This is a genomic window from Streptomyces sp. NPDC060064, from assembly GCF_042736455.1.
Classification (GTDB): domain Bacteria; phylum Actinomycetota; class Actinomycetes; order Streptomycetales; family Streptomycetaceae; genus Streptomyces.
This window is the reverse complement of the sequence record NZ_JBHWWF010000044.1, coordinates 1-51,908: the sequence shown is the minus strand read 5'-3', so window position 1 is coordinate 51,908 and position 51,908 is coordinate 1. Positions and strand designations below refer to the sequence as shown.

Below are 51,908 nucleotides of genomic sequence, written 5' to 3'. Positions count from 1 at the left end.
GGGGGGGCGGCCGCCCACCCGCGCCTAACACCGGGCCCGCACCCGGCGGGGGGGCCCACCACACGGGCCCCCCGCTACCGGTTCCGTACGTACCCTCCGCGCTCGTGGTCCCTCAGTCCGCCTGGCCCTGGGACTCCTCCACCAGTGCCGTCTGCATCAGCTTCGCCCGGCGACGGGCGATATGCAGCGCTCGGCCCGGAGGGAGGTTCCGGGGCTTCGCGTTGCCGAAGAGACGGCCCTCCGTTGGCGGGCAGGAGAGGAGGACAGCGGGGTTGTTGGCCTCGTCGAGGCGGCGGATGAGTCCGTCGCTGAGGCCGCGGCCGGCGCCCATGGCACTGCGGGCGACCACCAGGTGCAGGCCCATCTCGAAGCCGAGCGTCAGGTACTCGAAGAGCGGCTCCATGGGGCTCTGGAACGAGCTGCCGGAGACCATGTCGTAGTCGTCGATCAGGATGAACAGACGCGGGCCGGTCCACCAGTCGCACTTGCGCATGCGGCTGGGGGCGATGTCGGCGCCGGGGACGCGGGTCTTCATCGCCCTGGCCGCGCCCTCGATGGTCTCCTTGAGGTTGTCCAGGGAGATCACGTGTCCGATGCGGTACTCCTCGGGGACGGTGTCCACCAGGGTGCGGCGGTAGTCCACCACGATGATCTTCGCCTCGGCGGGGGAGTAGCGGGCGGTGATGCCCGCGGTGATGGCGCGCAGCAGGTTGGTCTTGCCGCTCTCGGTGTCGCCGACCACGATCAGGTGCGGGGTGCGGCTGAAGTCGTGCCAGACCGGTTCCAGGGCGTCCTGGTCGATACCGAGAGGCAGGCGCATGCCGCCGCCCTCGGTGGACTCGGGCGCGGGGAGTTCGGCGAGCGGGAGCAGGTGCGGCAGCATCCGCACCTGCGGGGCCGGTGCGCCGGACCAGTGCCGGGCGACCTCGGTGACCAGGTGGGCGACGCCCTCGCCGAGGTCCTCGAGGGAACCGCTGCCGTCCAGCCGGGGCAGGCCGGCGAGGAAGTGCATCTTGCTGTCGGCGGTGATGCCGCGACCGCCGCTGCGCGGCACCGAGCGGGCCTTGCGGGTGTCGATCTCGGAGTCCATCGGATCCCCCATCCGCAGTTCCAGGCGGGTGGCGGACTGGTCGCGCACCTGCGCGGACAGTTCCACCCAGCGGGTCGTGGTGATGAGCAGGTGGATGCCGTAGTTGAGGCCGCGGGCGGCCAGTTCGTTGAACTTCGGGATCAGGTCGTCGTAGTCCTGGCGGACCGTCGACCAGCCGTCGACCACCATGAACACATCACCGAACGGCTCGTCGGGGAACTCCCCGGCTGCCCTGCGGCGGCGGTAGGACTGCATGGAGTCGATGGTGTGGTCCACGAAGAACTGCTCGCGCCGGGCGAGCAGCGTCATCACCTCAGCGACCGCCCGGTGCACCCGCTCCGGGTTGAGCCGCGCCGCGACGCCGCCCACGTGCGGCAGCGCGGCGAGCTGCGAGAGGCCGCCGCCGCCGAAGTCCAGGCAGTAGAACTGGATCTCGGCGGGGGTGTGGGTGAGGGCGAGGGCGCCGATCAGGGTGCGGGTGAGCGTGGACTTGCCGCTCTGCGAACCGCCCGCGATGGCGACGTGGCCGCCTGCCCCGGACAGGTCCACGATCAGCGGGTCGCGGCGCTGCTCGAAGGGCTTGTCCACCAGGCCGACCGGAACCCGCAACTTGCCGGTGCCGGACCAGCCGGTAGCGGTGAGGCCGCGCTCGGGGTCCGGAGCGATGCCGGGCAGCAGGGCGTCCAGCGGGGACGGCTCGTCCAGCGGAGGCAGCCACACCTGGTGGGCGGCGGGGCCCGAGTCGCGCAGCCGGTCGAGGGCCACGGCGAGCAGCGTCTCCTCGTCCTCCTCGGTCTCCGGCTCCGGTTCGGGCGCCGCCTCCAGCGTGCGCGGCACCACCCAGCCGCTGGTCCACGGCACCACCTGGCTGGCCACCCGTGCCTGCACCACCGCGCCGGTGCGACGCCGGTAGGTGCCGGAGGAGTAGGCCGCCCGGAAGCGGGTCAGTGACTCCACACCGGACTTCAGATAGCCGCTGCCGGGCTGGGCCGGGAGCTCATAGGCGTCCGGCACACCGAGCACGCCGCGGCTCTCCATGGCGGAGAAGGTGCGCAGGCCGACCCGGTACGACAGGTGGCTCTCCAACTGGTGCATGCGGCCCTCGTCCAGGCGCTGCGAGGCGAGCAGCAGGTGCACCCCGAGGGAGCGGCCGAGGCGGCCGATCATCACGAACAGGTCCATGAACTCCCGGTGCGTGGAGAGGAGCTCGCTGAACTCGTCGACCACCACGAACAGGCTCGGCAGCGGGGTGAGGTCGGCCCCCGCGGCGCGGGCCCGCTCGTACTCCAGGGCGGAGGTGTAGTTGCCGGCCGAGCGCAACAGCTCCTGGCGGCGCATGAGCTCGCCGTGCAGGGCATCCTGCATGCGCTCCACCAGCGCCACTTCGTCGGCCAGGTTGGTGATGACGGCGGAGGTGTGCGGGAGTTCCTCCAGGCCCAGGAAGGTGGCGCCGCCCTTGAAGTCGACCAGGACGAAGTTGAGGGTCTCGGAGGAGTTGGTCAGCGCGAGGCCGAGGACGAGGGTGCGCAGGAGCTCGCTCTTGCCGGAGCCGGTGGCGCCGATGAGCATGCCGTGGGGGCCCATGCCGCCCTGTGCGGACTCCTTGATGTCGAGTTCCACCGGGCGGCCGTCCACACCGACCGCGACCGGAACCCGCAGCCGCGCGGCGCCGGTGTGCCGGGCGAAGAGCGTGGCCGGGTCGTGCCGGTGCAGGTCGGGGATGCCGAGCAGGGTGGTCAGTTCGACGTCGCTGTCCAGTGGCTGCGCGATGTCGGTGCCCAGACTGATCCGGCGGGAGGTGAGCAGCCGGGCCAGCGACTCCGCGGCGAGCGGGCCGAGCCGGTCCGGGCGGCCGAGCGGCACGGAACGCTCCTTGCGGCTGCGGTCGGTGCGCACCAGGCTCACCCGGTCGGGACCGACGGTCAGCCGCAGCGTGTTGCGGCCGGGCCGCCAGCGCAGCGCCCCGGAGACGTCGAGGACCACGGCGCTGCGGTAGCCGTGCCCCTCCCAGCGATGGCCCTCGGGGACGGTGACGCCGTCCAGGACGACGACGGTGTAGGGCTCGTCACGACCGGGGCGGGCATCCGCGTCGAAGCCGGGACGCTCGGCGAACTCGGCGCCGAGCAGGTCGTCCAGCTCGGTGAGGTCGGCGGTGATCCGGCGGACCTGACCCGCGCCGTCCTCCTCGTGCGGGTGCAGCGCGTGCGGCAGCCACTTGACCCACTCCCAGTCGGGCCGCCGCTCGTCACTGACACAGACCGCGATCCACAGCTCCTCGGGCGCGTGGAACACCGCGAGCTGACCGAGCGCGGCGCGCACGAGAGCGCGTACGGCGTCGGTCGGGTCCTCCACCGGGGCGCCGCCCTCGGCCCGGGCCCCGCCGGTCTCCCCGGCCGGCGGGAGGACCGGCTCGGCGGTCGCCCGGCCCGGAGTCTCCTCGGGGCGCAGCAGGATCCGGGCCGAGGAGCGCAGATAGAGGCCGAGGGGCTGTTCCGGGACGGTGGAGTAGGCGCGGATGAAGCGGCGCAGGGCGTGGGCGCAGAGCGGTTCGAGGTCCTCCACCGGTCGGGTGGAGACCGGGTGCAGGGTGAGCGCGAGCTGCTGCTCGCCGACCGCGAGTCGGGCCTCGCCGAAGTCCTCGTCGGTCGGACGGCGCTCCCACAGCCGCGAGGTGCGGGCCAGCGAGCGCAGCGAGGCGGGGTCCGGGTGGCGCCAGGCGAGCGCACGCTGCTGCTCCACGATCGTGGCACGGACCCGCTTGCGGGTCTGCGCCAGATAGCGGAGGTAGTCGCGGCGTTCGCCCTTCAGGCGCTGCTTGCGCTCGCTGGAGCGGCGCATCAGCTGCCCCAGCAGCATGGCACCGGCGGAGAGCGCCATGACGCCCATCGCCAGATACATGAAGACGCCGTTCCCGCCGCCGGGGCGCAGAAACATCAGCATCATGGACACCGACATCAGCGCCATCGGCAAATAGGTCCATATCGCCGAGGTGTCGGGCGCGGTCTCGGCGAGGACCGGTGGCTCCTGAAGGGTCAATTGACCCTCGGGCATCTCCGGTCCGCGTCTGCGGGCCGGCCGGCGAAACAGCACCACACTCAAGGAACAGAACCTCCGGTTTCACTGCCTTTGTGGCCCGCACCGAATACCGGCACGCCCGGTAGCGGGAAAGACCGCACCGAGCTGATTCTCCGGGTGCCGCATGACGCGGTGAACGCCGGGGTGAATGTTTCGAGCGGATAGCGGGGACGGTCAACTCCCGTGAAGGACAACTCCATACCGGACAATGAGTCCGGTCCGCAGCACGATCCGGCGGGCATAGGCAGTAGTCTGCATTCACGGAACGCCACCTGTCCACGTGGGAGAGGCGGTCGCTGGCCGCGCGGACACAATTCCCCAGCCCGGTACCCCCGTTCCTGGCCGCGCCGGCCTTCCGTACTCTTCGCGGGTCCCCTCTCCCGGGGAAGTCCACCTGTCAAAGCCCCCACGGAAGACGAGAGTTCAGCTGATGACCGACAGTGCGGTGGCCGAGCTGTGCCGCCTGACCGTACGTGCGCCGAGCGTCTCCGTCGATCTGGCCGTGCCCGCCGACGTGCCGGTCGCCGATCTCCTGCCGACGCTCCTCCGTTATGTGGGCGAGGAAGCCGAGGAGGCCGGTCTCGACCATGCCGGCTGGGTGCTCCAGCAACTCGGCGGCGCCCCGCTCGACGAGGAGACCACCCTCGCCCACGCCGGGTTCGCCGACGGCGCCGTGCTCTACCTGCGCCCGCACACCGAGGCGCTGCCCGAGGCCCGGCTCGACGACCTGGTGGACGGGATAGCCGACACCGCGGGCCGGAAGCTGCACACCTGGCACCCCGAAGCGGCCCGCGGACTCCTGGTGGGCACCGCGGTGGCGACCGTGGCGGCCGCCCTCGCGCTGGTGCTCTGGCCCGGGGCGACCGGTTCCGAATCCAACCAGGTCGCCTACGCGGCCGTGACCGGGCTGCTGCTGCTCGCGGGCGCGGGCTCGGCCAGCCGCGCGGTCGGCGACCGCCTCTCCGCGACCGCGCTCGCCCTGCTCGTCGCGCCCTGCCTGGCGCTGGCCGGCTGGCTGCTGCCGGGCGGAGACCTCACCGGCCCCGACGCGGCACAGGTCGCGGGCGCACGGCTCCTCGCGGCAGGCGCGGCCGGAGCGGGCGGCGCGGTCCTCGCGCTCGCCGCCACCGCGGTCGGCGCCCCGGCCCTCTTCGCCACCGCGCTGGTCTCGGTGGCGACCGCGATCGCCGGGGCCCTGATGGGCTACACCGGCCTGGACGTACCGGCCTCGGTGGCGCTGGTGGCGACCGTGGTCGCCCTCGCCGCCGGAGCGGTGGCACCGTTCGCCTTCAAACTGGCCGGGATGCGCCTGCCCGCGCTGCCGTCCTCCGCAAGCCAGCTCCAGGAGGGCATCGAGCCCTACGCGGGCGACGAGGTCGCCGAGCGCACCGAACTGGCCGGGCGCTGGGTCACCGCGCTCTTCGCCGCCACCGGCATCATCGCCGCGGCCGCCCTGGTCGTCCTCACCGACCACCCGAACCTGCCCGAGGTGCTGACCTCCGTCGGGCTGAGCCTGCTGCTGCTCCTGCACTGCCGCGGCCTGGTGCACATCGGGCAGCGGCTGACCCTGGCCGTACCCGGCGTCTGGGGGCTGCTGCTGCTCGCCCGCTCCTGGGCGGTGGACGACCACGGCGACGGACGCGTACTGGTCTTCGTGGTGCTGCTTGCCGCCGCGGCCGCACTCGTGATCGCCGCCTGGACGGTGCCCGGCCGCCGGGTGCTGCCGTACTGGGGCCGCGCGGCGGAACTGGCGCACACCGGCTTCGCGGTGGCGCTGCTGCCGCTCGCCTTCTGGGCGGCGGGGCTCTTCGGCTGGCTGCGCGGCCTGTTCGGCTGAGCACACCCCTACGCCGCGGCATGGAGAAGGAGTTGAGGAGAGGCCGTGCAGTCCAAACGAGACCAGGTACACGCCCACACGTTCATGATGGGCAGGCTCAGCTCGAGCCTGCTGATGGCCGACCCGGACGCCCCGGAGAGCCCGCTCGGGCGCACCACCCGGGGCGTGGTCTTCGGCGTACTGGTCACCGTCCTGATCGGCGCGGGCGCCACCGTCTACGGCCTGCTGCGCCCCGGCGGGAACGACGGCTGGCGCGACGGCAAGCACCTGGTGGTCAACCGTGACACCGGCGCCCGATATCTGTGGACCGGCACCGACGGCGTACTGCACCCCGTGCGCAACTACGCCTCGGCGAAGCTGATCGGCGGCTCCGACCTGGCGACCGCGGACGTCCGTACGCCCTCGCTGCAGGGCGTCCCGGTGGGCGCCCCGGTCGGTATCCCCGGCGCCCCGGACGCCGTGCCCGGGGCCGGCCAACTCGACGACGGCGCCTGGCACATGTGCGTCACCGGTCCTGACGGGGCGCTGCCCAACACCTCCGGCGTCGTGACGACCAGCGGGGTGGACAAGCCGGGCGCCACCACCGTGGCGGCCGGGATGCCCCTGGACTCCCGCGGCATCGGCCGCGACCGCGGTGTGCTGGTACGCGGCCCGGACGACACCGAGTACCTGGTGTGGCGGGGCAGTAGGCTGCCGCTGGACCGTGCCTCCGACGCCCGCAACGCCCTCGGTTACGGCTCCCAGCAGCCGATGCGGGTCTCGGCGGCCTTCCTCGACGCGCTGGCACCCGGCCCCGCCCTGAAGCCGCCCGCGGTGGCGGGGCGCGGCGAGGAGGGCCCCGAACTCGGTGGTGAGGCCAGCCGGATCGGCCAGCTGTTCAAGGTCAGCGTGCCCGGCGGCGGCAGTACCTACCACCTGCTGCGCAAGGACGGCCTGGTGCCGCTGACCCGGCTCGGCGCCGCCCTGGTGCTGGGCGACCCGGCCACCCAGAAGGACGCCTACCAGGGGCAGTCGCCCGAGGCGCGCACGGTCGGCGCGGACGCGCTGCGCGAGCACCGGGCGAAGGATGCGGGCTCCGCCGGATCCGCGGAGCTGCCGGACGCGCCGCCGCTCCCGCAGTCCGCGGACCGCGGCACCGCGCTCTGCGCGCAGGTGGACGGCGACAATGGCGGCGTGCGGATCAGGTCGGTGCTGGTCCCGCTGACTCAGCTCGCCCCGGTCGCGGTGTCGGAGGGCACGGCCCAGCCGCTGAAGCCGCCCTGTGTCCCGACGGACGCCACGGTGGTACGGCCGGGGCACGGCGCTCTGGTCCGGGCCCTGCACGCGAGCGGTGCCGCGCACGCCGGAACCACCTATCTGGTGGCGGAGAACGGCGTGAAGTACCGCGTCTCCGCAAAGGAATCGCTGGCAGCACTCGGGTACGAGGCCGCGGACATCGGCTCGGTCCCGGCACCGCTGCTGGCGGCCTTCCCCACCGGCGCGGACCTCGACGCGACCGCCGCGGCCGGCGCCACCGAACCCAAGGTGACGGCTCCCGAGTGCGGCGCCGCCGATCGGTCGGAGCAGCCCGGGAAGACCGAATAGGCGGACAAGGCGGACAAGGCGGACAAGGCGGATGGGGCGGATGGGGCGGATGGGGCAGGCAAGGTGGACGCAGCGGGGCGGCGCTTCACAGAGCTGACACCACACACCGATTCCGGCAAGGAACACATACGGCGCCGAGGGAAAAGAAAAGAAAAGGACGCCCGGAGGGAAACATCAGGCCGAACTCGGCGCAGATGGCGCGAAGTCGCCGAGTCGGAGGAGTTGTCGCGGTGCCGCATACGAAGGCGAAACCTCAGGAGAAGCTCAAGTAATTCGGCCCGGCGGTACCCGGGGAACTCCGCGAGTACGCGCGCATTGCCGGGTTCGGACCTTCCCGATGACCGTTCGGTCTCTTCGCGTGCCCGCTTTTCGCCCGTTCGGGGGTGGACCTGCGGACGGTCACGTCCTGCCTGCCCGTCGTTCGGGCGCACCTGTTCATCCTGCTGCAATGTTCGCACAACTCCGTTGCCGTACAGGCGAATTCTTCCGAACCGGCCGTTGCTCACATCTTCCGTGCACGCGTTGCGCGGAACCCTGTTTTCTCTTTAGCCTCAGCGGGCAACGGTGCGACGAGACGCGCCTGAACGAAGGGAGCGTGACATGGCGGACAGTGCCGCGAGGAAAGCGGATTATGCCAAGGGCTTGGGGGGCGTCTCCTCTCTGGAGTCGGCCCGGAACCAGGTCGAGAAGATCCAGGACAACGTTGCCCAGATCGCCGCGCGTTCGGGCGTCGGTGGCGACGAGGGCCAGGCCCTCTTGAAGCTCTTCCGTAGCTGGAACACCGAGGCACAGAAGGTCGTCGTCCAGATCAGCACGATGATCGACGCGCTCCAGGAGAACGTGACCTCCGCCAACCGCCTGGCGAAGGAGAACGAGGACCTGACCGAGGTCCTCAACAGCAAGACCAGCCAGGGCGTCTTCGAAGCACTGCGCTGAACCACCCGCGGTACCGGCCCTCTTCGACAGGGCCGGACTTCGTGAGCTTCCCGGGCCCGGCGCCCGGCCTTCGAGAGGAGACGTCATGGCCGACGGCATCATCGACGTGCAATACCCCAAGGTTCAGCAGGCCATCGAGGAGTTGATGGAACAGACCCAGGGGATCATCACGACCCTCAACAACCTGGAGGACGAGCTGAAGCCGCTCGTCACCTCCTGGGAGGGTGCGGACCAGGAGAAGTACCGTGAGGTCCAGGCGGAGTGGGACAACGCCACCAAGAACATGGCGCGACTGCTCGGTGACAACGGCGAGCTGATCCGGACCATCCACGACAACCACTCCCGTGACGAGCGCAAGAGCGCCGACAACTGGGGCAATGTGCGGGCCCGTTAGGGCCTGGGCCCCGGGCCCGGCCGGGGCTTTCCCCTCGTCCGTCCCGAGGGGCGGGACCCGGCGTCGCGTGCGTGAGGTCGAAGGCGCCGAACCGTCCGCATGGCAGCCCCATGCGGACGGTTGCGGCAAGTGAGGCAACAGGCCGCGCCCTTGCTCCAGGACTCCGGGAAGTACGTGCCGGACGCCGCCGAGCAGACGAGGGTTTCCCGACAGAGACCCGGTGGGCCGACCCCGCGCGCAGGCCCGCCGATCCGTCCCTCGTCCGTACGCCACATGCCCACCGGGTCATCCCGTATCCCCGTCCGGCAACCAAGCAGCAGGAGATCGTCCCATGGCCGGTGAGAAGGCCGACGTCAAGCATTTCGACCTCAAGCAGATGGAGAACTTCCGGGACAACGAGGTACAGCCGGTCTACACCGCCGCGAAGAAGCACCGCGAGGACGGCGACGGGTCCACCATCCGCCCGCTCGGCCAGCTCGTCGACGGGCACACCACCGCGGAGAACCTCGACCAGGACAAACAGCTCCTGCGCATCGGCAAGATGGTCACCGAGCCCCTGGTCTCGGGACCGAAGCTGATCGAGGGCGTGCGCGCCGCGGCCGAGTCCATCGACAAGCTGCTCGGTGACCAGATGGAGCTCTTCAAGGAACTGAAGGAGGCGCTCACGGACACTATCGAGGAGGCGAACAAGACCAAGGACAAGAACCTCGGGGCGATCGACGCGCAGACGCTGCTGCAGACCTTCGAAGAGGTCGACACGCTCACCGCCGGCACCACCGGCGAACCGGAAGACGACTGAGTCAGAGCCTCGCGCGCCGGCAGAGGCCACGGCCGCTCGGCGCGCCCCTGTGAGAGACACACGCCTGCCCATCCGTACGAAGACGCGGTGCGCCGGCACGGACGACAACCGACCAGAAAGGGCGCCCGGTGGCCGATCGGTACGATCCCAACTCCGTCGCCAATCTCGACAAGTTCGACAACGCCGGCGACCCGTCGAGCGACACCTGGGCCACCCTGGTCACCCACATCACCGGCTATCCGGTGCCGGACAGGAACACCGTCTTCGACACGCTCCGATCCGATCACGGCGGCAAGCTCTTCCGGATGGACATCAAGGAGCGCAGCCTCAGCCTGCTCGTCAAGGACTCCGGCTTCCTGACGAACAATGGCGAGGACTACGACATCTGGTTCTTCGACAGCGGCAAGAAGCGGTCGATCATGCAGGCCCGGATCGTCTTCGAGGGCCGCGTGAAGGCCGGCGAGGAGATCATCTTCGCCGGCCCGGGTTCCGACAACGTCCACGACGCCCAGGTCCGTGAGGGCAACGAGTTCACGGACTACAACAAGGACAAGATGAGCACCATCCCGCTCGCCCGGTACATGAACGGGCCGCGGGCGGCGCTCCTCGCCCTGCTGCGAGGCAGCAGCCAGGACGCCCGGTTCAGCAACCTGGGCGTGGCCGGGGGCGACGCGGTGGACCTGAACTCCTTCAACACCACCGGGGACTCCTTCGACTTCGCCGCCAAGTTCTTCAGGGACCACGCGACGGTGCTGAAGGACTGGGAGGACCGTTTCGGCCGGGACGACGCGAGCTGGAAGGGCGAAGCGGCGGAGGTCTTCCGCAGCCTGATCAAGAAGATCCGCGAGAACTACGACAACTACGTCGAGACCTTCGACTCCTCGGTCGGCACCGGCGACGAGACGGGCACCGGCAACACGGTGTACTCACGCGCCCTCTCGCTGGGCCGCAAGTACCTGGAGGACTCCGCCACGAAGCTGCTCGACGCGTGGCTGACCTGGGCGAAGTCCTCGTACTACGACCCGCACCAGGTGCTGCGCTACGTTCTGGACGACCTCGCCCAGTGGGTGGACTCGAACAACGTCGCCAAGACGGACATCACGTCGACCACCACCCGCTACACCACGACCGTCAGGCACAGCCCGCAGGGCGGCTTCTCGCAGGTGCACCCGGAGTACGGCGACCTGACCGACATCGCCAACTGGGCGAAGGTCGGCGACAAGGCCGTCAAGATCTGGAGCCAGGGCGTCGACGAGTACCTGGGCAAGCCCGCCGCCCAGGTGCAGTCGGACCTGAACAACCACTTCATCGACCTCGGCAAGGACTTCTCGGAGAACGTACCCAAGCCGAAGTCCACCAGCACGGCCTCGGAGGAGTACGAGGAGAAGAAGCTGAAGAAGGAGCAGGAGGAGATCAACAGGCAGAACGAGGAGAACCGCAAGTACCAGGATGAACTCCGCGCGGAGCAGGAGCGGCAGCGCGAGGAGGACCGCAAGTACCAGGATGAACTCCGCGAGGAGCAGAACCGGCAGCGGGAGGAGGACAAGAAGTATCAGGACGAGTTGCGCGAGGAGCAGAACCGGCAGCGCGAGGAGGACAAGAAGTACCAGGACGAACTGCGCGGGGAGCAGGAGAAGGAGCAGGAGGAGGCCAAGCGCCTCCAGGACGACCTGCGGAACGAGCAGAACCAGCAGCGCGACGAGGACAAGAAGTACCAGGACGAACTGCGCGAGGAGCAGAAGCGCGAGCAGGAGGGGGCCAAGCGCGAGGCCGAGGAGCAGGCCAAGGCCATGCAGGAGAGCCTCGGCGGCCTCAACGATCCCAACGCGGTCACTACACAGAGCCTCGATGGCCTCGACGACCTGCTGAACCAGAACAACCCGGTCACCGAGAGCCCGGGCGACATCGGCGACGTGAACAGCCAGCTCGGTGACGGCCAGGGGGTCCAGAACGACACGCCGATCACCACGCCCCTTGGCAACCTCGGCGGGTTGAACGCCGGGGGCGGCGGCCCGCTCAAGACCCCGACCGGCGGGACCACCCAGGCCGACGGCGGCAAGCTCACCACCGACTTCCCGGACGGCAGCAGCACCTCCTTCGACCCGGACAGCGGGCTGCTCACCACCACCTCGCCGGACGGCACCGTCACCACGCAGGACCTGGGCGACGGCCTCAAGGTGACGAACCCGGACGGCTCGGTGACGTCCCTCGGTGACGACGGCAAGCTGACCACGACCTTCCCGGACGGCACCACCCAGACCGTCGACCCCGCGACCGGCCAGGGGATCACCACCAACCCGGACGGCACCACCACCACCGAGAACCTCGGCGACCTGGGCAATCTCAACGGCCAGAACAGGCTCGGTGACCTGAACGACCTGAACGACCTGAACGACCTGAACGGTCTGGGTGATCTGGGCGACATCAACTCCGACATCACCACCGAGACGATCGGCGACCTGGGCGACCTCAACAGCGACCGTTCCGGCCTGGAGACCCCAACCGGCGGGAGCACCGAGCTCGACGACAGCGGCGACTTCACCACCACGTTCGCGGACGGCAGCAAATCCACGTTCGACCCGGACAGCGGGTTGCTCACCACCACCGACGCGGACGGCACGACCACGACCACCGACCTCACCCACGGGGCGAAGGTGACCAACTCGGACGGCTCCAGCACCATCCTGGACAACGGCCAGTTGACTACCACCTTCCCGGACGGCAGCACCCAGGTCATCGACCCGGACACCGGTATCGCCACCATCACCGACGCGCAGGGCAACACCGAGACGGTCGACCTGCACGAACTCAACTCGTCGGGCGGCAACAACAGTTCGAGCATCCTCGACGGCCTCGGGGACCTCAACGGGATCGGCGGCGGCACCACCTCCCGCGACGTGCCCCTTTCCGAACTGGGCCTCGGCGGCGGCGTGAGTACCGGGGCCTCCGGCGGCGGCCTCTCCGGGGCGGACTCCCTGTCGTCCTCGGACGGTTTCAGCGCGGCGGGAGTCGCACCCCTCTCGGACAGCACGGCCACCCCGCTCAGTCCGGCCGCCACCACGGCCGCCGCGGCCGGCACCCCTGGCGCCCCCGGAATGCCCGGCAGCCCCGGCATGCCGATGGGCGGCGGCATGGGCGGCATGGGCGCGGGCGGCGACAAGGGCAACGGCGAGCGGGTGCGTGCCGTCCTGGTCGACGCGGCGGAGGAGAGTGAGCGCCGCAACCGCCGTCGCCGCAGTCCGTGGAACCGTCAGGAGGACAGTGACACCTTCCTGACCCCGGCCGCCCGGGTGACGACCACCGGTGGCGGCGACTCCCCCGAGGAGGAGGCGCAGCCGGGCCGCAGGTCCACCAGTTCCGCCGACTATCTGGAGGAGGACGAGGACGTGTGGGGCACCGAGGAGGGCGGCACCCCGGCCGTCATCGGGCGGTGACCAGGGTGCTGGTCCGGCGTGACCACTGGGGAGAGACGAATCCCACCCGGCCCCGGCTTCCCCGACCGAGCCCTCACCAGGCAAGATCAGCGGGGAAGTTGACGGACCTAGGGAGAGACCGACGGAGAAGGGCGGAGCGGGCGTGACGGAACCGCTGGAGAAGCGTTTGGAGAAGGCGATGGCCGAACTCCAGGCGGCCCAGGAGGCGGTCGCGCGCACCGAGCGCGAGCTGCGTCAGGCGTCGTTCGCGGTGCTCTCCTCCGACCGCGCGGTCCGCGCCAGCGTGGGCCCGCAGGGTGAGCTGACCGGGATCGAGTTCCTGGAGAACAAGTACCGCGACATGTCCCCCCAGGAGCTGGCCGCCAGCGTCCTGGAGGCGGCCAACGCGGCACGCGTGAAGATGAACCGGCATGTGATGAAGGCGATGGCGCCCTTCGCCGAGCCCAGCAGCAACGTGCCGGAGCTGAAGGGCTTCGAGCTGGACTGGGAGCGGATCTTCGGCCCCGAGGTCCTGCGCGACGACGACGAGGACAAGGAGCGCGGCGGCCAGGCCGCCCCCGCCTGGCGGGACGCGCTCGGCGAGGACGGGGAGGACTGACGATGGGACAGCGGTACTACGTCGACCCGCAGCGCATCGAGGCTCTGGCGGGACAGCTGGAAGAGATCGGCACCCTGGCCAGAAGCATGACCGAGGAGTTCCTCGACGAGCTGGCTCCGACGGTCAGATGGCCGGGTACGGAGGGCGAGTTCGCCGAGAAGGCCAAGCCGCAGGAGCAGAAGGAGCGGCAGACCACCAAGGACACCATGATGTCCATCCGTGACGCGCTGGTGGGGGTCACCGACGCCACGGTCAGCCAGGTCCGGCTGATGAAGAACACCCGTGACGCCAACATCGAGGACATCGAGCAGAACAACAGAGAGATCGACACCCATGGGCTCGACGGCGGCCCGGGCGGGCATGGCCGCCGCTGACCTCCGCGCCGTCGGCCGCTCCCGCACCATGCCGGGAGCGGCCGCTCCGTCCTGCCCGAGCGGCCTGCGGGGCGGCCCGCGATGAGCATGATGGCATCGCCCGAGGTCAACGCGATGATCTTCATCCTCACCGGGGAGAAGCTCATCGACGCGGATGAGGACCTCGCCTACGAGAGCCGCCGGCCGTACTCCGGTCTGGGCCGCAAGCTCGACAGGATGTCGTCGCTGATCGAGAAGTCCATCCACGACATCGCCGAGGTCATGCCCGACGACCTCTCCAAGTCGTACGCCAAGGCGATGGGCATGCTCATCGACGACGGCGGCAAGAACTACCTGCGCGATTTCGCCGAGCAACTCGACAAGATCGCCGAAGGCCGGCGCAAGACCTCCATGGACATCATGGAGTCCAAGTGGCAGGTCATCGCCGAGGTCATACGGCTGCTCATTGAGATCGCCATCTACCTGGCGATGTCCTTCTTCACCGGTGGCGCCTCGGCCAGCCAGATCATGATGGCCAAGCTGCGCAGCCGGTTCATGATCCTCACCACCCTCAGCCACCTGCTCCAGCGGCTGCACATCGCGCCCTCGCTGACCGAGGCGTTCGCCGAGGCGTTCACCACCTTCGCGGTGCGGCTGGCGATGATGAACTTCGCCCCCAACGGCCGCCGCCCCGACGGCTTCGACTGGAACGACATCCTCAAGTCGGCCGCGTTCGGCGCCGCCGCAGGCTTCCTCACCAGCATTTTCGACGACTTCGCGAAGAACATCGTCAAGAGCTACGACAACAACTTCCTCAAGAACGGCCCGGATCTCAACTTCAAGAACAACCCCAACCTCAGGAACCCCCCGAACCTCGACTTCAAGAACAACGGCCCGAACCCCAAGCCGAACCCCGACCCCACCCCGAAGGACCGCGACAACACCCCGAAGGACCGCCCGGACCCCAGCCCGTACGGGAACGGCCCCAACCTCACGACCAACACGCCGACCACCTTCCGGAACAACCCGCTCTCCTTCCGGAACAACACCAACCTGTGGCGCAACAACCAGATCCTGCGCAACAACGCCGACCGGCCGGGCGCGCTGGCCGGCCACTACGGGCTCAAGGGGACGGCCGACTTCCTCGCCGCCGGCTCCGGCGAGGCGCTCGCCGAAATCCTGATCAAGGGTGCCTTCGACGGCGACTGGTCCACCAGCTGGTCCACCTTCGTCGGCGCGGGTATCAGCAGCCAGGTGGAGGCCACGCTCACTGACACCGCCCTGAACAGCGGCGCCGAACTGCGCCACGCCATTGACAAGTTGCGCATGCCGCCGCCCACCGTCTCCGGAGGCAACAGCGACTCCGACACGCGGGACTCCGACGGGTCCACGCGTTCTCGCGACGGCGACGGCTCCGACCGTACCGGCGGTACCGACGGTCCCCCGCGTACGGACTCCTCGGGCGGCGCCGGTTCCACGCGCAACTCGCCTCCGCGCGTTACGCAACAGAACACCGGCCAGGGGGACTTCACCGGCAGCCAGTCGCCTCCGCCCTACTCCACCGAGGCCCCGCCGCCGTACACCACCCTGGACCCGCCGCCGTACTCCCCGGGCCCGTTGCCCGTGACCGCCGCCGAGAACGAGCTGTGGCAGCAGGTCCACAACGGTCCCGCCGAGGTCCGCGAGCAGGCGCTGCGCGACCTCGCCGCCCTGCGCGGCTCCCAGCCGCCCGGCAGCACCGAGATCGGCGTCCGTGACAGCCTGCACAGCAACCTGTCACAGGTGCCCGAGGTCCGGGTCGTGCCCGCCGGGAACGGCCCCGCCGCGCAGGTCGACACTGACGAGATCCGCCGCGCCCTCGACAGTTTCGGCACGCCGGTCACGGTGGACTCCCCGATCACCACGAGCACGTTCGGCAACGGCTCCACGGGCAACTTCGCTCCCGGTCCCGCCGGGAACGACGCCGACCCGGTGGCGGACCTCGACACGGACGTGCAGGTCGACAACACCAACAGCGCCGACAACACCGTCGTCACCGGCGACCGGGACGGTGTCGCGTCCGAGGCATCGCCGGACAACTCGGTCGTGGGTGCCCCGGAGAGCACCGTCCAGAACTCTCCGGACGAGGTGGTCTCGCAGGACGACCGTACGGCTCCGGTGCCGGGGCAGGGGGGCGGTCCCGTCGCCTCCAACAGCCCCACCACCTCCGCCGCGCCGGGCACGGGCTCGAACACCGGCTCAGGCACGGGCGCCCGACCGGGTGTCGTACCCGCCGCCGGAGGCACCCAGACCCCCTCCGCCGCGCAGCCCCAGGGCACGCAGGGCACCCCTGACTCGGACGGCACGGCTCCGGCGTACGGCTCCCGAACCACGACCGACGACGCCTCGCAGATCTCGCAGTCGCCGGAGACTGGTACTCCTTCGGAGACCTCCTCCTCGGAGACCTCCTCCTCGGAGACCTCCTCTCCTTCGGAGATCAGCCCGCCGCCGGAGATCAACACGCCACCGGCGACCACATCCTCGCCGGAGGCGGTCAACTCGGGCGAGAGCAACAGCACTTCGGGCTCCACCGAAAGCGACCCCACCCCGGCCCCCGACATCACCACCGCCCCGCCGAAGGTGGGCACCACCGGCTCGTACGCCGACACGGGCGACGTACGCGATGTCGGCGATGCACGTGACGTCGGCGGCCTGAGCGACGTGAAGGCCGGTCCTGCCCCGGCCGGGGGCCTCTCGCCCAGCCAGTCACCGCCATTGACGATCGTCGTCTCGGAGGTGCCGCCGCCGGGGGAGGGGACGCCGGAAGCGGCCGAGCTGTTGGACGGGGCCGGGGTCGACCGGGCCGTCGTACTCGGGCCGTCGGTCACGCCGGACGGAGCGGGGCGTCCGGTACGCGCCGCCGTCGAGCTGACCCGCGAGGGCCCGGGTGCCCCGGTCCGGGTCCGCCCGCTCACCGGCCCCCCGACTGCCGTGATGCCGGACGGCACTCCCGACACCTCGGACGCCGCGTTCCCCGGCGCGGACGTGCTGCTGCCGCTCGCCGACGCCCTCGGACCGGCCCCTGCCACCACATCCGGCCCCGCCACGCAGAGCACCGCGACTACCGACAGCGACCCGGTCATCGCCCCGGCTACGCGCCCGAAGGTGGTCTCGGGCGCGACGTCTTTCGTGGATGGCAATGGAGCCGGCCCGGACTCCACGGCCACCAGCCTGCCCGCCGCGGCCAAGCTGGCCACCCTGTCCCGGCCTTGGACCGACACGGCCACCGACCTGTACCTGGAATCGGGCAACAGCAACAGCAACAGCAACAGCGACAGCAACAGCAACGGCGACAGCAACAACAACGGAGTCGGCGGACACGGCCCCGGCGGCGGTCGTAGGCCCGGGAACGGCAGCACCTCGCCGCCGCCCACCACGTCGGACAACTCCCCGGCGCCACCCCCTGTGGCGCTCCCCGCGGCGCCCCCGCCCACGGGGCGGATCGTCGTGCGGCCCGCGAACAGCGGCGCTGCCGCCGACAACGGAAACGGTCCTGCACGGCGCTCGGGCGAGCCGCTCGTCACTACCCTGGACGGCCACACGGTGCCCGTCGCGCAGCTGCGGCGCTGGGTGCCGAACGCGACCGCCAAGCCTGAACCGGGGCGCGCCATACAGACGTTGACCATCTCGCAGGGCCCGGCCGAGGACGGTACGGCGCACAACGCGGGGCGTCGCGCGCTGCTGGGCCAGGACACCTTCCGCGGCGTGCGCACCACTTCCACTCAACCGGCCCCGGGGACCGTCGCGGACCCGCCCGCCCGCCGTACCGTGTTCACCGGCCCGCCGACCGCGCTCCCCGGGTCGGGCACCGAGCGCGGCGCCGACTACTTCGCGGGGCACGGCACCTCCCGTACCGTCACTCTCGGTACCGAGGACGCGGCGCGACCCACCGTGAAGGTCAGCGGCGTACAGCTCGGCGAGGTGCTCAAGTCCTGGGCGCAGGACGGCGATCAGGACCGGCCACTGGTGCTGTTCTCCTGCGAGACCGGGCGGCAGCCGCAGGTGGCGGGTCTGCCGGTGGCACAGCACGTGGCGAACCGGACCGGGCGGCAGGTGTACGCGCCGACCACCGAGGTGGGCACCGCACGGGACAGGGACGGCACCGTACGCGCGGTGCTCACCGAGGGCTCGGACGGGCCGGGGGGGTGGCGGCTCTTCACCCCTGAGCCCAGCGGTGTTGACCTGGACGATCTGGCGCGCGACGCCGGCCTGCACGCGGGCCCCGAACCGGCCGACGCCTTCGCCCGGGCCCGTACCCTCCAGCAGATCCGCACGCTGCGCGAGGCCCTCGGCCCGGATGCCGAACAGCGGCCGGAGAAAAGGGAGTTGCTCGCCGGACTCGCCTTCGTGGACAACCTGCGCTGGCTCAGCCCGGACACCGCGGCCCGCTACGGCGACGGCCGGATGACCCCGGACCTGCTGCGCCGGATGGTCGTCGACCGGGGCGGTGCGAAGAGCGGCACCACCACCGATCCGGGCGCCGATCCCACGGTCGAGCAGTACGCCGATTTCCTGCGCACCGCAGCCGAGTTGCGTTCCACCGCAAGGCCCGACACCACGCTCGACGCCCTGCTGCCCCCGCCGCCGCCCGCGCTCCCGCCCACCACCCCCGTGTCGCCGGAGGACGTGCGCGGTCTCTCCTACGCGCCCTCCGCACAGATCACCTGGTCGCTCTCCAGCACCCCGCTGCCACTGTCCGAACTGGGCCTGAGCTCCGAGGACACCGCCGAACTCGCCCGCCGCAGGCCCGACCTGGCGCCCGCGTCGAGCCGCCCGGAGAGCCTCGCCGAGGACATGACCCTCCTCAGCAAGGTCACCCCCGGCACGGTGGACACCGTGAACGCGGACGGCCTGTCCTTCCGGCGCCTGGACACCCCGGGCGGCGGAAACTGCCTCTTCCGGGCGGCGCTCGACAGTGCGCGCGGCCAGGCCGTACCACCCGCGTGGGCCGCACGGAACGTCGCCGGCCTGCGCCGTCTGCTGAGCGACCGGATCACCGCGTCCGAACTGGGCGACGCCGTGGCCCTGGCGATCCCGGACCCGGTGTTCTCCGTGGTGGACGACCTGCGGATGCGTGCCGTCGCCGGGGCGCAGGACCCGGCCGAGCGGAGCCGGATCACCCAGCTCTGGAACCGGATCGCGCAGGATGTCGTCACCGACGGCGACGCCGGCGAATGGCAGCGGATCCTCCGGGAGAGCGACTACCCGCACCTCGCAGACGTGGCGCCCACCCCCGCCGACGCGTGGCGGCTCGGCGCCAAGGAACTCGTCGGCGCGGCGGCCGAGCTCCCGGCACTGTGGGCTTCTCCCTTCGCCGACCAGCTCCCGGAAGCACTGGCACACACCCTCGACCTCGATCTGCGGCTCGTCCAGCCCGACCCGCGGTCGCCGGGGAGCACCTTCGTCAACACCCTCAACCCGGGCGGCCAGGGCGGCGCCCTGCACCTGGCCTACAACGGCACCGACCACTACGACGCTCTGGTCCCGGCCTCGGCGCCGCTCACGCCCGTACCGGACCCGAACACCACCCCGGAACCGAACGGCTCCGACCCCTTCGGGGAGTGGCTGCGCAGCATGGGCGGGGTCACCGACCTCGACGGGCCCCACACCGAGGCCCCCGACCGGGGCGACCCGGCACCACTGGAGACCCAGCTCGAACGGCATCGCCCGGCCCGGCTGCTGACCGGCCAGGACGCCCGGCCGCCGGGCCCGGTACCGACCACCGTCACCTTCGAGGACGGCAGCCGGCTGCCCACGATTCTGATCCATCCGGACGCCGACCCGGGTGACGGCACCCCGGCCGGTCGGCCGGACGGCACCCCGCGCGGTCGCCCCACCGGACTCTTCACCGGCCCGGGCAAGACGACGCTGCGCTCGCCCGAGCAGGTGGCCGAGGAGATCCTGAGCAAGCTGCCGAAGAAGCTGCGCGCCCAGTTCGACGATGCGGAGCTGCTGCGCCTGCTGACCGAGCAGCCCGGCGCCTTCACCGCCCCGCGCGGCGCGCGCTTCGTGGGCCGGGAGAAGTCCCGCGTCGGCCACGAGATGACGGTCGAGGCCATCCCGTACCACCGCTGGGAGCGCTTCTCCGACGTGAACGGCGGCACCGTCCGGCTGGACACCATGCGACGCGGCCAGGCCGGTACGGGCGGCGGGCGCAGCGTCGGCTTCGGGCGCCGGATCGCCGGAGGGCTGAGCATGGGCCCGCCGCTCAACTGGCTGCTGAAGATCGGTGTTTCGCTGGGCTGGACCCGCAGGACCGACTACGCCCAGGGCACCCAGGCGTACAACCAGTCCGAGTGGCGCGCCCACGAGGGCTCGCACCTGCACCTGGACGACGTCCACTACCGGGTGCGGGTGGACCGCGTCACCGAGGCACCGAAGACCACCGGCCCCGACAATTCGTCCGGCCCGGGCAGTACCCCGGTCAACCAGCCCAACTCGCCGCTGCCGAAACCACATTGGCAGCGTACGCAAGTGCACTCCGCGGAGTTCGCGATGCGCGACGGGCTGAGCTGGCGGCTGCCGGACGACCTCACCGTGCCCTACAAGGGACCGCAGCGCGCACCGAAGACGCTCACCTTCCCGGACGGGGTCGAGCCGCGGATCACCGACACCACCGGGCTGCACCTGACGGATCCGCCGGAGGACATGGCGCTGGCCATCTCCGGGGCGCGACCAGGGAGTTCGGCGCATCGCACCCTGGTCTCGTACGTTCGTCCGGGGCGGCTGCTCGCCCTGTTCGGCCGGTTCTCCGGGCCGGTCACCGGGCCCGAGCTGACCCGGGGCAGCGGACAGCACCCGCTGGGGCACCTGATCGTGGAGCGCTCGGTGCCGCACCGGGCCACGCTGGTCACCGAGTCGGTCAAGGCGGAGTTGCGCGACCTCACCCAGACCACCTACCAGAACGAGCGCGGCCACGTCCGTGACACCCGCCTGGGCATCCAGGTCACCGCCGGGCCGAACTACACCCTCGTCGGCGCGGAGACCGATGTGCGCCTCCAGGGCGGCCCGTTGGTCCGCGCGGACCTCAGCGCCGGGCGCGGCCACTACCTCGGCGTCGACGCGGCCCGGAAGACCACCGGCCGGGTCCGCAACCACCCGATCGCCCTGTACCGGGTGGAGCGCACCCTGATGGTGCGCAAGCCCGGCGAACCGCCGTCGGCCGCCCGCCCGGTCCGGGTGGTCAGCCTGGACTGGATCTCCACCCAGGACGCCCGACGCCTCGCGGGCTGGGACAGCCGCACGCCCGGCCAGTCGGGCCCCAACCCGGACGCCGAGCCGCCGGTGCCGTGGTACCTCACCCGAGAGGACCCGGTCCACCTGAGCGGTCAGGTCCGCGCCGAGGGCTTCCGCCCCGTCCGCCCGCAGCCCCAGGTACAGACACAGGTCCAGGTACAGCCGCAGCCCCTGGGGCAGACCCAGCCCCAGCCCCAATCTCAGGCACAGCCCCAGCCCCAGCCCCAGACCCAGCCGCAGACCCAATCTCAGGCACAGACCCAGCCGCAGGGGCAAAGCCAGAGTCAGCAGCAGCCGCCGGCTCAGCAGCCCGTCCCCCAGGACCCCATGCGGGCCTTCGCGGACGCCGTCCTGGACACGCTGCACCGCTCCTACCCGTCGCTGTTCGTCCCGCCACTGACGCTGCGGCACCCGCGGCTCGCCAAGTTCTGGTACGGCGACGGGCGGATGCGGACCGCGCTGCACAACGACCGCCAGGTGCGCGAGGCGCTGAACCGGCCCAGCCTGGCGCAGAGCCTGGACGACCTGACCACCACCGGGGTGCCGGTCACCCTCACCGAGGACGGCAAGGTGCGCCGCGGCCACCACACGCTCATCCTCCGGGCACGCCTCACCGACCGGCAGTTCGAGACCACCATGAGCGAGCGCTCGCTGCGCAACGCGGTGATCGGCACCGAGGTCTCGGGCCAGGGGCAGCAGGCGTCCCTCACCCTCTCCGGAGGTGTCGAGCTGGGAGTCTCGCCCCGCGACCACAACAAGGTGCCCGACGTCGGGCTGCCCCGTCAGGCCGGCAACGTGACAGTCGGGGTCCGTCACGCCAAGACCGACCAGAAGGCCACCAGGAACACGGTCGCGGTGGCCCACGACCAGCTGACGTTCCAGACCGGCGCCGACCTCTACAGCTACCAGGTGGAGCTGGGTGCCTCCTTCGAGGGCCACCGCCGCCCGCGCGGCTGGGCCCGGCTCGCCTCGGTCGGCCTGCTCGGCGCGGGCGTCTTCGTCAGCAAGGTCGAGGAACGGCCACTGTTCACCCGGGGCAACGAGACCGTGGGCCGCGTGGAGCTGGCCGTGCCCGCCGCGCACGGCTCCGACCGCCACGCCCCCGCCGACCCGCCGCCCACCGGGCCGGCACCGGCGACCGCGGCCGTACCGCAGCAGCTCTCCTCCACCGAGGCGGACCAGCTCCTCGACGGCACCCGCCCGCTGCCCAGGACGGACTCGCCCGACCGGCAGCTCACCAAGAAACTGCTGAGCGTTCCGCACGTGGTACTGAGCGCCGAGGGCGGCCCGCAGCGCCAGCAGCTCATGCAGGACACCGCCGACCGTGCCTCGGGCACCTCCTGGCACGTCAGCGCACCCGGCGCCCCGGTGCGCACCGCGCTGCGCCGGGCGATGGCCAACCTCAGCGTGGCCGGGCAACTCGGCCAGTATCTGGGCCCGTTCGGTTCTCGCGTCGCCGGACTCAACGGCGCCGGACCGTTCCGTACCCATTACCTCAAGGCGGTGGTCCGCGGCGAACTGGGCAACTTCCGGGTCAAGAGCGACCCGAAGCCGGCCAGCCTCGAGGCCACCATCGGCAACGAGCACCGCGTCGCCGGCAGCACGAGCACCGTCTCCCGTACCACCGTCGGCCTCCAGGGTGCCGACATGCCGCTGCAGCAGGCCCCGGGCAAGTCGGCGGTGGTCGGCTCCTACTCGACCGCCCTGCAGTACGCCTGGGGCAAGGGCCGCAGCGTCTCGCAGACCCTCACCCGGGGACGCAACACCACCCTCACCTTCGCCGGGCGCATGTACCTGGTGGTCGCCGACGCCGCCGAGACCGTCGCGGTACGGGACCGCTGGACGGCCGCGATGGGCACGGTGGGCACCCGCGCCGGCGCCCGTATCAGCTCCGCGGCCGGTCGGCTCTCCGAGCGCCTCGGCGACAGTCTCGCCCCACGCCGGGCCGCCGCCGCGCTCCAGCGCATCCGTGACGCGGTGATGTTCCACCTCCCGATGCAGGACGTCATCGAGGCCGGGCTCGCCCGGGACGGCCTGGGCATCACCACCCCGCACAACCTCGGCGGCGGCTACCGGGTGCCCCCCTACCTGCGCAACCGCCGCTTCCCCACCCACCCCAGCGGCCAACTCGACGCCGGCCCTGCGGCACAGCAGCTGATGGGGCAGCTGGAGAAGATCGGGGTGCCCTCGCACGACCGGGAGCAGGTCCTCCAGCGGCTCTCCCCGGACTTCCTCCGCGGCCACCTGCACGAGCTGACGACCGACGGGATGAACCTGCCGGTCCGCTACCGCGCCTGGTCCAGCCCGCACCACCTGCCGGTCGGCGGCAGCCCCGGACAGGTCCAATTCAAGCTGACTCCGGTCACCACCACCGTGGACAGGCTGCGTACCGGCTACGAGCTGGAGGACTACCGCACCATCGCCCGCGACGACGCCGACGGCACCTCCCAGGACCGCGGCGCCGACGTGACGCTCAGCGCCGGTCAGCGCGCGGCGGAGAGCGGCATTCTCGTCGCCAACCCCTCGCTCCAGGGCACCGCGGCCAAGCAGCGGTCGAGCACCCGGACCCGGACCGCCGGCACCACCGCGATGCCGAACATCGCCACCACCCAGGCGCACGCCGAGATCGTCACCAGCTACGTCCTGACCGTCACCATGACGGACGCGACGGGTGATCCGCTCACCCCGGGCGTCAACACCCCGGTCGGAAGCCTCAATGAGATCCTCCCGGCGAACCTGCTGACCCCGGACGGCGACGGTGCCGACGGCGCGCTCACCGAGCAGGACGTGCCGGAACCCGAACGCGCGGTGAAGATGCTGACCGCCGCCCAGGCCCGCCCGGAGGGCATCGCCGCCTGGCGCACCTCCGCCGCCGGGGACGGCACCGGTGGCGCCGACCCGGACATCCTGCCCTTCGACGACCGGATCGGCTCCGGCATCCTCGCCGTGGACATCCGCGGCGCCGCCAACGTGCAGGACGCCCTGACCCTCGCCACCGCGCGCGCCGACGGCCTCGGCGACAGCGACCTCGGCAAACGGCACACAGGCAAGGTGCTCGACTCACGCGTGCGCATGGCCCGCCAGACCCCGCTCACCGGCCTCGGCACCGCCCCCGCCCAGGCCCAGCAGGAGGCCACCGCGCAGGGCGGTCTGACCGCCGGTTTCCGCGAGGCGCTCGGCGCGAACGGCTCACCGCTGCCCGCCCAGGCCTCCGCGCGCCTCTTCGGGCAGTACCACACCGCGGACTCCCGCCTCTACGCGAAGATGCACAGCCGCGGCGCCCGCCTGCTCGCTGTGGAGAACAAGCCGCGCATGGAGGCCATGCAACGGGCGAAGACCTCCGACGCGCTGGAGGCCGGCATCACCGACAACGTCGAGGGAGCCGTGGGCACCGCGCCGATGGCGGGCAACAGCAACGCGGGTGTGACCAACCCGGGCGCCACGGCCCCGATCGGTGGCTCGAACGACGGCACCGTGCTCAAGGGCACCGCGGACACCACCCTCGGCACCCACCTCAAGGTCGTCACCGACCGGAGCATGCTCTTCGCGCTGCCGGTGAGCTGGCTGTCCGTGGCCGAGGCGGACCACCGCATCACCGACAGCCGCCCGCTGCACGTGCTCGGCAAGGCCAAGCGCGGGCCGCGCGCCGCCGAGGCCGAGACCACCGCCCTGGTCTGGCTGCGCGAGGACATCGCCCGCGACTACGGCCTCCTGGACGACACCACGTTCCCCGACGAGGTCCTCGCGGCCTGGGGCGACCTGTCCAAGGCGGCGGGCGACCTCGCCGCGGCCGAGAAGGGTTACTACGACGCACGGGCGCGGGCCCGGGAGACGTGGCTCGACCTGAGCCCGGCGGAACAAGCCGCGCTCGGCGACGACAACTCCGGTCCGCCGACCGATCTGCCGCAGGACATGGTCTGGTCCCCAGCCGTCGTCGCCTGGCAGGCCGCCCGCCAGGAGGTCCACCGGTGGGAGCAGCACACCGACGCCGCCGCCCGGGACCACCACCGGCTGCACCTGGCCGCCTCCCGCCTCACCGCGCACCACCAGGGTTCGGCCTCCGTCCCGGTGCCGGACCGGCCGCAGGAGTACGCCGAGCCGGGCTGGCGCTCCGAGGCACCCGAGCCGTACGTCATCACCGACGGGACGGACTCCGCCCCACGCACCCTCACCTCGCCGGACGGCGCCACGGTGCGCGAGGTGCACGACATGCCGCACGACGGCGCCTCGTTCTTCCACGCGCTGCTCGCTGCCGCCGAGGCCCGAGGCCGCCTGCCCCACCTGCTCGGCACCGACCTCGCCGACCGGTTCACGGGCGCCTCCGGCGACCCGGCGGTCACCGCGGAGGCCATCGGCACCGCCCGCGACCGCCTCGCCTGGGAGCTGGGCGAGGACGGCAACGAGGACCTGCTCGACGCCCTCGCCCTGGACGCCGAGGACACCTTCACGCAGGACGAACTCGACGCCGCGGGTGTGCAGTTGACCCCGGCGCAGCAGACCGAGTTCGATGCCTTCGGCCGACTCCCGCAGACCTACTGGCCGACCCCCGCGCAGCGGGTGGCGCTGGCCACCGCGGCCCTGTCCCGCCCGTTCGCGAGTGAGCCGCTGCAGGACGGCGGCACGGAGCGCCCGGACGGCGAACAGGCCCGGCCCGAACGCCGCGCCGGGGATCACGGCGGAGCCGACCTGCTGCCCGCCCTCGCCGCCCGCGTCCTGGGCACCCCGCTCACCGTGGTGACCGGTGAGGGCCGCGACCAGCTCTTCCTCCCGCACGGCACCGATCCGGCCGCCGTCGACCCGGCCACCGATCCGGTCCTCTTCACCACCGACGGCTTCTTCCACGCCGCGCTTCCGCCCGGGACCTCGCCGCCGGTCGCCACCCCGTTGCCGGCCCCGGCGACGGTGACGACCGGTACGACCGCGGCAACTGCGACGACCGCGACCGGTACCGGTGCGAACACCGGGACATCGGCCGTGGGGAGCTCGGGTACCGACACCACGAGGAGCCCCGGGTCGGAGCAGCGGTTCGCGCACCGCAGCCACGCCACCCCGCCCTGGCTGCCGCCCGCCGACAGCAGCGGCCCGCGCTACCGCCTCGACCGCGACGGCGTCCTCACCGCACCCGACGGTGCCACCTACACCCAGGTCGCCCCCGCCGGCCGCGGCAACGGCTTTTTCGGCGCGCTCTCCACGGCCTTGCGACAGGCAGCGGAGCAGCCCGGACTGGACCGCCAGGAGGCGGCACGGCTGCGCATGCGCGCCGGGGCGTCGCCCGCCCAGCTGATGCGTCTGAACGGTCTGCCCGCCGACTCGACGGAACGCGACTCGCTCTTCACACCCCCACCCCTGCGGACCCGCCCCGGCGAGCCCGCGCCGAGCCAGGACGCCCGCGAGGGGCATCTGCGCCGCCACCTCGCCGAGGCCCCGTGGGGTCCCGGGGCCGACCGTGCGGTGGCCCGGTGGGCCGCCGCCGCGACCGGCACCACCGTCACCCTGATCGAGGAGAACGGAACCGCCCACACCTACCCCGGCCCGTCCGGCGACAGCGGTCCGCACCTTCGGCTCCGCCGCCGGGGCGGGGACTTCGTCCCCTTGAGCCTGCACACGCCTGCACCCACGCCGAAGGCTCCCGCGCCCAAGGACACGGAGCCGAAGGCACCGGAACCGAAAGGCTTGAAGGCGCCGGAGCCGAAGGCCCCGGTGCTGGAGGGTTCCGAGCTGAAGGGGCCCGAGGCACAGGTCACGACGTCCGTCGACACTGCTACGCCGGTCCCGCCCGTGCCGATCCCGCCCGTGCCGGATCCGGCCTCGCAGGACCCGGCTTTGCAGGACCCGGTCTCGCAGGACTCGACCCTGCAAGACCCGACCCCGCAGGACGCGCTCCTCCAGGACGCGGCCACCCTTCCGCTGCCCCCGTCACCGACGGGCAGCGACCTCCCGGGTCTCCTGGAGGAGGAGGCGTACGAGCTGAGCACGCTGTCCGGCACCGACGCGGGCTCCGACGCCCCCACGGACTCGGACACGGCGCCCGCCGCGCCGGAGCCGGTCCTCCGTCCCTTCAAGTTGGGGAACTTCGAGTTCACCAACCTGAACCAGACGGAGAGGTACGTCGACAAGGCGGTCCGGATCGTCGAGCTGCTCGACGAGCACAGCACCATCAAGAACTACGTCGGCGGCCGCCCTGTCCGGATCACCCTGCATGTGCGCACGACCGAGACGCCGGCCGACGTGCGTGACCTGGGCGACGACGGCGTCCAGATCAACCTCGCCAGCTATTACTTCGAGAAGTACGACATCGGTTACATCATGGGGATGCTGGCCCACGAGATTGGCCTGCACCCCCTCGCCTCGCGCAACACGGAGATTCCGGAGCAGGAGGAGGCGTACCGGGGTATGCCCCTGCCGGTGCCGGGACTGACCGACTTGGGGACGCCGCGCACCATGAACACCGAGGGGGCGGGCCAGGCCGACCACATCATGGCCGCCTACCCCCGTACCATCCGGCACGGCATCTACCGCGACATCGTCATAGAGATGGCCAAGGTGCTCGCGCAGCACGCGCGGGTCGGCGTGACGGGCGCCAAGTCCCAGGACGTCACCGACCTCTTCGACACCTACCTGATGGACCTCGCCTCCATCGCGGTCACCAGCGACTACCGGATGAACGCGGTCAAGGAGCCCAACTACACGGCGAGGGTCTACAACGCCTACAAGGAGATGCTCCGCGCCCAGTTGGCGGAGAACACCGCTCTTCGGGACCTCCTGCCGTCGAACAAGAGCCTGTTCGGCGTCGCACGGTCCTTCACCCAGCTCGCCACCAGCATCGCGACCAACAACCGCGGCGACAGCATCCAACAGCCCGTTGCTCCGGACCAGGCCGGAGGCAACACCGGCGAGGCACGCCCCAGACTTCCCGAGGCGGGCACCGGCCCCGCGCCGCAGACCGCGCCGTCCGCCACCTCGCCGACGCGCGGCCCGCGCGGCCCGCGCGACAGCCGACCCCGGTTCGTGGTGCGTTCAGGCTTCGACGCCCGGCGGTTCTCGTACCAGGGCAAGCCGGTCACCGACCTCACCGTCCGCATCGCGATACGGGGCACGGACGGCCAGGCCTCGAGCGTGTTCGACCAGCTCAACGCGGGCGTGAGCGAGTTCCTGAACGACCCGGACCACCGCCTGCCCAACGGCGACCGGCTGCACGTGACCGTCGAGCACGTCGATCCCACCGATGCGCCGCACCTGACCGTGAACCTGGCGGGCCGGGACCAGGCGATGAACCAGACCACCTGGTGGTCCGACGCCGCCCCGGTGCAGATGGCGCACGAGCTCACCCACCAGCTCGGCCTGCGCGACGAGTACCGGGACGCCGACTCCCCGCACCGCCCGCACATCCTCGGCAGCCTGCTGGGCGACCTCGACGGAGCTACCGAAGACGCCTCCCTCGCCCCCGCCGGCCTGCGCGACCGGCACATGGCCCTGCTCGGAGCGCTCATCGGCGACGTGACCCCGGCGCCTCAGCAGAACGGCGACCAGGCCGACCAGAGCTGGGCGGCGGCCCGGAGCGCCGCCGCTGCGGAAACCCGCGAGTCCATCTGGGTCGACCCGGTCTCCCTGCCCCGACCCGCCGACGGCCCGGCAGCCACCGAGGTACCGGCTCACATGCAGCAGGGCTCGGACACGGCGCCCGCCGCGCCGGAGCCGGTCCTCCGTCCCTTCAAATTGGGGAACTTCGAGTTCACCAACCTGAACCAGACGGAGAGGTACGTCGACAAGGCGGTCCGGATCGTCGAGCTGCTCGACGAGCACAGCACCATCAAGAACTACGTCGGCGGCCGCCCTGTCCGGATCACCCTGCATGTGCGCACGACCGAGACGCCGGCCGACGTGCGTGATCTGGGCGACGACGGCGTCCAGATCAACCTCGCCAGCTATTACTTCGAGAAGTACGACATCGGTTACATCATGGGGATGCTGGCCCACGAGATTGGCCTGCACCCCCTCGCCTCGCGCAACACGAAGATCCCCGAGGAGGAGGAGCTGTACCGGGGTATGCCCCTGCTGGTACCGGGACTGGAGACCCTGAAGACGCCGCGCTTCATGAACACCGAAGGCGCCGGCCAGGAGGACCACGTCATGGCCGCCTTCCCCCACACCATCCGGCACGGCATCTACCGCGACATCGTCCTGGAAATGGCCGGGGTGCTCGCGCAGCACGCACGGGTCGGCGTGACGGGAGCCAAGGCAAAGGACGTCACCGACCTGATCGACACCTACCTGATGGACCTCGCCTCCATCGCGGTCACCAACGACCACCGGGCGAGGGCGATCAGGGACCCCAACTACACGGCAAGGGTCTACAACACCTACAAAGCCCAGCTGGCCGAGCACATCGCCCAGGACAGTCCCGTCCGCCCCTTGCTGCCCGTCGACAAGGGAAGGTTCGGCGTCCTCGGAGACTTCGCCCAGCTCGCCACCAGCGTCGGAACCAACAACCGCGGCGACAGCATCCAGCAACCCGTTGCTCCGGACCGGACCGGCGGCAACACCGGCGAGGCACGCCCCAGACTGCCCCAGACCACCGACACCGACACCGGCACCGACCGCACGGCGACCACCGGCGTCCCGGCCCGTGTGCCGCAGAACCCGAACACGACGTCCGCAGCACCGGAGCCGGTCCTCATCCCCTTCAAGTCCGGGAACTTCGAGTTCACCAACCTGAAGCACACGAACGAGGGGTACCGCGACAAGGCGGTCCGCATCATCGAGCTGCTCCGGAAGCACGACACGATCCGGGACTACGTCGGCGGCCGCCCTGTCCGGATCACCCTGCACCTCCGTACGACGGAGACCCCGGCCGATGTGACGGACCGTGGTGATGCCGGTGTGGACATCAACCTTGCCAGTTACTACTTCGAGAAGTACGACATCGGTTACATCATGGGGATGCTGGCCCATGAGATCGGCCTGCACCCCTTGGCCTCGCGGGACACGAGCATCCCCGACGAGGAGGGGATGTTCGCGGGGGTTCCGCTGACGGTTCCGGGGCTGACGGACCTGAAGACGCCACGGACCATGAACACCGAGGGTGCCGGTCAGGCCGACCACATCATGGCCGCCTTCCCCAGCAGCACCAGGCACCGGATCTACCGCGACATCGTGCTGAAAATGGCCGGTGTCCTGGCGGAGGATGCGCGAACGGGGGAGGAGGGCGCCAAGGCCAAGGACGTCACGGACCTGATCGACACCTACCTCATGGACCTGGCCACGATCGCGCTCACCAACGACAAGCGTAAGGACGCGGCGTGGGAACCGCGGTACACGGCCAAGGTCTACAACGCGTACAAGGCGCAGTTCGCAGCGCAGTTGGCGCAGGACAGCCGGGTGCGGGGTCTGCTGCCGGCTGACAAGAGCTGGTACAACGTCACGAGCAACTTCCTGGGCCTGGGTAGCAGCGTCGCCTTCAACAACCAGGGCGACAGCATCCAGACCGTTTCTCCGGTGCAGGCCGGCACCTCGGCACAGGCCGAAAGCGACACAGGCGAGGCCCGTCCCCGGCTTCCGCAGGGGAGCACCGACACCGCGCTCCAGACGCAGCTCCCCGGCACATCGCAGCCAAGGGGACCGCGTGACAGCCGCCCCCGCTTCGTGGTCCGGTCGGGTTTTGACGCGCGGCGGTTCACGTACGACGGTGATCCGGTCACCGACCTGACCGTCCGCATCGCGATACGGGGCATGGACGGGCAGGCCTCGCGCGTGATCGACCAGCTCAAGTCGGGTGTCAGCGGATTCCTCAACGTTCCCGGTTACCGGCTGCCCAACGGTGACCTGCTGCACGTGTCCGTCGAGCTGGTTACGCCTTCGGGCTCGCCGCACCTGACCGTGGACCTGGCCAACCGGGATCAGACCATGGATCAGAACACCTGGTGGGCGGATGCCGATCCGGTGCAGATGGTGCATGAGCTGACGCACCAGCTCGGGTTGCGGGACGAGTACCGGGATGCCAACTCCCCGCACCGTCCGCACATTCCGGGGAGCCTGCTCGGTGACCTGAACGCGGGCCCCGAGGACTCTTCGCTCGCCGTCGCAGGTCTGCGTGGCAGGCACCTGGCGCTGCTCAGTGCGCTGATCGGGGACGTGACTCCTCAGCCGCAGCAAAGCGCGAAGGAGGACAGCGAGCAGACCTGGGACGCGCTACGCACCGGCGCCGACCCGGTCCTTCGCGAGGCGATCTGGGTGGATCCGGTCTCCCTGCCCCGACCGTCCTCCGACCGCGCGGCAGTCGCCGAAGTCGCTCAAGTCACTGGCGTCCCGGCCCGTATGCCGCAGGGTCCCAACGCGACGCCTGTTACCGCTACGGAGCCCGATTCGGGTCCCTTCGTGATGGAGAACTTCGAGTTCACGAATCTGAAGCGTTCGAATGAGCGGTACCGCGCGAAGGCGGTGCGGATCGTCGATGTGCTGAGGGATCACCCGACGATCAAGGCGTACGTGGGCGGCCGCCCTGTCCGGATCACCCTGCATGTGCGCACGACCGAGACGCCGGCCGACGTGCGTGACCTGGGCGAAGACGGGGTCCAGATCAACCTCGCCAGTTACTACTTCGAGAAGTACGACATCGGCTACATCATGGGGATGCTGGCCCACGAGATCGGCCTGCACCCGCTTGCCTCCCGGAACCGGGACATCCCCGATGAGGAGGAGATGTTCCGGGGCATCCCTCTGCCGGTTCCGGGGCTGGCCGACCTGAAGACGCCGCGCACGATGAACACCGACAACGCGGGTCAGGCCGACCACATCATGGCGGCATTCCCCAGCAGCACCAGGCACGGGATCTACCGCGACATCGTGCTGAAGATGGCGGAGATGCTGGCCGAGTTCGCGCAGGCGCATGTGCCCGGAGCCAAGCTCCAGGACGTCACGGACCTGATCGACTGCTATCTGATGGATCTGGCCTCTATCGCGATCACCAGTGACTATCGGGTGAACGCGGCCAAGGAGCCCGGTAACACCGCGAAGGTCTACAACGCCTACAAGGCGCTGTTCGCTGCGCGTATGGCTGAGGACAGCCCGATCCGTGCTCTGCTGCCCGCCGACAAGGGGATGTTCGGCGTGGTGCGGGAATTCGCCACACTGGCCGCAAGCGTCGCCACGAACAACCGCGGCGCCAGCATTCAGCAACCCATGCCGACGGACGAGGCCCGCCCCCGACTCCCGCAAGCAACCGACAACAGTCAGCAGACCGAGGAGAGCATCCAGCAAGCCCCGCCCGCAACACCGCAGTTGAGGGGTCCGCGCGACAGCCGGCCCCGCTTCGTGGTGCGGTCGGGCTTCGACGCGCGCCGCTTCTCCTACCAGGGCGAGCAGGTCACGGACCTCACCGTCCGGCTCGCGATACGGGGCCCCGAGGGTCAGACCACGCTCGTGGCCGATCAACTCGACTCAGGTGTACGGGATTTCCTCAACAACCCCGCTTACCGGTTGCCGAGCGGCGACCGCCTCCACGTCACCGTCGAGCACGTCGCCCCCTCGGACTCTCCGCACCTGACTGTGGACCTGGTGGGCCGGGACCGCGCGATGGATCAAAGCACGTGGTGGGCGGACGCCGATCCGGTGCAGATGGTCCATGAGTTGACCCACCAGCTCGGTCTGCGGGACGAATACCGTGACGCCGACTCCCCGCACCGCCCGCACATCCCGGGCAGTCTCCTTGGCGACCTGAACGCGGGCCCCGAGGACTCTTCGCTCGCCGTCGCCGGTCTGCGTGGTCGGCACCTGGCGCTGCTCAGTGCGCTGATCGGTGACGTCGACCCGCAACCTCAGAGCAAGCAGGACAGCGAACAGGGCCCCGAGCGGCACACCGAGCAGAGCTGGGACGCCGCCCGCACCGCTACCGAGCCGGTCCTCCGCGAGTCCGTCTGGGTGGACCCGGTCTCCCTGCCCCGCCCCACCGACAACACCGCGTCCACCGAAGTCCCGGCGCGCATGCTGCCGGACCTGAACGCGACACCAGCCACGGCCACCGAACCCACCCTCGTCCCCTTCACGATGGACAACTTCGAGTTCACCAACCTGAAGCACACGGATGAGAGGTATCGAGCCAAGGCGGTCCGGATCATCGATGTGCTGCGGAAGCACGACACGATCGCGGAGTACATCGGCACCCGCCCCTGCCGGATCACCCTGCACCTGCGCACGACCGAGACCCCGGCCGATGTGACGGACCGCGGTGACGCCGGCGTGGACATCAACCTTGCCAGTTACTACTTCGAGAAGTACGACATGGGCTTCATCATGGGGATGCTGGCCCACGAGATTGGTCTGCACCCCCTGGCCTCGCGGGACGCGGGCATTCACGACGAGGAGGACATGATCGCGGGGATGCCGTTGACCGTTCCGGGGCTGACGCATCTGACGACGCCGCGGATGATGAGCACCGAGGGTGCGGGTCAGGCCGACCACATCATGGCCGCGTTCCCGAGCAGTACCAGGCATCGGATCTATCGCGACATCGTCCTGGAAATGGCCAAGGTCCTGGAGGAGGATGCGCGGGGAGGCGAGGAAGGCGCGACGGAGCAGGACGTCACGGACCTGATCGACACCTACCTCATGGACCTGGCCACGATCGCGCTGACCAATGACAAGCGTAAGGACGCGGCGTGGGAACCGCGTTATACGGCGAAGGTCTACAACGCCTACAAGGCGCAGTTCGCAGCGCAGTTGGCGCAGGACAGCCGGGTGCGGGGTCTGCTGCCGGCTGACAAGAGCTGGTACAACGTCACGAGCAACTTCCTGGGCCTGGGTAGCAGCGTCGCCTTCAACAACCAGGGCGACAGCATCCAGACCTCGACGTTGGCACAGGCCGGCAGCGACACCGGTGAAGCCCGTCCCCGGCTTCCGCAGAGGAGCACCGACACGGCGCCCCAGACCCAGACACCCGGCGTACCGCAGCCAAGGGGGCCGCGTGACAACCGGCCCCGGTTCGTCGTGCGTTCCGGGTTCGACGCGCGGCGGTTCACCTACGACGGTGATCCGGTCACCGACCTGACCGTCCGCATCGCGATACGCGGCACGGACGGGCAGGCCTCACGCGTATTCGGCCAACTCAACGCGGGCGTCAGCGAGTTCTTTAACATGCCCGGCTACCGGCTGCCCGACGGTGACCTGCTGCACGTGACCGTCGAGCATGTCGACCCGGCCGACGCTCCTCACCTGACCGTGGACCTGGCGGGCCGTGACCGAACCATGGACCAGAACACCTGGTGGCCGGACGCCGATCCGGTGCAGATGGTGCACGAGCTGACCCATCAGCTCGGGTTGCGCGACGAGTACCGCGACGCCGACTCCCCGCACCGATCCCACGTCCCCGGCAGTCTCCTCGGCGACCTCAACGCGGACCCCGAGGACTCCTCACTCGCCGTCGCCCGGCTGAGGGGTCGGCACCTGGCCCTGCTGGGCGCGCTGATCGGGGACGTAACCCCGCAGCCGGAACCAAGCGCGCAGGAGGACACCGAGCAGACCTGGGACGCGGTACGCACCGGCACCGACCCGGTCCTCCGCGAGTCCGTGTGGGTGGACCCGGTCTCCCTGCCCCGACCGTCCGACAGCGGCACGGCAGTCACCGAAGTCACCGAGGTCCCGGCCCGTATGCCGCAGGACCCGAACGCGACCCCCACCGCCCCAGCAAGGGCCTACGTGCCTTTCTCGTCGGGGAACTTCGAGTTCACGAACCTGGCGCACACGAACGAGAGGTACCGCGACAAGGCGATCCGCATCATCGATCTGCTGCGGAAGCACGACACCATCAGGGAGTACATCGGCACCCGCCCCTGCCGCATCACCCTGCACCTGCGGACGACGGAGCCCCCGGCCGACGTGAGGGACCGCGACGATGACGGCGTGGACATCAACCTCGCCAGCTATTACTTCGAGAAGTACGACATCGGCTACATCATGGGCATGCTGGCCCACGAGATCGGCCTGCACCCGCTCGCCTCCCGCAACACGAACATCCCCGACGAGGAGGAGATGTTCCAGGGAGTCCCGCTGACCGTGCCGGGGCTGGCCGACCTCAGCACACCGCGCACCATGAACACCGAGGGCGCTGGTCAGGCCGACCACATCATGGCCGCCTTCCCCAGCAGCACAAGGCACCGGATCTACCGCGACATCGTCCTGGGAATGGCCAAGATCCTGGCGGAGGACGCGCAGGCCGGCGAGGAGGGTGCCAAGGCCCAGGACGTCACCGACCTGATCGACTGCTATCTGATGGACTTGGCCTCAATCGCCCTCACCAACGACCACCGGACGAACGCGGCGAAGGAGCCCAACTACACGGCGCGGGTCTACAACGCCTACAAAGACTTGTTCCAGGCCCAGTTGGCGGGAGCCACTGCGCTCCAGGCCCTTCAGGCCCTCCTGCCGTCCAACAAGAGCATGTTCGGCGTGATGAACGACTTCCGGCGCATCGCCACCCACGTCGCCATCGGCAACAGCGGCGACAGCATCCAGCAGGCCGGTACGACCTGAGGCGCGTGTGTCTCTGACGCACGCGCCTCCTGGCGCACATTCGGGGCGGGGCGCCCGACACACAGTCCGCCCCGCACCACCACGCCTCAGGAAACGGTCCGCACTCCCGCCAGCTCATCCGGCCCGACGGTGTGGCCCAGCAGGTGCAGCGGGCCCCGCTGTCACCCCGGCACGTTCCACGGCCTCGCAGTAGGCGAGGGCCGCTGACCGCGGCCGCCGGCGGCAGCTCCTCGGCGATCTCTCGGCTCAGGTCGCCGAGGTGCAGGAGACCGCCGCCCGGTAACGAGTACGTCCTGGCGTTCCCGCATCCGGGCCAGGCGCGGCCGGTGTCGAAGCAGTGCGGGAAGAAATCGTCGACCACCCCGGCCCCCGGCGCCAGCCGGTCCACGTCCAACAGGGCACCGGCGCTGCTCACCGCCGTCACCAGCAGACCGGCCCCGTACACCGCGTCGGGCAGTGCGGGCCCGGACTCCACCACCTCCACCTCACCGACCTGGCCACGATCCCGCAGCCGTTGCGCCAACCGCCGCAGCCGGGGTCCGCTGCCAGACACGTCGCACAGCAGCGGACGCCGAGGTGGCCGGGATGCCCGGGCGAGCAGCAACTCGAGGGAAGAGGGCCCGATCGAACCCAGCTCGACGAACGCCACGTCAAGGTCCGCCAGATCCCGGTCGGTGGCGTCGAGCGCCGCATGCACCGTCCGGACCACCGAGTCGACGGTCGCCGCGTGCCCGGTCGTCACGTCCGCCGGGCCTGCGTGGACCGCACAGGTGGTGCAGATGCCGGTCCAGCAGTTCAGCAGGTTCTTGAGGGCGTCCAGGACTTGGTAGAGCGTGAGGCCGGTGCGCGGGCTTTGGGGAGAGCCGGTGTTCATAGGTCCGCATGAACGTCCAGCACGCCACCGTGCTGCTGCGTGCGCTGCTCGTGCTGACCAACGCAGAGGTCTCCCGCTGACGGAAGATCACCCTGATGCGATCAAGGCGCCGACAGGCCGGAGTGCCTCACTCACAGTTCACGCCAAGCCCGCGACCAGCTACTTCAGGATGGAACGAGCCCAACGCTGCCCCTGCCGTCTGCAATCCGGGGCAGGGGCCTCGAACCTGCGGGTGAAACCCCTGCTGGTCGTCGTTTTCCCAGGGACTTTTCAGGGACTTTCAGCTCTGTCAGAGGGACTCTTCAGGGACGATCCGGCGTACAGATGGGAAAGGCCGTGACAGAACTGAAAGAGGAGAAACCTCTGATCAGGTGTGGTTTTCTCAGCACTCGATGACGTTGACCGCGAGTCCGCCCCGCGCCGTCTCCTTGTACTTCACCTTCATGTCGGCGCCGGTCTCACGCATGGTCTTGATGACCTTGTCGAGCGAGACCACATGGGTGCCGTCGCCGCGCAGCGCCATCCGCGCCGCATTGATCGCCTTGACCGAGGCGATCGCGTTCCTCTCGATGCAAGGGATCTGGACCAGTCCTCCGACCGGGTCGCAGGTCAGTCCGAGATTGTGCTCCATGCCGATCTCGGCCGCGTTCTCGACCTGTTCCGGCGTGCCGCCGAGTGCCTCGGCAAGACCGGCGGCTGCCATGGAGCAGGCGGACCCGACCTCGCCCTGGCAGCCCACCTCCGCCCCGGAGATCGAGGCGTTCTCCTTGAACAGCGCTCCCACCGCGCCGGCGGCCAACAGAAAGCGGACGACTCCGTCCTCGTCGGCGCCGGGAACGAAGCGGGTGTAGTAGTGGAGCACCGCAGGCACGATTCCGGCGGCGCCGTTGGTGGGCGCGGTCACGATGCGGCCGCCCGAGGCGTTCTCCTCGTTCACGGCCAGGGCGTAGAGATTGACCCAGTCCATGACCTTCAGCGGGTCCCCGGGCTGGGTGGTGTCCTCGGCGAGGGTGCGCAGTAGCCGAGGAGCGCGGCGCGGCACCTTCAACCGCCCGGGCAGGGTGGTCTCGGTCCGTGAGCAGCCGCGGTCGACGCACTCCCGCATCACGGTCCAGATCCTCAGCAGGCCGGCTCGGACCTCGCTCTCGCTCCGCCAGGACAGTTCGTTGGCGAGCATCACTCCGCTGAGGGGCAGACCGGACTCGTAGGCGCGCAGCAGCAGTTCGGACGCGGAGCGGAAGGGGAGGCGTACGGGTGTGTCGTCGGCCTTGATCCGGTCGTCTCCTGTCGCGGTCTCGTCGACGACGAAGCCCCCGCCCACCGAGTAGTACGTACATGCCCTCAGCTCGCCACCGTCGTGGTCCAGGGCCTGGAACCGCATGCCGTTGGGGTGGAAGGGAAGAGTGCGGCGGCGGTGCAGCACCAGGTGCTCGCGCTCGCGGAAGTCCACCTCCTTGACGCCCAGGAGTCGCAGCCGGCCCGTCTCGCGGATCCGGTGCACCCGGTCGTCCACGGTGTCGGTGTCGACGGTTTCGGGGTCCTCGCCCTCCAGGCCCAGGAGTACCGCCTTGTCACTGCCGTGACCGTGGCCGGTGGCACCGAGGGACCCGAAGAGCTCTGCCCGCACCGAGGCGGCGCGGGACAGCAGGCCGTCCTCGTCCAGCGCGTTGACGAAGAGGCGGGCGGCCTTCATCGGCCCCACGGTGTGCGAGCTGGAGGGGCCGATGCCCACTTTGAACAGGTCGAAGACGCTGATCGCCACGTCGTTCCTTCCGGATCGGAAGTTGTGTACTACGCACAGCGTTGCGTAAAAAGAAACATGGAACAAGGGGTCGGCCTGTCCGGGGGATGCCTTGACACGGGCTTTGGGGGACTTCAAACTGGCGTTGCGCTTACCGCAATCTGTTTCGTTATATGCACCCGAGCACCCGAGGTGTCATGATGATTCCCGCGTGCCGTCTCGCGGATCTGCCGCGAGGCGAGGCCTACCGGCTCGACATCGATCCGCCCGTCTCGGTGTTCCACACCGATGACGGCGAGGTCTTCGCCATCGACGACACTTGCACCCACCAGGACGCGTCGCTCGCCGACGGCTGGCTGGAGGGCTGCGAAGTCGAATGCCCGCTGCACGCCTCGAAGTTCGACCTCCGGACGGGGGCCGTCGACTCACCGCCGGCCAAGCTCCCCGTCCGCACCCATGAGGTCCTGATCGAGGACGGCATGATCTACGTCCAGCCGTCCATGGCGGCCCCGAATCTGCCGCCCTGCATCGCGGCGCGGCTCGCCGGAGGTCTCGCGTGAGGACGGTGGCCGTGGTCGGCGCCTCGCTCGCGGGACTGTCGGCCGCACGCTCCCTGCGGAAACAGGGTTACGACGGACGGCTGGTCGTGATCGGTGACGAGCCGCACCGTCCGTACGACAGGCCGCCGTTGTCCAAGGAGTTCCTCGCCGGCACGATCCGCGAAGCGGATCTCGCGTTGGAGGCGGACGGTGAGGACCTTCAGGCGGAGTGGCTGCTCGGCGTGCGGGCCGCGGGATTCGACCTCGGTGACCGTGCTGTGCGGCTCGCGGACGGCCGGTCCGTCCGTGCCGACGGGGTCGTCATCGCCACCGGTGCGACCGCGCGCATGCTGCCGGGCAGCGACGGCCTGGCCGGGGTGCATACGCTGCGCACCCTGGACGACGCCCGTGCCCTGCGGGCCGACCTGACCCGGGGCGGGCGGCTGGTGGTGATCGGCGGCGGGTTCATCGGCGCCGAGGTCGCCTCGACCGCGTACGGCCTGGGGCTTGATGTGACGGTCGTCGAGGCGGCGCCGACTCCGCTGGCCGGACCGCTGGGCGAGGTCATGGGAGGCGTCGTCTCCACGCTCCATGCGGACCACGGCGTACGTCTGCTCTGCGGCGTCGGCGTCAAAGGCCTGAGCGGGGCGGCCCGCGTCGAGGCGGTCCTCCTGGAGGACGGCCGCAGCATCCCGGCCGACACCGTCGTCGTCGGCGTGGGCGCCCGTCCGTGCGTCGAGTGGCTCGACGGTTGTGGCGTCGCCCTGGACGACGGCGTCACGTGCGGCGCGGACGGCCGCACAAGCGTGGCCGCCGTGGTCGCGGTCGGCGACTGCGCCTCCTGGTACGACCCGGTCGCCGGGGTCCACCGGCGCGTCGAGCACTGGACCGGCGCGCGGGAACGGCCCGACGCGGCCGTGGCCGCGCTGCTGTCCGGCGGTACGGCAACGCCGGGAGCGCCCAAGCCGCCGTACTTCTGGTCGGACCAGTACGGCGTACGGATCCAGTTCGCCGGGCATTCCGCCGGTGCCGACAGTGTGACGGTCGAGGAGGGGCTCCCGAACGACCGCAGCTTTCTGGCGGTCTACAGGCGGTCGGGCCATCCGGTCGCGGTTCTCGGAATGAACCAGCCGCGCCTGTTCACCCGCTGGCGCAAGCAACTCGCCGCCGCCACGCTCTGACGCCACTCGCGCGGCGTCATCCGCTGTTGCTCAGCACGCCTGTACTGCATATCGCACTACGCCGCTGGGACTACCTCGTCCCCGGCGCGACGACCGATCAACGACGTCACCCCGCGAGGAGTGCACTGTGACCTCGACCAGCCTGCCGGACAGCCTGATCGCCACGCTCCCCGGCTCCTATTACACCGATCCCGGGATCTTCGCCCAGGAGCAGGAGCGCATCTTCGAGGAGATGTGGTTCTGCGTCGCGCGCTCCTCCGACCTGGCCAAGCCCGGCGCCTTCCGGACCGTCGAGGTGGGCCGTGAGAGCATCCTCGTCACCCGGGCCCGGGACAACTCCGTCCGCGCCTTCTTCAATGTCTGCCGGCACCGTGGCGCCAAGCTCTGTACGGAGGAGACCGGCGAGGTCAAGCGCGCCTTCCAGTGCCCGTACCACGCGTGGACGTACGACCTGACGGGCAAGCTCGTCGCGGCGCCCAACCTCACGAAGATGCCCGACGTCGGCCGTGTCGAGTACGGCCTGGCGAATGTGGCCTCTCGCGAATGGCTGGGCTATGTCTGGGTCTGTCTGGCGGAGACCCCGCCCTCCTTCGAGGAACAGGTCGTCGGTGAGGTCGTCGCACGGCTCGGCGACGTGGAGTCGATCGAGCGCTACGACGTGGAAAGCCTCGAGGTCGGCAGGCGGATCGTCTACGACGTGAAGGCGAACTGGAAGCTGATCATCGAGAACTTCATGGAGTGCTACCACTGCGCAACGATCCACCCGGAACTCACCGAGGTTCTGCCGGAGTTCGCCGACGGCTATGCCGCGCAGTACTACGTCGGCCACGGCGCCGAATTCGGTGCGGAGGTCAAGGGCTTCACCGTGGACGGCTCCGAAGGCCTGGACCGCATCCCCGGGGTCTCCGAGGACCAGGACCGCCGCTACTACGCGATCACCGTCCCGCCGCAGGTATTCATCAATCTCGTCCCCGACCATGTGATCTTCCACCGGATGTACCCGGTCGCTGTCGACCGCACGATCGTCGAGTGCGACTGGCTCTACCTCAAGGACGTGGTGGACAGCGGCAGGGATGTCAGCCGGTCCGTGGAGCTCTTCGACCGGGTCAACCGGCAGGACTTCGACGCCTGCGAGCGCTGCCAGCCCGCGATGAGCTCCCGCCTGTACGCCAAGGGCGGCGTACTCGTACCCAGCGAGCACCACATCGGCGTGTTCCACGACTGGATCCATGAGCGTCTCGGCACCCGGCAGTCGGACTAGCGCCGGCGACCGCGGCTTTCGGATCGGCAGGAGCGAGACCTGGGCCGCCCGGGAATCCCCGCGGTGACCCACGCCCTGCTCATGACGCTCCGACCGCTCCTGCGGCCGGAGCGAGCGCGCCCGGGTCAGCCCAGGTAGCCCATCCGGTGACTGATCTCTTCCGCACCCTGGATCAGCAACGGGGCGAGCTCGCGCATGCGCTCCTCGGTGAACCGGTACGAGGGCCCCGAGGCGCTCAGTGCCGCGATGACCTCTCCGTCCCTGTTGCGGACCGGCGCGGCCATGGCGTGCAGCCCGAGCTCCAGTTCCTCCTTGGTCCAGGAGTACCCGTGCTCTCTGACCTCGGCGAGGTTCTTCTCGAGCTTCGTCTTCGCGGTCAGGGTGTGCGGGGTCACCTTCTTCAGGCCTGTCTGCGACAGGAGCTCGGCACGCTCCTTGGCGGGCAGGTGGGCCAGCAGGATCTTGCCGCTGGAGGTGGCGTGCAGCGGGGTCAGCTGGCCGACCCAGTTGTGCGCCGCCACTGCGGCAGGCCCGCGCACCTGGAACAGGTTGATCGCGAAGTGCTCCTGCATGACGGCGATGTTGACGGTCTCGCCGATCTCCTCTGCGAGGCGCTCGCAGACCGGGCGGCCCTGCTGCGTGATGTCGATGCGGCCCGTGACCGCGCCGGCCAGGCGCACAATGCCGAAGCCGAGGCGGTACTTGCCGCGCTCGCCCGCCTGCTCCACCAGACCGCGCGCCTCCAGCGCGCCGAGCAGGCGGAATGCCGTGGATTTGTGGACGTCGATCTCGGCTGCCACGTCACTGACGCCCGCTTCGCCCTGTTGGGCAAGGATTTCCAGCACGCTGATGGCGCGGTCGACGGACTGGACTCCGCCGGGCTGCGAACCGGTCGTTTCGGTATCTGGACTGTAGTTGCTCACAGCGAAACTATACGCGCAGTAAACAACAGCTGGGCAGAGGAACGTCCGTCTCGGCAAGTTGCGTGGCTCGCAACCTGGTGCGTATAGCGCTACCCGTACTAGCATGCCCCGCGTATCGAACGGCGCGATCGAGACGAGGTAGCCATGGCTCCCCTGCAGTACGACTTCGTCATCGTCGGCGGCGGATCGGCCGGCAGCGCACTGGCGAACCGGCTCTCCGCTGATCCGGACAACAGCGTTCTGGTGCTGGAGGCCGGACGGTCCGACTATCCGTGGGACGTGTTCATCCACATGCCCGCGGCGCTGACCTTCCCCATCGGCAGCCGCTTCTACGACTGGAAGTACGAATCCGAACCCGAGCCCCACATGGGCGGCCGCCGCGTCTACCACGCCCGCGGCAAAGTGCTCGGCGGTTCCAGCAGCATCAACGGCATGATCTTCCAGCGGGGCAACCCCATGGACTACGAGCGGTGGGCGGCCGACCCGGGGATGGAGACCTGGGACTACGCACACTGCCTGCCGTACTTCCAGCGCATGGAGAACTGCCTGGCGGCCGACCCCGACGACGAGTTCCGCGGCCACGACGGCCCCCTCGTCCTCGAACGCGGCCCGGCCTCCAGCCCGCTCTTCCCCGCCTTCCTCGAGGCCGTCCAGGAGGCCGGCTACCCCCGCACCGACGACGTCAACGGCTACCAGCAGGAAGGCTTCGCCCCGTTCGACCGCAACGTCCACCGCGGACGCCGCCTGTCAGCCGCCAAGGCGTACCTCAAGCCCGTGAAGAGGCGGCCGAATCTTGACGTCAAGACCCGTGCCCTTGTCACCCGCGTGATCTTCGAGGGCAAGCGCGCCGTCGGTGTCGAGTACCGGCGCGGCCGCGGCAAGCCCCAGCAGGTCCGCGCCCGCGAGGTGATCCTCTGCGGCGGTGCGATCAACTCCCCCCAACTGCTGCAGCTTTCCGGCGTCGGCAACGCGGAGGAACTCAAGTCCCTGGGCGTCGATGTCGTCCACCATCTGCCGGGAGTCGGCGAGAATCTGCAGGACCACCTGGAGGTGTACGTCCAGTACGCCTGCAAGCAGCCGGTCTCCATGCAGCCGTACATGGCGAAGTGGCGTGCCCCGTTCATCGGCCTCCAGTGGCTCTTCCGCAAGGGTCCGGCCGCGACCAACCACTTCGAGGCCGGCGGCTTCGCCCGCAGCAACGAGGACGTGGACTACCCCAACCTGATGTTCCACTTCCTGCCCATCGCGGTCCGCTACGACGGCACCTCGCCGGCGGGCGGGCACGGCTACCAAGTGCACGTCGGACCCATGTACTCCGACGCCCTCGGCTCCGTGAAGATCAAGAGCAGGGACCCGCGCGAGCACCCGGCGCTGCGCTTCAACTACCTGTCCACCGAACAGGACCGCCGCGAGTGGGTCGAGGCGGTCCGGGTGACCCGCAAGCTCCTCAACCAGCCCGCGCTCGCCCCGTACAACGACGGGGAGATCTCACCCGGACCGTCCGTGGAGAGCGACGAGGAGATCCTCGCCTGGGTCGCGAAGGAGGGCGAGACCGCCCTGCACCCCTCCTGCACCTGCAAAATGGGCACCGATGAGATGGCCGTGGTCGACCCGGAGAGCATGCGGGTGCACGGCGTGGAGGGGCTGCGCGTCGTGGACGCCTCCGTGATGCCGTACGTCACCAACGGCAACATCTACGCACCCGTGATGATGATCGCGGAGAAGGCCGCCGACCTCATCCTCGGCAAGAAGCCGCTTCCGGCCTCCAAGGCCCAGTACTACCGGCACCGCGACCCACGGTGAGAACACTGCTGAAGAGCGTCCGCTACGAGGTCCTGCCGGCGAAGTCCACACAGGACAAGGTGCTCGCCCATGTGCCGCGCGACGTGGTGGTCACGGTCACCGCGTCGCCGGTCAAGGGCCTGGAGCCGACGCTCGACCTCGCCACCGGGCTGGCGGCGCACGGCTACCGCGTCGTCCCGCACGTGCCCGCGCGGCTGCTGCGGGACGACGCGCACCTGGCGGACGTCGTCGGCCGGCTCCGTGCGGCGGGCATCGACGACATCTTTGTCCCGGCCGGGGACGCCGACCCGCCGACCGGGACGTACCACGGAGCGCTGCCGGTGCTGCGCAGGCTGAGCGAGCTGGGCAGCCCCTTCACGCACATCGGCATCACCGGCTACCCCGAGAGCCATCCGCTCATCGACGACGACGTCATCGTCCAGTCGATGTGGGACAAGCGCGCGCACGCCACGTACATCGTCAGCAATCTGTGCTTCGATCCTCGCGTGCTCGGCGACTGGCTCGTGCGGGTACGCCGGCGCGACGTCGTGCTGCCCGTCCATGTGGGCGTCGCCGGGCCCGTTGAGCGGGCGAAGCTGCTCTCCATGGCGACAAAGATCGGGGTGGGGGAGTCGGCGCGGTTCCTGGCCGGGCACGCCTCCTGGTTTCTGCGCTTCGCGGCACCGGGCGGCTACTCGCCCGATCGGCTGCTCAGACGCAGCGCAGACGCGCTCACCGCCCCCTCGGCGGCCGTCGCGGGCCTGCACCTGTTCACCTTCAACCAGATCGCCGAGACGGAGCGCTGGCGCCGCGGCATGCTGGAGCGCCTCGACGGTTGTTAGCCCCCGGACCCCGGTACGCCCTTCGGGCGTGTCCTCAATCGCCGGACGGGCTCCACTGGAGCCCGTCCGGCGATCGAGGCGCGAGGTCCGGGGCGGACACCCGGTCGGTTCAGCGAAAGACCACCGTACGGTTCCCGTCCACCATCACGCGGCTCTCGCTGTGCCACTTCACGGCGTGCGCCAGCACCTGTGCCTCCACGTCCCGCCCAACCGTGACCAGTTCGTCCGGGTCGAGCGAGTGATCCACGCGGACCACGTCCTGCTCGATGATCTGGCCCTCGTCCAGGTCCGGCGTCACATAGTGCGCCGTGGCGCCCACGAGCTTCACGCCGCGGTCGTACGCCTGCCCGTACGGGCGTGCGCCCTTGAAACTGGGCAGGAAGGAGTGGTGGATGTTGATGGCCCGGCCCTCGAGCTGCTTGCACAGGTCGTCCGAGAGGATCTGCATATAGCGGGCGAGCACCACCAGATCGATGTCCAGGTCGCGCACCAGCTCCAGAAGACGTGCCTCGGCGTCGGCCTTGGTGTCCCTGGTCACCGGGATGTGGTGGAAGGGGATGCCGTAGGTCCCGGCCAGCTCCTCGAACTCGTCGTGGTTGGAGACGATGGCCGGGATTTCGATGTTGAGAGCGCCGGTGCGCCGGCGGAAGAGGAGGTCATTCAGGCAGTGGCCGAATTTCGACACCATGATCAGCGTGCGGGTCGGGGTCGAGGCGTCCCGCAGGGTCCACGAGATCCGGTAGGCCTCGGCGACGGGGCCGAATCGGTCACGCAGTTGTTTCACGTCGGTGTCGGGGTCGGACACATCGAAGTGGACCCTCATGAAGAAACGGTCCTGAAGCCGGTCGTCGAACTGCTGGCTCTCCAGGATGTTGCCGGAGTTCCTGACCAGGTAGCCGCTCACGGCGTGCACCAGTCCGGCCTGGTCCGGGCACGAGAGGGTGAGGACGTATTCGCGGCCAGGTTGCGGTCGAGGGGACATACGCGGCCTCCGTTGGTGCGTATTGCACAACACGGTGAGTGATACGCAACATGGTCAGCCCCTCGTGGGCCGCGGTCAAGAGAAGCGGGACAACTGGGCTCCAGGGCGGAATCCGCCCGTTTTGCCCTCTTGACGTGGGTCATACGTTCGGGCCAGGGTGTTCCACCACAAGCAATGCAGTGCATGATGCGCAACGAACTTCGGTCGAAGGGCTCCGCACGTGGCAGACCTGTATCTGGACGGAGAATGGCGCGATCCGGTGGCCGGGGGCCACCGGGAGATCCTCTGCCCCGCAGATGGGACGCTTGCGGCGGTCGTGTCCGAAGGGACCCGGGCCGACAGCGAGGCCGCGATCGCAGCGGCCCGCCGGGCTTTCGACGAAGGCCCCTGGCCGCGAACCCCCGAGCGGGAACGCGGCGCGCTGCTGCTGCGCACCGCCGATCTGATCGAGCGCGACGCCAAGGAGTTCGCCCGCGCCGAATCACTGGACACCGGCAAGCGGTTGGTGGAGAGCGAGTACGACATCGCCGATGTGGTCTCGTGTTTCCGCTACTACGGCGGGATCGCGGGCACCAGCGCCGGCCGGGTGGTCGACACCGGACGCGACGACGCCGTCAGCCGCGTCACCTACGAGCCGGTCGGAGTCTGCGGGTTGATTACCCCGTGGAACTATCCGCTGCTCCAGGCGTCCTGGAAGGTCGCCCCCGCTCTTCTGGCCGGAAACACGATCGTGCTGAAGCCGAGCGAGCTCACCCCGTCCACATCGATCCTGCTGATGCGGGCACTTGAGGAGGCCGGTCTGCCGGCCGGCGCCGCCAACCTCGTGCTCGGCGCCGGTCCCGAGGTGGGCGCACCGCTGTCCGAAGACCCCGCCGTCGACATGATCTCCTTCACCGGGGGCCTGGACACCGGCCGAAGGATCATGGCCACGGCCGCCGCGACCGTGAAAAAGGTCGCCCTCGAACTGGGTGGCAAGAACCCCAATGTCGTCTTCGCCGACGCCGATTTCGAGGCCGCGGTGGACTTCGCTCTCACGGCCGTCTTCCTGCATTCCGGGCAGGTCTGCTCGGCCGGCGCCCGTCTTGTCGTCGAGGACGAGCTCCATGACGCCTTCGTCGACGAGGTCGTACGCCGTGCCGGGCGAATCCGTCTGGGCGGCCCCTTCGACCCCGAGGCCGATACGGGACCGCTGGTCTCCGCACAGCACCGGGAGAAGGTCGAGGCCTACGTCGCCGCGGGCCTCGCCGAGGGCGCCGTACTGCGCTGCGGCGGCAGTCGCCCGGAGGACCCCGAACTCGCGAGCGGCTACTACTACCCGCCGACCGTGCTCGACGAGTGTCGCCAGGACATGCGTGTGGTGCATGAGGAGTCCTTCGGCCCCGTGCTGACCGTCGAGCGCTTCAGCGGCGAGGACGACGCCGTACGCATCGCCAATGACACCGAGTACGGACTCGCCGGAGCCGTATGGACGCAGGACGCCGGCAAGGCCCAGCGGGTCGCGCGACGGCTGCGCCACGGCACCGTGTGGATCAACGACTACCACCCCTATGTACCGCAGGCGGAATGGGGTGGCTTCGGCCACTCGGGCGTGGGCCGGGAACTGGGGCCGACGGGCCTGGACGAATATCGCGAGCCCAAGCACATCTGGCAGAACATCCAACCCCGGCCGCAGCACTGGTTCCGCGGCTGAATGCCGAAGAGAGGTCGACCGTGACCCCAACAGAGACTGAACTGCCGCAGCGGCGCGGCACGTCCCAGGTCCAGGACAGGCCCCCGGTCATCTCCGTGCGCGGGCTGTGGAAGGTGTTCGGGCCCAAGGCAGACCAGGTGCCGGAATCCGCGGAGCTGTGCGGACTCACGCGCCGCGAGCTCATGGACCGCACGGGATGCACGGCCGCCGTACGGGATGTGAACTTCGACGTGTCGCCCGGCGAGGTCTTCGTCGTGATGGGCCTGTCCGGTTCCGGCAAGTCCACGCTGGTGCGATGTCTCACCCGGCTGATCGAACCCACCGCGGGCGAAGTGAACTTCGAGGGCGAGGACATCCGTGGCGCGGACGCCAAACGGCTGCGCGAGCTACGGCGCCGCAAGTTCTCCATGGTCTTCCAGCACTTCGGGCTGCTGCCGCACCGCCGGGTCGTCGACAATGTCTCGTACGGCCTCGAGATACGTGGCATGGGCAAGGCGGAGCGCGTCAAGCGGGCCATGGAGGTCGTCGAACTGGTCGGCCTCGCCGGATACGAGCACTCCTACCCCGACCAGCTCTCCGGCGGCATGCAGCAGCGCGTCGGTCTCGCCCGTGCGCTCGCCGGCGATCCGGACGTGCTCTTCTTCGACGAGCCGTTCTCCGCGCTCGACCCGCTGATCCGCCGCGACATGCAGAACGAGGTCATCCGCCTGCACCACGAGGTCGGCAAGACCATGGTCTTCATCACCCACGACCTGTCCGAGGCGCTCAAGCTCGGCGATCGCATTCTCATCATGCGCGACGGCAAGATGGTCCAGTGCGGCACAGGTGACGAACTGGTCGGCGCGCCCGCTGACGACTATGTCCGCGAGTTCGTCAAGGACGTGTCCCGCGCCGAAGTCCTGACCCTGCGCTGGATCATGCGCGCCCCGGAGCCCGGCGACGCCCTCGACGGCCCGGAGCTGGGCCCGGACGTCGTGGTGCGCGAGGCGACGCGGGCGGTGCTCGCCGCCGACAGGCCGGTCAAGGTCGTCCAGGACGGCAAGCTGCTGGGCATCGTCGGCGACGAGGAGATCCTCGCGGTCGTCGCCGGACAGGAAGGCGGCGCGTGATGGCTGTTGCCGCCGACGCGGCCGCCCCGGCCCGGGCCGTGCGCCGAGTCAGCCGCCGCGTCGTGGTGGCCGCGATCGTGCTCGCCTGGCTGGTGCTGTTCGCCGCCCTGCGCGGGCGGGAGACCCTGGCGCTGGCGGCGGCCGACCTGACGGACCTGCACCGCTGGTTCAACTCGGTCAACGACAGCATCGGGGCGAACCGCAACAGCAACCCGCTCTTCCTCTACTTCTTCAACGAGATCCGGCTGGTCATCGACAATCTCGTCACCTTCATCCAGTCGCTGATCTCCCAGCCGCAGGGCGGGCGCCCGGTCCCCGTCATCGGCTGGCTGGGCGTCGCCGGCCTCGCCGGATATGTCTCCTGGGCGTTCGGGAACATACGCGTCGCGGCCCTGGCCGTGGCCGGGTTCGTCTTCCTCGGGCTGCAGGGACTGTGGCAGGAGAGCATGGACACGCTGGCCCTGACCCTGTCGGCGGTCTTCGTCTCCCTGCTCATCGGCATCCCGCTCGGCATCTGGGCCGGGCTTTCCGACCGGGTGAACCGCGCCATCACGCCGTTCCTGGACTTCATGCAGACGATGCCGACCTTCGTCTACCTGGCTCCGCTGACGCTGTTCTTCCTCATCGGCCCGGCATCCGCGACGATCGCCACGCTCATCTACGCGGCGCCGCCCGCCATCCGCATCACCGCGCACGCCATCCGCTCGGTGCCCGCCACCACGGTCGAGGCCGCAGAGTCGCTGGGATCCACCCGGCGGCAGACGCTCACCAAGGTGCTGCTGCCCATGTCCAAGCGGACCGTCGTGATGGGCGTCAACCAGACCATCATGGCCGCGCTGTCCATGGTCACCATCGCCGCCCTGATCGACGCGCCCGGGCTGGGCAAGACGGTCGTCAAGGCGCTGCAGACCCTGGACGTCGGCGTCGCCTTCAACGCCGGCCTCGCGATCGTCGTCATGGCCATCGTGCTGGACCGGGTGACGACCGCGGCGGGTGACCGTGTGGAGGCCGCGAGGAAGCGCCGCGCCGGCCGCTTCACGAAGTGGCGCCGCCCCCTCCTGCTGGCCGGTGGCGCGGCGGCCGCGGTGTGCGTGTGGCTGTCCCACACCTATGTGTGGGCAGCCCAGTTCCCCGGCGACGCCTCAGTCGGCGGCGCGATCGCGCGCACGGCGGACTCGGTCACCCTGTGGACGCAGGACACCTTCGGCGGACTGACCAACGGAACCAGGGACCTGATCACCACAGCGCTGCTCAACCCCTTCGAGACACTGCTCACCGAGTCCCCCTGGTGGCTGGTCGGCGTCGTCCTCGTCGCCGTCGGCGCAGTGCTCGGCGGGTGGCGCGCGGGTGTCACGGCGGCGGTCTGTGTGGCACTGCTGGTCGGGACCGGGGTGTGGTCGGACAGCATGACGACGCTGGCCTCCACGGCGGTGGCGACTCTGATCGTGATGCTGCTCGGCGTCGTGGTCGGTGTCTGGATGGGCCGCAGTCCGCTGGTCGACCGGCTGGTCAGACCCAGCCTCGACGCGGGCCAGACCATGCCCTCCTTCGTGTATCTGGTGCCGTTCCTGGCGCTGTTCGGTGCGACGCGCTTCACGGCGATCATCGCCGCGGTCGTCTTCGCGGCTCCCGTGACGATCAAGATCATCGCGGATGGTGTGCGAGCGGTGCCACAGACCACGGTGGAGGCCGCCACGGCAGCCGGCTCCAGCACCTGGCAGATCATCACCAAGGTGCAGCTCCCCATGTCACGCAGCGCCCTGACACTCGCGACCAACCAGGGACTGATCTACGTCCTGTCCATGGTGGTCGTGGGCGGTCTGGTCGGTGCGGGCGCCCTGGGCTACGACGTCGTAGCCGGTTTCTCCCAGGGCCAGTTGTACGGCAAGGGCCTGGCAGCGGGCCTGGCCATCGTTCTGCTCGGGGTCATGTTCGACCGGATAACCCAGGCAGCGGCACGGCGCACAACGAGGGCGCCCGGCGCCCGCTAGGCCGGCCACAACTCAGCGGCCACAGGAAGAAGCACAGGAGGCAGTAATGATCGGAAACTTCATTGGGCAGTCGCGGCCCGCGAGACGGCGGGCCGCGGTGGCCGGGCTGGCGGCGCTGAGCCTTGCCGCGCTCACCGCCTGCGGCGGCGCCAAGGTCGGCGAGTCGGGATCGGACAAGGCGGGGGGCGCCGGCAAGTGCGGCACGTTCAACCTCGCGATCAACCCCTGGGTCGGTTACGAGGCCAACGCGGCGGTCATCGCGTATGTCGCCGAGAATGACCTCAAGTGTCAGGTGACCAAGAAGGACCTCAAGGAAGAGGTCGCCTGGCAGGGCTTCGGCACCGGCGAGGTGGACGCCGTCGTCGAGAACTGGGGCCACGACGACCTGAAGAAGAAGTACATCGCCGACCAGAAGACCGCCGTGGAGGCCGGCGCGACCGGCAACACGGGCGTCATCGGCTGGTTCGTGCCGCCGTGGCTGGCCAAGGAGCACCCGGACATCACCGACTGGAAGAACCTCAATAAATACGCCGCCAATTTCAAGACGTCGGAGTCGGGTGCCAAGGGCCAGTTCCTCGACGGCGATCCGTCGTTCGTCACGAACGACGCCGCACTGGTGAAGAACCTCAAGCTGGATTACAAGGTCGTCTACGGAGGCAGCGAGGCGGCGCTCATCCAGGCGTTCAGACAGGCCGAGGCCAAGAAGTCCTGGGTGATCGGATACTTCTACGCGCCGCAGTGGTTCATGTCGGAGGTCGAGCTGGTGAAGGTGAATCTGCCGGCGTACAAGGACGGCTGCGACGCCGACGCGGAGAAGGTCGCCTGCGACTACCCCGAATACGAGCTGGACAAGATCGTCAGCAAGAAGTTCGCCGACTCGGGCAGTCCTGCCTATGACCTCGTCAAGAACTTCACCTGGACCAACTCGGACCAGAACCTCGTGGCCAAGTACATCGCCGAGGACAAGATGACGCCGGAGGCGGCGGCCAAGAAGTGGGTGGACGCCAACCGCGAAAAGGTTGATTTCTGGCTCAAGAAGAGCTGATCCACAGGAGGGGCCGGGAGCGTTGACCGTGCCCGGCGGGCTGCCGTGAC

General features: G+C 70.0%; 22 protein-coding genes. 18 read left to right on the top strand and 4 right to left on the bottom strand.

Annotation, left to right across the window (positions count from 1 at the left end; translation table 11 throughout):
* Window positions 1-112 precede the first annotated feature (112 nt).
* Window positions 113-4,141, bottom strand: coding sequence for a type VII secretion protein EccCa (eccCa, locus tag ACFWDI_RS35295; protein WP_385310446.1), 4,029 nt, complete (start codon window positions 4,139-4,141; stop codon window positions 113-115).
* Between the two features lie 454 nt (window positions 4,142-4,595).
* On the opposite strand from eccCa, the gene eccD reads away from it, so the two are divergent.
* From eccD to ACFWDI_RS35250, 9 genes are all read left to right on the top strand, one after another.
* On the top strand, window positions 4,596-6,002 hold the full coding sequence (gene eccD / locus ACFWDI_RS35290) for a type VII secretion integral membrane protein EccD (protein ID WP_385310444.1): 1,407 nt from the start codon (window positions 4,596-4,598) through the stop codon (window positions 6,000-6,002).
* A 45-nt stretch (window positions 6,003-6,047) separates the two neighbouring features.
* The gene (eccB, locus tag ACFWDI_RS35285) at window positions 6,048-7,586 is read left to right on the top strand and encodes a type VII secretion protein EccB (RefSeq protein WP_385310441.1); all 1,539 of its coding nucleotides are present in this window, start codon (window positions 6,048-6,050) and stop codon (window positions 7,584-7,586) included.
* 600 nt (window positions 7,587-8,186) lie between these two features.
* The gene (locus tag ACFWDI_RS35280) at window positions 8,187-8,522 is read left to right on the top strand and encodes a hypothetical protein (RefSeq protein WP_108153174.1); all 336 of its coding nucleotides are present in this window, start codon (window positions 8,187-8,189) and stop codon (window positions 8,520-8,522) included.
* A gap of 85 nt (window positions 8,523-8,607) precedes the next feature.
* Window positions 8,608-8,916: a WXG100 family type VII secretion target gene (locus tag ACFWDI_RS35275; RefSeq protein WP_108153175.1), complete on the top strand. Its 309-nt coding sequence runs from the start codon at window positions 8,608-8,610 to the stop codon at window positions 8,914-8,916.
* Between the two features lie 331 nt (window positions 8,917-9,247).
* Window positions 9,248-9,715 (top strand): type VII secretion system-associated protein, encoded by a 468-nt coding sequence (locus ACFWDI_RS35270; protein WP_215089262.1) that lies wholly within the window; start codon window positions 9,248-9,250, stop codon window positions 9,713-9,715.
* A 128-nt stretch (window positions 9,716-9,843) separates the two neighbouring features.
* Window positions 9,844-13,149 (top strand): AAWKG family protein, encoded by a 3,306-nt coding sequence (locus tag ACFWDI_RS35265; protein ID WP_385310438.1) that lies wholly within the window; start codon window positions 9,844-9,846, stop codon window positions 13,147-13,149.
* Window positions 13,150-13,291: 142 nt separating this feature from the next.
* Window positions 13,292-13,747: a YbaB/EbfC family nucleoid-associated protein gene (locus ACFWDI_RS35260; RefSeq protein WP_108153178.1), complete on the top strand. Its 456-nt coding sequence runs from the start codon at window positions 13,292-13,294 to the stop codon at window positions 13,745-13,747.
* Between the two features lie 2 nt (window positions 13,748-13,749).
* On the top strand, window positions 13,750-14,121 hold the full coding sequence (locus ACFWDI_RS35255) for a hypothetical protein (RefSeq protein ID WP_385310435.1): 372 nt from the start codon (window positions 13,750-13,752) through the stop codon (window positions 14,119-14,121).
* Between the two features lie 81 nt (window positions 14,122-14,202).
* Window positions 14,203-35,898: a hypothetical protein gene (locus tag ACFWDI_RS35250; protein WP_385310433.1), complete on the top strand. Its 21,696-nt coding sequence runs from the start codon at window positions 14,203-14,205 to the stop codon at window positions 35,896-35,898.
* 1,256 nt (window positions 35,899-37,154) lie between these two features.
* Here the strand turns inward: ACFWDI_RS35250 and ACFWDI_RS35245 are convergent.
* Window positions 37,155-38,534: an L-serine ammonia-lyase gene (locus tag ACFWDI_RS35245; protein ID WP_385310431.1), complete on the bottom strand. Its 1,380-nt coding sequence runs from the start codon at window positions 38,532-38,534 to the stop codon at window positions 37,155-37,157.
* Between the two features lie 176 nt (window positions 38,535-38,710).
* Here ACFWDI_RS35245 and ACFWDI_RS35240 point away from each other — a divergent pair, with 176 nt between their 5' ends.
* From ACFWDI_RS35240 to ACFWDI_RS35230, 3 genes are all read left to right on the top strand, one after another.
* Entirely contained in the window at window positions 38,711-39,073 is a 363-nt protein-coding gene (locus ACFWDI_RS35240; RefSeq protein ID WP_385310429.1) for a bifunctional 3-phenylpropionate/cinnamic acid dioxygenase ferredoxin subunit, read from the top strand.
* Entirely contained in the window at window positions 39,070-40,233 is a 1,164-nt protein-coding gene (locus tag ACFWDI_RS35235) for an NAD(P)/FAD-dependent oxidoreductase (RefSeq protein ID WP_385310427.1), read from the top strand. Before ACFWDI_RS35240 ends, ACFWDI_RS35235 begins: the two co-directional genes overlap by 4 nt.
* A gap of 127 nt (window positions 40,234-40,360) precedes the next feature.
* Window positions 40,361-41,494, top strand: coding sequence for an aromatic ring-hydroxylating dioxygenase subunit alpha (locus ACFWDI_RS35230; RefSeq protein ID WP_385310425.1), 1,134 nt, complete (start codon window positions 40,361-40,363; stop codon window positions 41,492-41,494).
* A 125-nt stretch (window positions 41,495-41,619) separates the two neighbouring features.
* Here ACFWDI_RS35230 and ACFWDI_RS35225 read toward each other — a convergent pair whose 3' ends face one another.
* A complete protein-coding gene (locus tag ACFWDI_RS35225) occupies window positions 41,620-42,417 on the bottom strand; it encodes an IclR family transcriptional regulator (RefSeq protein WP_327327839.1) in 798 nt (265 codons plus the stop codon).
* A gap of 144 nt (window positions 42,418-42,561) precedes the next feature.
* Between ACFWDI_RS35225 and betA the strand changes: the two genes are divergently transcribed.
* Both betA and ACFWDI_RS35215 read left to right on the top strand, forming a co-directional pair.
* Window positions 42,562-44,220, top strand: a complete 1,659-nt coding sequence (gene betA, locus ACFWDI_RS35220; protein WP_385310424.1) for a choline dehydrogenase — start codon at window positions 42,562-42,564, stop codon at window positions 44,218-44,220.
* Window positions 44,217-45,041, top strand: coding sequence for a 5,10-methylenetetrahydrofolate reductase (locus ACFWDI_RS35215; protein WP_385310422.1), 825 nt, complete (start codon window positions 44,217-44,219; stop codon window positions 45,039-45,041). Before betA ends, ACFWDI_RS35215 begins: the two co-directional genes overlap by 4 nt.
* 109 nt (window positions 45,042-45,150) lie before the next feature.
* Here the strand turns inward: ACFWDI_RS35215 and purU are convergent, their stop codons facing one another.
* Complete coding sequence (gene purU / locus ACFWDI_RS35210) at window positions 45,151-46,023, bottom strand: formyltetrahydrofolate deformylase (RefSeq protein WP_385310419.1); 873 nt, start codon at window positions 46,021-46,023, stop codon at window positions 45,151-45,153.
* Between the two features lie 220 nt (window positions 46,024-46,243).
* On the opposite strand from purU, the gene ACFWDI_RS35205 reads away from it, so the two are divergent.
* Genes ACFWDI_RS35205 through ACFWDI_RS35190 form a run of 4 tightly spaced genes read left to right on the top strand, consistent with a single transcriptional unit; the run spans window position 46,244 to window position 51,858 of the window.
* On the top strand, window positions 46,244-47,713 hold the full coding sequence (locus tag ACFWDI_RS35205; protein ID WP_385310417.1) for an aldehyde dehydrogenase family protein: 1,470 nt from the start codon (window positions 46,244-46,246) through the stop codon (window positions 47,711-47,713).
* A gap of 20 nt (window positions 47,714-47,733) precedes the next feature.
* Window positions 47,734-48,822: a glycine betaine/L-proline ABC transporter ATP-binding protein gene (locus tag ACFWDI_RS35200; protein ID WP_385310415.1), complete on the top strand. Its 1,089-nt coding sequence runs from the start codon at window positions 47,734-47,736 to the stop codon at window positions 48,820-48,822.
* Complete coding sequence (locus tag ACFWDI_RS35195) at window positions 48,822-50,813, top strand: ABC transporter permease (protein WP_385310413.1); 1,992 nt, start codon at window positions 48,822-48,824, stop codon at window positions 50,811-50,813. Before ACFWDI_RS35200 ends, ACFWDI_RS35195 begins: the two co-directional genes overlap by 1 nt.
* Before the next feature lie 46 nt (window positions 50,814-50,859).
* Window positions 50,860-51,858 carry an ABC transporter substrate-binding protein gene (locus tag ACFWDI_RS35190; RefSeq protein WP_385310411.1) on the top strand — a complete coding sequence of 333 codons (999 nt, stop codon included), beginning with the start codon at window positions 50,860-50,862 and terminating at the stop codon, window positions 51,856-51,858.
* Window positions 51,859-51,908 lie beyond the last annotated feature (50 nt).

Bases quoted from the DNA above. Each gene is read 5' to 3' on its own strand.
- eccCa (WP_385310446.1), bottom strand. From the start codon at position 4,141: ATGCCCGAGGGTCAATTGACCCTTCAGGAGCCACCGGTCCTCGCCGAG.
- eccD (WP_385310444.1), top strand. From the start codon at position 4,596: ATGACCGACAGTGCGGTGGCCGAGCTGTGCCGCCTGACCGTACGTGCG.
- ACFWDI_RS35280 (WP_108153174.1), top strand. From the start codon at position 8,187: ATGGCGGACAGTGCCGCGAGGAAAGCGGATTATGCCAAGGGCTTGGGG.
- ACFWDI_RS35275 (WP_108153175.1), top strand. From the start codon at position 8,608: ATGGCCGACGGCATCATCGACGTGCAATACCCCAAGGTTCAGCAGGCC.
- ACFWDI_RS35270 (WP_215089262.1), top strand. From the start codon at position 9,248: ATGGCCGGTGAGAAGGCCGACGTCAAGCATTTCGACCTCAAGCAGATG.
- ACFWDI_RS35255 (WP_385310435.1), top strand. From the start codon at position 13,750: ATGGGACAGCGGTACTACGTCGACCCGCAGCGCATCGAGGCTCTGGCG.
- ACFWDI_RS35250 (WP_385310433.1), top strand. From the start codon at position 14,203: ATGAGCATGATGGCATCGCCCGAGGTCAACGCGATGATCTTCATCCTC.
- ACFWDI_RS35240 (WP_385310429.1), top strand. From the start codon at position 38,711: ATGATGATTCCCGCGTGCCGTCTCGCGGATCTGCCGCGAGGCGAGGCC.
- betA (WP_385310424.1), top strand. From the start codon at position 42,562: ATGGCTCCCCTGCAGTACGACTTCGTCATCGTCGGCGGCGGATCGGCC.
- purU (WP_385310419.1), bottom strand. From the start codon at position 46,023: ATGTCCCCTCGACCGCAACCTGGCCGCGAATACGTCCTCACCCTCTCG.
- ACFWDI_RS35195 (WP_385310413.1), top strand. From the start codon at position 48,822: ATGGCTGTTGCCGCCGACGCGGCCGCCCCGGCCCGGGCCGTGCGCCGA.
- ACFWDI_RS35190 (WP_385310411.1), top strand. From the start codon at position 50,860: ATGATCGGAAACTTCATTGGGCAGTCGCGGCCCGCGAGACGGCGGGCC.